This window comes from Streptomyces sp. CBMA152 (assembly GCF_014596475.1).
Lineage (GTDB): Bacteria > Actinomycetota > Actinomycetes > Streptomycetales > Streptomycetaceae > Streptomyces.
Genome location: NZ_MECJ01000039.1, coordinates 172,327 through 229,997, shown reverse-complemented (window position 1 = coordinate 229,997; position 57,671 = coordinate 172,327). Strand labels below are relative to the sequence as shown.

Here is a 57,671-nt window from a genome sequence, read left to right as displayed (position 1 = left end):
TCTTCCTTGGTGCCAGTGCGGCGGCGGGTGAAGGAGTACCCGGCGGCCAGGACCCCGGCCACCCCGCAGGCAGCCATGATGTCGAGGATCGCGCTGGAGGAGATGTCCGGGAAGAGGACCGAGGCGGTCAGGATGACGGAGAGGGTGACCAGGACACCGACCACCGCCGCGGTGAACGCGTTGGTCTTGGGGCCGTTGACCCACGGGCCGAGCACGGCCTTGTCGTTGCACAGCAGCAGCAGGAAGACCGAGGCGGAGGGCAGCAGCACTCCGGCCAGGGTCTGCACGCCCTGGGTGAGCAGACCCAGCGGGGAGCCGGGGATGAGCACGATGGCGGCGGCGGCCGCGACGAGTCCGGCGTAGACGGCGTAGAAGCCCTTGGCACCCTTCACACCCCGGTGCAGGGAGTGCTTGATGCCGAACACGTCACCGATCGCGTAGGCGGTGGACAGCGAGACGGCGAAGGCGCCGATGATGGAGGCGTCCAGCAGGGCGATCGCGAACAGGACGCCGGCGACCTTGCCGGCCTTGGCCTCGATCCCGGTGATCAGGCCCGCGGTGTCGTCGAAGTTCCCGAACTCCTTCGTGCCCGCGAACGTGGCGGCGACCAGGCCCATCATGGCGGCCGCGCCGATGATGACAATGGCGATGCCGATCCACAGGTCGGCCTTCTCGTACTTCATGAACCGCGGCGTGATCCGCTTGTCGATCACGTAGGACTGCTGGAAGAACAGCTGCCAGGGGGCGACCGTCGTGCCGACGATGCCGATGATCAGCAGCATCACCGTGGCCAGCTCGCCGCTACCACCCGGGATGACCGGGACGACGAAGTCGTGGGCCATCTGCGACGACTTCGGGTGGATCATGAAGTACAGCGGTACGAGCAGCAGCGAGGCGGCACACAGCGCGATCGCGACGCGCTCGAAGCGGCGGAAGGACCCGGTGAACGCGGACGCGATGATGATCGCAGCGGCGAGGATCACCGACGCCGTCTTCGGCAGGCCGAGGTAGTCGGCGGCCATGGTGATGCCGATGAACTCCGTCACCAGGGTCAGCGCGTTGAGCAGGAACAGGTCGATGACACTGAACGCGCCCCAGAACTTGCCGAACCGCTCCAGGATGAGCCGGGCGTGCCCGACCCCGGTGACCGCACCGAGCCGCAGCACCATCTCCTGGTTGACGTACAGCACGGGAACCAGCAGAAGCAGCGTCCACAGCAGGCTGGTGCCGTAGTTCTGCCCCGCCTGGCCGTAGGTGGCGAACGCGCCGGCGTCGTTGTCGCCGACCATCACGATCAGACCGGGCCCGACTATCGCGAGCAGCGTCTTGAACTTGGCGGACAGACCCCGGCGCTCGCCGGTGTCGTCCTGCTTGATGGTGCCGAGCGCGCCGCGGATGTCGCCGATGTGCGCGTCGTCGAGCACGGCCGGGCCGCGCTGTGCGGGCACGGATGCCCGGTTCATGGTGGTCTTGGTGGTCATGACGGCTCCCAACCCCCTTGGCAGGGTGAGGTATTGGGGGCACGCGGCAGCGATCCGCCCTGCGAGCGCGCAGCCCTGCACCCCGGCACGGCAAGGCCGCACGGGTGCATGTGGGCGCGGGAAGGCGCAGGGAAGGTGGTTACCGCGTACCGGAGGTCGAAGAGGACATACGGGTACGGGGCCTACTGTGGCCCGGACTACTGCAACTGCAATCCATGTCTCTCGCCTCCTCCCGGCCGGGGCGCACGCGGGCGCCGAACGACACGGCAAGGAGCGGACCCGCCCCGATGACGGGTTCACCCCAACTCGTCAGAGCTTTGGCACTGCACGGCGTAATCCCCTGTGCCGGGGAAGCCACTTGGGGTCACCCCTTAAGCCGGGGAGACCTGTCCTGACCCTGGGCGTCTCTCGACGTCGTGGGGTCAGTGGCCTATGTCCGTGCAGACGCCTCACCGAACGAGGTGCCTTCTTCAAACCTCCAGAAGCATAAACCCCTACTTGCGCGATCATGCAACTAGTTGGCGAAGTCTTGACGAAGCCGCAGAGTGATGCGTGCCACCCTGCGCCCGGCCGCATGCCAACGACCTGGCCGTCTACGACGGCGGCACGGTGGTGGCCCACCACGAGCGGCTCGGCGGGCGGTTCGCCTCCCGCCTGGTCCTGGACCACTACCTGGAGGCGCTGCCGCGCAAGCCGGGGGCGTTTCCCGGCTCGACCGCACTGGAACAGGCCCGCGCGGCGGGGCTGTTCACCCCGCTGCACGACCAGTGGTGGACCGCCGCACGGAGGTGCGCACGGGGATCCAGCCGCGACCCGCGCGCTGATCGAGGTCCTGCCGCTGGAACGGCACATGGAACATGCGCATGTGGTGGCCGGGCTCGCGGCGGCCTGCCGCAGCGGCGCGCCGACCGCGGACGCGGTCGCACTGGAGGCCCGCAAGGCCGCCGAGGCGACCCTGGCCAGACGGTGCTGCCCGGCGCGCCGTCCCGGGCGGCGCCCGGCGGCGCGGCTTGATCACCATGACGCCGAACTTCTGTTCCAGGTGTTGACCGAGAGGGAGGAGAAGAACAGCGTCGCGATCGCCTCAAATGAGTTGTTTCGGGCTGGACGAAGACGTTCACCGACCCGAAGCTCTGCGCGGCCATCGTGGACCGGCTCACCTTCAACGGCGCGATCATCCAGACCGGCACCGAGTCCTACCGCCTCGCTCACACCAAGGCCCAAGCCGACAAGGACACCGGCTGACCGCGTCTCAGGCCCGCCCTGCTGCGGGCCTGAGGGACACTGTCACGAAGGTCCTGGCGGACGGTCCTACTCGGCTGTCTGCTCTGCTGGGGTCGACTGGGCCAGGCCCGCCGTCCACTTCTCCTCGATCCGGGCAGCCTTCCACACCAGCCAGGCGATCGCCCAGGTGGCGAAGAACAGGCCGACGATGACGTAGCCGACGATGTTGAGGTCGAGGCCGGAGACCCAGTCCCAGAACGGGCCGTGCAGATCCGCCTTGTCGGCGATGAGGCCGAGGAGTTCGACGGTGCCGATGATCAGGGCGACGGCGACGGACAGGCCGGTGATGGTGAGGTTGTAGTAGACCTTGCGGACCGGCTTGGAAAACGCCCAGCCGTAGGCGAAGTTCATGAACGAGCCGTCGATGGTGTCCAGCAGGGACATGCCGGCCGCGAACAGGATGGGCAGGCACAAGATCGCGTACCAGGGCAGGCCGGAGGCGGCGCCCGAGCCGGCCAGGACCAGCAGTGCGACCTCGGTCGCGGTGTCGAAGCCGAGGCCGAACAGGAGCCCCACCGGGTACATCTGCCACGGCTTGGTGATCGACTTCATCACGCGGCCCAGCAGGCGGTTCATGAGGCCGCGGTTGTTGAGCTGCTCCTCCAGCGCGGCCTCGTCGAAGTGGCCGGTGCGCATCTGCCGGAAGACCTTCCAGATCCCGGCCATGATCACCATGTTGATGACCGCGATGATGTAGAGGAACGTGCCCGACACTGTCGTGCCGATCCAGCCGGTGATGCTGTGCAGCGCGGAGTCGTCGTTCTCGACGGGGCCCGCCAGCTCCTTCACGCCCAGGGAGAGCAGGAACGCCAGGGCGAAGACGATGCTGGAGTGTCCGAGGGAGAACCAGAAGCCGACCGACAGCGGGCGTCGGCCCTCGTTCATGAGCTTGCGGGTGGTGTTGTCGATCGCGGCGATGTGGTCGGCGTCGAAGGCGTGCCGCATGCCGAGGGTGTAGGCGGTGATGCCGATGCCGATGCCGAAGGTCTTGCTGCCCAGGCTGTAGTGCTCGGGAGCCACGATCACGACCAGCGTGAACCAGCCGATGACATGCAGCGCCAGGATGAACGCGGCCATCCCGCCCAGGCTTGCCCACTCCTTGCGGGTCATCGATGTGCGGATGCGGTGCCACGAGATACCGCGGCCGGTGCCGGGAGCGGCAGGGCGGGACGTTGCGGAATCAGGAGCGGTGGTCATGGGGACGCGGGCCTTACTGCTTGGCGAGCGGCTGTTTTCAGCCGCACCTACCAGGTTTCTGCCAATGAGTTGCAACAACAATCTGCTGGCGGTAAAGCCGGGGTCAGGATTCAGCCAGCCCGCCGGAAAGAACCCCGGCCAAGACATCCACCGAGCCAGGGCTGGACATACGAGCGACATCAAATCCCACTGATATCGATCAACGATCGATCCCGAGAACGCCATCCCAAGTCACGGACACAGCCACTACGCCACCTCGCAGTTCCTGGCCCCCCCGACACAGTCACCCCGCACGCCCCAGCGACATGCGCAGCAGAGATACCCCGGACCCTGCCGTGCATTTGCACGACGTAGCCGTCGACACAACGGCAGGAGCCCCTTGGTGCCCAGGCGCCCGGTCGCACTGACCGGATCCCGGCACCGCTTGTGATCGGCCGAGGACGCGCAGTCCCCTGATATGGTTCCCCTGCACGAATGACCGGTGGAAACACCAGGTCAGACGGGCATCGGGACGTGGCGCAGCTTGGTAGCGCACTTGACTGGGGGTCAAGGGGTCGCAGGTTCAAATCCTGTCGTCCCGACCAACGCTTCACGCGTGGTCGAAGGCCGTATCCGCAGACGCGAGAAAACGACCTCCAGCATTCTCCGGGGCACGGGTGGTCACCACGCGATCGCCCTCCAACCGCGTCCATGATCCTCGACATCTCAGTCGAATGCGGACCACCCCGCGCCCCGAGCAGAGCTCCGCCCTCACCGGCCAGGAGCAAGAGGGCCGTTCACGAGCAAGCCGGGCCCTGCCGCTGCCCCTGGACAAGACGGTAGACCTCCCGGGCCACATACCGCTTCAGACAGCGGATGATCTCCCTGCGGGTCTTCCCTTCCGCCACACGCCGCTCGTAATACGCCTGGGTACGCGGGTCCCAACGCAGCCGAGTCAGCACGATGCGATGCAAGGCGGCATTGGCCTGCCGGTTGCCGCCACGGTTGAGCCGGCGATGGCATCTGCTCCCCGAGGAGTACTCAACCGGGCTTGCCCCGCACAACGCCGCGAACGACGCCTCGCCCCGCATCCGCTCGCTGTTGTCACCCAGGACCGTCAACAACACCGCCGCACTGTGAGGGCCGACTCCGACAGAGTCCAGGAGGCGGGGGTAGTGCGTTCCGATCACGTTCGCCAGGCGCTGCTCCAGCACTCGAGCCTGCACACCAAGCTGCTCAATGCGCTCGGCGAGCACCCGCACCGTGAACCTCGTTGCCCTCACCACCGGGTCCATCCCCTCGCCACCTTCGCGTAGCTGCAGGCAGGCAAGGACGAGCCCACGGCGTGAAAGACTCCGCAACTCGTCTCGCAGGGCCGGGTCGGCCGTGACCAAGAGGGCTTTGAGTTGGTTCACGGCCTGCCGTTTGGCACTCACCGCGGAGTCCTTGGCCATCAGGTACATGCGGGCAATCTCGACCGGGCCACTCCCCGACTTCACCGGCCACTGCGCACGGCCACTGAGCACAGAGCGGGCAGCAGCCACGGCATCGCCCTCATCCGACTTACTCCGTCGGCGCCGGGCCGATCGGCCAGGGCCGGGAGCCTCCACCGCCGCGATGCCTACAGACAGCAGATACCGAGACAGCGCTGCCCCGTAGTTGCCGGAACTCTCCACCCCCGCCCGCCGCACCACGCCGCGGCAAAGGGCCCACTCGACGAGGTCTCGATAACCACTCGCCGTGGTCGGGAAGCGCTCAACAGCCAAGACCTCCCCCACCGTCGAAACCACAGCCGCCACGTGGACATCACGATGCGAGTCGACTCCGAGCACCACCTCTCCGCCACGCGCACAGTTGTCCACGCCTTGCTGAGGGTTTGGCAGTTCGATGACCAATTCACCCCCTTCAGCGCCCACTCACAAGGCTCGCCGCCGGCCCGGAGAGCGGTCACAAGTGACACCGTGCAGGAAGCGCCCGCAATGCAGTGCTCTAGACACACTCGCCCGGTCCAGCGTCTGAACTCACTGCCTCGCCCCGGGTCGACACAAGATGGTCAGGACACGTCGGTCACAAAAGTCAGGAGCCAGTCCACGGTGCAGCAGCAGTGCTGAACATCATGCTTCCCAACAGCCAGACGCTTCTACCCCGCCACACCACCACGCGCCAAAGACCGTGCGTCAGCGCATTTCAACGCGCCCCGCGCGAACGCCGCCATGCCTGCCTGACCTGCTGACACCCCTCCGGCAGACCACTCAGCCGGCTGCCGGTACACCCTGCGGACCCTATCCGCTGCACCCACCCCCCTTCTCTCTCAGTGCATCCTTCTCCGCAGCCCAGCCCCCATTGTCAGAACCTCCCCGTAGCGTTGTGCGCCCTACTCGTGGCGGCTGCGGGGAGCGCTCATGGAAAAACGACGGGTTCGGCGCCATAGCCGACCTGGGGTTCGTCGGCCTCGACGACAGCGGTCCGGACGCCAAACCGGCGGTGATCACCGGCTACAAGGCCGCCCGGAACCGGCCCCTGACCCGAGGTCGGAAGCAGTCCAGCACCGCACTGACCGCAGTGCGCGCGCCCGTCGAGCACGGCTTCGCCACCTGAAGAACTGGAGGGTGCTCGGCAAGGTCCGCACCGCCCCGAAGCGGGCGACTTCCCTGGTCAGGGCCCTGCTGGTCCTGACGAACCGCGAGGTCTCCCAGTGGCCGACGATCTTCACCGAAGTCATCCGCCCACGAACAGGCCGAGCACCCCATAGCCCACGCACACCAGAGCCATCACCAGCAACTTCACGATGCACATCACTCATTGGCACGCCAAGGGCACCAGGAGCGCTTCACCGGGCCTGGCCCTGGTGGGCGAGCGGGGTCCTGAGTTGATCCAGATGCAGGGCGGCGAGCGCGTGTTTTCTGCTCGTGACACCGCCTCCATGAGGGGCGGCCGGGACATCACGGTGAACGTTCACACGGCTCCGGATGTGCCCACCGAGGAGACCATCCTTCGGGCTCTGGAACGGGCGCACATCATGCACGGTCTGTAGTTCGCGCGGCTCACCATCCCTTGGTGGGCCGCACGTTCTGCGGTGTCGCACGCAGGTGTTTCGAAGCGCGCGCTTTCAGCAGGTGATGTGTCAGAGGTGCTTTGCTGACGCGCCGATTTCCGTACGTTCCTCAGTTCGGCTGCGCCTGGTGCGCCAGCTCCACACTGTGTGTCCTACGAGGGCCACCGCTACGACACAGGCCCCGATGCGTACCGTGTTCAAGGTGACGATGAGGACTCGCGTGTCCGCCTCGGCCCTCAGTCGCTCGTTGGCCTCGAACACGGTGACCACCGGAATGAGCAAGCGGAACGGGAGCCCGCCGATGCCGGGGGTGCGTGCCACGTTTCCGATGAACCCCAATGGCGCGCCGAAGATCACCGCGCCGACTGCCCACACGCCGATATGGTCCGTGATGAGGCTGCCGCCGTGGTCCGGTACCAGCTGCCGTTTCATCCCTTCCGGTATCGAATCGTCGGATGCGGACGGAATTCCCGGCACAGGCGTGGGGTGCAGGTCTTTGAACACGTAGTAGGTGATGACGGCGACAACCAGACCGAGGGGCGCCAGCAGCGACGACTCGATTTTCGAGCGGCGCCAGTAGCCGACCAGGAATGCATAGCACGCCCACGTCCATCCGATGGAGAACATGGCACCCACGCCGGAGACGACGGGATTTCCTACCTTCTCAAAGGCGGGGCCGATCAGGCCGAGCAGCACACCCCCCACGACAGCCACGGTGACCGGCATAACACGGGTGCGCCACACGCCCATGTTTCCCTCTTCCCTTTTCCTTGGACCCAGTTGGCGCCGCTTCGGGGCTGTGAGGCCCCGAAGCGGCACACCCACCTATCCCACCCGCCGCGCGGATCTACCGCTCGGCGGAGGTGCCCGACACTAGTCGACGGAGTAGTAGGTAGTGCACCTGTAGACCAATCCCGCTCTGATGCTTGCCTGGGAGACATCGCCGGCAACAGCGGAGGAGCGTCGCTGGTCGCCGTTCATCTCCGCTGTGGACGTGTGGAACTTCGACGGGTGGTAGTAGTTCGAGTAACACCTTTTCATGGTCGTACCGCCGGATGTAGAGAGGTACCAGCCGTAACACCACGTGCCACCGCTGGACGGGTTTGTGCACTCATCCACCTCGGCGGGGCCCGCCGCGACGCCCGCCGAAACTGTTACCACACCCCATTCGGAGGGGTTGCCCAGTTGTGCGGGTACGGGGGTGCCGTCGCCCCGGTGGTGGACGGTAACGGTGGTGGTGGGGGCGGTAGTTCCGGAGCTCTGCGCCGTGGCGGGCGTCGTCAGGAGCCCGGCCGCAAGGGCCGTTCCGGCAACGCAGAAGACGACTGACCTGACAGCAACTTTCATGACATCTCCTCCCATAGTCCCCCCGTTGGGAACTCGAACAGATTTTCTACAGGCTTGCACCGGCCTGTAAAGGGAGGTCGAACGAGTTGGCCGAAAGCCTCACTTGATCGATTTGCGGGTTCATTCCGGATGTTTCATTACATAGCGACGCCTCTCTCTGGGTGCTTGCGTGAAGATCTCCTTGGAGGCCGGAGATCTTGGCATCCCTGTCTCCTGCCGCCTCCGCTGTGGTCAGCGGCCCTGCGAAGGGAGTCACCTATCGGCGAGTGCCGAATCATTGTCCGCGACAACCGGCTCGTGCCCATCGGAATGATCGACGACTACCTCTCCCTTGAGATGGTCCTGAAATTCAACGACGTCGGGCAGTGGACACTCAAGATCAATGTGGGGCGACCCCACGCCCGTATTCTTCAGCCGGGTTGCGGAATTGCCGTCTACCGCGAGGGTGTGGCCCAGCCCATCATGAGCGACCCCATCCAAGGGATGCGGAAGTACTGGACCGTTGATGAAGACTCCGGGGACGGTGCTCTGTGGATCACTGGTGCCGATGACAACCTCATCGTCGCCGGTCGCCTTGCGTTCTCCGATCCTGGCAATCCCGTGGAACAACAGACCCGGACGGCCGACAGTGCAGCCAGATCGAGAATCCGCCTACGCCCTGGAATCCCTTGTCGACTGGAACGCGGGATCACATGCCAGCGGTGACCGTCGAACGGCCGGATACACCACTCCCGACGGTGCAACGTGGCCCTAAGCTTTTTCAGCGTTGACCCTCCAGGGGGAGGGTGGCTGCGGTTATAAGCCCTGGGCTTCTCGGCTGCCTGGTCATCACCTGGGCAAGTGAGGTCGCGTACTACTGCGTCGATGTGTGGATCGTCGGCGTGTGCTCCTCGACCCCGTCACCGACGCCCCTATAACGGGGGGCGGTCGAGACCGCCCTGACCAGGTTGAAGACCTCGGGGCGGCGTATCGCTTGAGGCAACGGATGATCTCACGCCGAGACTTGCCCTCCGGGGTGCGGCGTTCGTAGTACGCCTGGGTGCGCGGGTCGTGGCGCAGCCGGGTGAAGACGATGCGGTGCAGGGCGGCGTTAGCCTGCCGATTGCCGCCGTGGTTGAGTCGGCGCGAGCTCCGGCCGCCCGAGGAGTACTCGACGGGGCTGACTCCACACAGGGCGGCAAAAGACGCTTCGGTGCTCAGCCGTTCGGAATTGTCGCCCATGGTGATCAGGAGCGTGGCAGCGGAGTCCGGGCCGATACCCACCGGCGCGAGCAGCTGCGGGGCATGGCGTTCAACGAGCCCGGTCAGTCGCTGATTCAGCTCGTCGATCTGCCCAGTGAGCTGCTCGATACGCTGAGCCAGCATGCTCAGCGTCATGAGAGTGGCCTCGGCTACAGGGGCCTCATCGCTCCCACCGGCCTCGCCCTCGCGCGGGCTGAGGCGTGCGCAGGTGCGGAACAGTTCGCGGTTGCCGAGGCCGGATAGTCGCTCCCGCAGGGCCGGATCGGCTACGACCAGGACGGCCTTGAGCTGGTTGATCGCCTGGGTGCGCGCCTTGACCGCAGAATCCTTGGCAATCTTGAACATCCGGGCGCTCTGCACCGGACCGTCGCCGGTCTTCGCCCGGGCCCGGGCGCGACCGCTGAGCACGGCCCGCGCAGCGGCCTGTGCGTCGAGCGGGTCCGACTTCCCGAGCAGTCGACGAGCCGAGCGGTCGGGCCGGTTCACCTCGAACACCACGACCTGCTGCGCCAGCAGGTAGCGCGACAGGCCCGCACCGAAGGTACCGGTGCCCTCCACTCCGGCCCGGCGCACCGTGCCTAACTTGCGAGCCCAGGCGAGCAGCCGACGGTAGCCGACCGCCGTGGCCGGAAAGGACTTGATGCCCAGGGTCTGGCCCAGTGAGCAGACCACTGCGGCGACATGAATCTCGCCGTGCGTGTCAACGCCCAGGACGACCTCGCCCCGGGTGGGCGGGCCTGTGCTGGTGGAAGAGGTGCTGCGCTGTCTGGTCGTCATGATGGTCTGCCTCCCGCGTGGTGATGTGCTGGGTGGCTGGCACCTGCCGGTCGGGCGGTCTGAACCGTGATGGCGCCTGAAAGACGGCAAGGCCCCTATTGGGACACGCCCTGTGGCTCGGTGACAGCAAGCACCATCCGCAACAGCAGTCGACATTCCCGCGACAAGACACTTCAGTCAAAAAAGTCATGCGCCAGACCCCGTCCGGAACAGTGCTACGCAACCGTCCCACTGCACTCAGCGCCACCGCATGCCCCGACCGCCCCCGAGAGACTTCGTTCGAACCGACGCCGCACCTGCTCTGGACGGGACAACGATGAGTTGACTCTCCGTCCGCCCGTGACCGGCATCGACGGACTGCTCCGTGGCCCGCCCTACCGGCTGCCCCTCGCAGACTTCCTCCCGCTCCTCCACCAGGTGGTCGGTCCCGGCCGCCGGCGTGTCAGCACCGGCGGCTCGCCCCTACTCAATGTGCGGCGGCATCACACCGCGGGCTCCTACCCCCAGCGGAACATTCTCCCCACAGGCGAACAGCCCGGAGATAGCCACTTTCTGGGGCTGGCGCACCACGTCGGCGAAATCGACGGACAGGGCGACCACGACCGGGCCCTTGGGAAATGCCGCAGCGAGTGCCTGAGAGAACTTTGGCGACTCAACACGGTGGAACCCTCTCCCGCGACGAGGATACGGGCGACCACAATCCGCCAACGTTCGCCAGCCTCGTCTCCAGTGACCGTGCCGCTCACAGCACGTGAAGCGTCCTGGACCACCAGAATCCACCGCAACGGCCCGTCGGCCGAACTGATCCAAGACGAAAAGCTGCAGCACAACGGCTTCCTCCGTCCCGTCGGCCACTCGCTGACGCGCCGTACTGACGCACTTGGCGAGATCCCGCCGCGCGACCGCGACAACTGCCCATGATCCGCCCGGAGTTGTCAGTGGCCATTGGTACACACAGTTTCAGGGCCGCGGGGTGCGGCCCGTGATCACGGGAGGGGAACCCGATATGTCGAAGCCGCCCGCCGACTATCACCACGTTCGCGCCCACATCCGTAGCAATCCGGGCCCGCGCGGCGCGCCGGATGTCCGGCTGGCTAACGGTCGGACTCGTCGCCCTCGCCGTCCTGTGGGTCAAGTTCTTCGGGCTCGGAGACACTTCCGCCAGCATCCCGACCGAGCAGCACCCCACACCGCTCGTCTCTCAGCCCGCGCCGTCCCGCGGATGAGCCGCCGACGCCGGCTGCGTATCCACCGCCCCCGCAGACCCGCCGAACTCGCCGCCGCGGGCCTCACCTTCGCAGCGGTCACGACCCTGCTGCCGCCTGGGCTGCGCGTCCTCCTCAGCGCCCTCATCACGCACTGGCAGTGGCCGTCGCTCACCCTCCTTGCCGTCGCTGGCGCCGGGGCACTGCGCGCGGGCCTCACCCGGAGCAGACAACGGCGCGACCGTGTCCGCCGGGCGGCTCTGTCCTTCCGGGCAGACCAGCTCGACGCCATGGACGAACGTGCCTTCGAGGAGGCTCTGCGCGACCTGATGATCCGTGACGGCTGGCGCGCACAGCGGGTCGGAGGAGGTGGCGACCAGGCCGCCGACGTGACAGCCGAGCACCCGCTTCTTGGACGTGCAGTGCTCCAGGCCAAGCACACCCGCATCGGCGCCAAGGTCGGCGCTCCCGTCCGGTACGCGGTCAACCGCACCGCCGGTCCCGTGCACGGCGCACAGCATGCGGTGATCGTGACCAACGGGGGCTTCACTCGCGATGCACCTGCCTGGGGTGCGCGCCACCACATCCACCTGGTCGACCGCGAACGACTGCACCAGTGGGCCCAGGACGGTGCCGCCCTGCACGAACTGTTCGCCCTGCCCACCCGTCCGCGCCGCATGCTTCGCCGCGCCGCCTGATCCCACAGCCACGTTCCAGCTCTTCAACTCGCCCTGGAGGATGGTCATGTTCGACGAGGACGGCCGTCTCGATCCGTTCCTGAAAACACTGCTCTACGGCGTCTTCGCCCTCGCACTCGGCAAGATGCTGTGGACGTGGCTGACCGGCACCGCCGTGGCGTGGATATTCAACGGACCCTGGGCATGGCTCACCGGCCATCCCTGGTGGGCCGCCCTCATCGGCGCCGGCGCGCTGGTGATGCTCGTGGGCGCAGCCAGGGCCGTGCTCGTCGTACTCGGCTTCGCAGGCGGCTACGTCGGACCCCTGCCTGCCGCCCCACCCGGGCCGGAACCGGACACGGCCGACGAAGGCGTGACCTTCCGCATGCGGGAGCTGGCGGCCATGAGCCCGAGCGAGTTCGAGGAGGCGTGCGCCGAGCTCCTGGTCCGTGACGGATTCACCGACGTGCAACGCGTTGGCGGAGCAGGGGACCTGGGCGCCGATGTCCGTGCGGTCGACAGCGACGGCGACCTCGTCATCCTCCAATGCAAACGCTACCGCGCACGCGTCACCTCCGGGCACGTGCAGCAGTTCAACGGCACCGCGCGGCCCCACCACGGCGCCGACGTGGCCATCATGATCGGCCTGGCCGGGTTCACCGAGCCCGCTGCCACGTTCGCACGCCAGCACCACATCACCGTTCTCGGCCGCGCCGAGATCAAGAAGTGGGCGCATGGCACCCACCTGTACCAAGCCGTCAACGTCCTCACCTGACGTGTCTCCACCCGCCCGTCGGACACAGCCGAAGGAGAATCCGGCCCGCGCCACCTCGGCCACGAGGGCAGACCGCAGCCTGGGCGATGTCACTGGACTGCTTGATACTTCTGATCCTCATCCCCCTGATCGTCTGGCCCTTGGTGTCCTTCCAACACTCGGGCGCAATCCCTTGGTAGACGCCGCTGCACCCGCACCCCAGACTCCCGGGAACACTCGCCCGCAAAGCCAAAGACGACACCGGGCTGACGCCTGCACCGCGTCCGACACCTACTCGGGATCACGACCTGGGCAACCCGATGACCGTTGACAGGCACGGAAGCCGACAGCTTATTCAGGTCGATGCACGACCGAGGCGGCTTCTCCACAGCTGTCTGCGCCACAGGGCAGCGCACCAACGTGCCGACGATCGGGTCCGATCCGGTGGCCGAGCAGCGGTGCCGCCCGCTGCCAGCTCCATACCACCGACAAAACCCCGTGCACATTCACCATGCTGCCCTGTCCCGGAGGCAGCGCTCCAGGACGCGGCCCTGCGAGACAACCAACGGTGCCGTGCGGAGGCCCCCGTCGTGGCAAGAGCGGTGTCGCGTCCGATCCGCTGCCCATGAAGTCATCGGCATCATGGCGGTCGCTGGCGCCCGGTCCCCGGCTTTCCGCCCTCAAATCGGAGATCGAGCCCGCCGATACCGAGGGTGCCTCCTCGAAGGGGACCGGCCGTGCATAATCGGCGCAGGGAAGCATGATCTCCGTTCATGGGATGCGCCCCGCAGAACAAGGGCAGCGCCGGTGGGGGTGCCAGCGCTCCCTCGCCCCTCAGGGGAACAAGGCGAGCTGTTCGTCCTCCGGTGCTTGGGCGAGGCCGGGATCCTCTGCGTATTCCGGGTCCAGGTCTGCCGGCTCGGCGTCCGTGCCTTCCTCGATCACTCCCAGCGCCGCCGCTACGCGCTGCCCATTGACGTTGCCTGCCACCTCGGTGGTGGCCAGCTCCTCCAGGGAGGATTCCTCAGCCTCACCCGCCTCTGCCTCGGCGACCGTCGGCAGCACGTAGTGCTGGGCGAGGCTCGCCAGGTGCAGGGGCAGGGGGAGGGAGAGTGCGTCCAGGTAATCGGGGGCTTGGCGCAGCTGGTGCACCGCCAGAGCGAGTGCTTCGGGTGAGTCGCCGGCATCCTCGTGGCAGCCCAGCACTGCGATCTCCACTAGCCCGGGGTTCCAGGCCGGGATGTGTGTATCGATGGTGGGTTTGCCCTTGTTGGGTCCCTGGCGCAGCGGCCGGGGCGCGATTTTGTCGGCCTCGACGGCGGAGTCTCGGAAAGTGCTCGCTTTGGGTGTGGTGCTGTAGAAGATCCGGCCGGAGGAGCGTGCCGCGCCTTCGTCCTCCATCCACAGCCCCTGGGGCAGGCCGTTGACTTCACCGGGAGAGGCGTTGCCCCACCACTGCGGGGTCTCCCGCCCTGCTGCCGTACGTACGCGAATCAACCGGAGATCGGGGTCGAGTCCCACCGGCTGCGCGTGCCCGGGCTTGATCAGGTCCCGTTCGGTTCGGCCGTCCTGGAGCCACGGCCAGTGCAGCCGGCTGTTCTGCGAATGGGTCAGCAGAGCAGTGGGTCGGCCGCGAAGAGAGCGGACCATTTTCTGGAGGTATCGGGCGGTCGCCCGGCGCTGTTCGTCCATGTTCTGCTGCCAGACGCGGTACTTCGAGCGCTGCTGCGGTACGAAGGCCGCGGCTTCGGTGTCCGTGGGCGGCGCAGCCTCGGTGGGTTCGCTGACCTCCGGGATTTCGGCTGTCTTGACCAGGCCGAGCAGGAACTGGGGGTAGGGAATCCAGCGTCCTGTCCGCTCGTCCCAGCCTGTGACGGCCGCCAGGCCGCTGCCCGGTGCCAGCGGTGTGACCATGACGGCCACCGGGGTGTGGCGGGGCAGTCGGGTGGGGCCGTCCTTGCGCCGCTTGACCATGTACGTGGCGACGTAGCGCAGGTCCTTGGGGATGGCTTCGCCGAGCGTGTGCTCGGGTAGGACACGGACACCGTACTGGCGCAGAGCGTCCTCCCAGCCCGAATGGACCCGGTGGGAGAGGTTCTTCTCGCTGTTGTAGCCCTTGGCCTTCGTGGGGACGAGCGCGAATTGCGTCAGGACGCCCGCGTCCGCACAGCCCAACCGTAGCGCGTACTTGGGGTCATCCAAACGGTGGGCGAAGTCCTGGCGGCGGTCGATCTCCACGAGGGCGAAGCTGGGGTGAAGCGGGTCAGCTCCGTCGTCTGCCAAGAATGCGGCGGCAGCCTTCCGCCGGGCGTTGATACCGGCCTCCAGGGCTTTGCCCCTGGGCCGCGCTGCGGGGTCGATGCCCAGAGTGTCGGTGATTCCCTTGGTGGTGCGCAGACAGCGGAGGCGGAGAGTGAGTTCCGGGGCTTTCCATTCGAGAGTGACGGGGCTTCCGGGTACGGCCCGCTCGTATGCGTTCTCGGCAGTGGCTGACTCCGGGCGGCTGCCGTCGCCGTCCAGCCCGAGGACGTCGGCGAGGGCCTCAATGGCCGCATCCCGGAACGACGGGCTCTGCCACAGCAGTCTGGCTTCGACGAGGCACCCGCCTCCCGTCCCCTTGATGACCTCGACGGGGTCCTGTCCCTGGTTGATCCTGGCTGCCACCGCGAGTGCGGTCCGGCGGGCGCGGGCTTCGCGTTGCGCCTCCGCTTCCTTCTCCGCCGCCTTGGGCTTGGGCCGGGCATTGGCGGGGGCGCTGCTGCCGGCGCTCGCCCGGCTGAGGGAGGGTACCCGGCGTAGCTGCTCGGGCAACGCCTGTTCGGCCCACTGGACGATCTGTGAACGCTGGTGTGACATGAGGCCGGCACCGATGCCGTGAGCACCCATGTGCGTGCTGTGGACGACGGCGGCGCGGGTGCCGTCCCCGTCGCCGATCCACTCCTCCGGTGTGGCAAGCAGGCTGGCGGGGTCGGGGAAGGGTCGGTTGAGCGCCAGCCTGCCGAGGATCTGGGCGGGGCCGTTGTTCTTCCAGGCATAGCCCTCGGTGCCGCGGTCCCAGGTCAGCCGGGCCACGGCGTACCGCTCGCTGATGGGTGCTCCGGGGAGCCAGGGGATGCCAGGCAGCAGGTAGACCGAGGTGTCGCGGCCGTACGGCAGCCGCAGGCGCTGTTTCCTCGCGTCGAGGCGAGTTGCCCAGCGGCGTACTCCCGTGTGCAGGTGGAGACGGGGGCGAGGGTCGAAGGGGACGGTGTGTAGCGAAATGTTGATCACGATGGAGAACCACCACTCGCGCCCCTTGACCACATGCGAAAGAGGCTGTGAGAGGAGTTCCGCTCCCTGCTGGCGCGGGCCTCGCGGCACGGCCCGGAAGTGCAGGCTGCCGGCGCTGTGTTCGTAGGGTCCCAGGGCGAGGATGCGCCGGGCCAGGGCATCGGTTGCGAGTTGGTATTGCCGGTCGCGCGGAGCCGCGGTTCCACCGTCGGTCGTGGGGCAGTCGAGGAGGTCGACGGTGACATCCTGCCACTGCGGCGGGCAGGAACGCAGCGCCGTGTGGGTGTCCAGGACTGCCCGGTGATGTGCGGGTTCGGGGCGGAGGTCTTGAAGCCAGGCGCCGCTCAGCCGGTTCAAGGTGTCGCCGGGAAGCGGGTGGGGGGCGTCGGAGGGGGTGTAGAGCCAGAAGTCCTCGGCCAGTTGCTGCGGGTCGCGGGGACGGCCGCGGACGACCAGGTCGGGGGCGAGGCTCTGCAGAACTCCGTTGAATCTGGCGACGGGCGCAGCGCGGTAGGGCTCGGCCTCGGGGGGACGGCCTAGGTTGCAGAGGTCCAGAACGCTTTCGTGCCACTGCTCCGCAAAGGGCAGTGCCCGGTAACGGGCGGTCCAGGGCGCCGCGTTGGGCTTCAGAAGGTAGGCGGCCCGGCTGGTGTCGCGGTACTTGGCGGCCATGGTCTTTGTAGTCTCCTTGCTGTGGCTCAGCGGTCAGTTCGGGTGCTCAGGCCGCACAGAGCGTCGTAGAGCGGGTGGTAGAGCGTGCGGACCAGGGCGGGGTCGGCGGGGTCGGCAAACGACTCGGGTGTGATGTCGTCGTCGAAGTAGGGCGCGAGGACGTCGCGGAGTTTGATGAGCAGGCCGTGGTCGTTGCGGCGGCGTCCGCTGCGGGTCGCTGCGGCGGGCGGGGCACCGGCCTCGGCGAGTGCAGGGGCGAAGGCCGCGTCGACGAATACCACCCGCGCGGGCACTCCGCCGCGCACCAGTCGGCCGATGACCTGCCAGATGGTGACCAGCTGATCCCAGGCGAAGGAGGTCTTCTCCGCGTCGTTGAGCTGGGAGTAGATGTAGCGTCGGGACAGCAGGCGGCGCCACTCCTTGCGAGCCGCGAGGCGGAAGGCGAGCCCGGCGGTGTCCATGTCCGCTGCGTCGGCCACGAGTTTACCGAAGGTTCCCGCCTCGGCATCTGGCTGGTTGCGGACGAACCTGGTGACCCAGTCGTTGATGGCGAAGACGGCCAGCGAAAGGTCGTCGGGGCGCGGGTGGGGACGGGCGAGGAAGAGGACGGTCCCGAAGGCGGCTTTGTGACTCTGGTTGAGGATGTTGTGGCCGCGCTCGATTGCCATCAGGGGGGCGACCAGGACTTCGGCGTCTTCGTCCTTGGCGAAGGCTGCGAGGTCGCCGCGGCGTACGGCGGAGGCGCCGGTGAAGTCTCCCGTGGCGGTGTCTCCGGGGCCGGCGTGGTCAAGCTCCGCCTTGTCGGAGGCGAGGACGCGGACCTTTCCGCGCCAGCGCGGCATGCGTTCCAGGAGGTCAGCGGCGATTCTGGCGTCCTGGTAACTGCCGACCAGGAGGAGGGCGCGTCGGCGTTCTCCGTCCTCGATCTGCCGTAGTTCCTGGTCGAGGAGCGAGGTGCTGCCTGGGGCCGACTTGCCGAGCTGGGTGACCATCTGGGCCAGGACCCGTTCACGGGTATCGAGTCGGGCTCCGGAGAGGGTGAGCGGGGTTCCTTCGCCGTCGTAGAGGAACAGCGTGGTGAACAGGGTTTGCCGGATGGAGTCGACGGCGGCCTGGTGGGGTTTGAGGATCGCTGTGACCGGGGCCATGATGTGTGCGCGGGTCGATGTCCCGGCCCAGCTGGTGCCGGACATGAGCAGGACGTGCGGTCCGGGACGGCCCGCTGCGGGGTCGGCGCCCAGCGCGTGCAGGTGGAGCAAGAGTTCGCGGCCGACGCCTGCACAGCGGAAGAAACGCAGGGTACCGCTGCGGTGTTCGTCGCCGTCCGGGCCGCGCTCCGGATCTTCGGGCAGGTACTGGAATCCAAGGACGTTACCCATCGGGGCTTCCGGCACCACCGGCGCGTAGTCGAGGGGCGGTCTGCGGGAGAGTTCGTTGTCGGCAGTGTCCAGATGCAAAGCCGCTTCGGCCTGCGGCCACAAGAAGGTGACGCGTTCGAGGCGCTGATGCAGGGCGGCCAGTACCAGAGTGAACTCGAGACGCCGGGCTTCTCGTTCCAGCCAGGGCTCGCTCCCCCAGATGTCCACGGGATCCCGGTCGGGTTTCCCCGGGCCGGGTGGCTCCTGACGCAGGGAACCATCCAGCAGCGGGGACCCGGTGAGCAGGGTGTCGAGCACGGAGCGGACACGTTGGCTGGTCGCCGTCTGGTCGAGGTGGTGCAGGAGAGCTCCGGCACTGCGGATCAGGGCGTCGGCGAGGTCGTTGTGCGGGCCGCGATCGCCGAGCGGGTCATCGCGGAAGGCGTCGAACGCCTTGGTGACTTCATTGCGCCGGATATCCCAGGGCTCGGTGTCCGGGGTCCGCGGCAGGGGTGCGTCGCCGTCGGCCTCGTCGTCGGAGTCGTACACCTCGGCGTCGGAGGAGGTCTCGTCGGGGAGGGGACCGGTGACGCGCGGACGGGGGTACCACTCGTTGACGAGTTTCTCCTGGAGCGTCCAGGCGCTGAAGTATTCGATGTCCGCCCAGCGGCGAAGGTCGTGGTCGGTGATCAGTCGGCGGTAGAGACGGTTGGCGGCGATGTGGACCAGGTCCAGGGAGGCCGACCAGCGTTCGACATCGCGTGCCGAGAGGGGCAGGCGGCCTTGCCGGGCCAGTTCATCGATCTTGTGGATGCCAAGGCGGTCGAGCCAGGAATCCGGGCCGCGCACGATCAGCGTCGCGGACGGGGCGAAGGCGGTATCGAGCTGCATCTGTACGCGGTCCGCCTCGTCGACGATGATGATGTCGCTGCGTAGGCAGGCCAGTTCAAGGTGCCTGAGGCGTTCGGCATTGAGATGGTTGGGTACAGCGCTCTGCAGGAGGCTGGCCGGGTTGGCCACCCAGATCAGAGCATCCACCAGCTCCCGGTCGGGGGCATGACGAGGGCAGACGCTCCACACCGGACAGCCGTGATCGGACCGCGCCATCTCGCTTTCCGCGGGCGCCTCGGACAGGTCGTGCCGGTACACGGGCAGCGGGATCTCCCCGACAGCGGTGGGACCAGGCTTCTTTACCGGGCGCAGTTCCGTGCAGGGGGCGTCGACGTAGCGCAGGGGTTCGGCTGCTTCCAGTCCGCGCTGTGCGTCAAGGATGCACACCGAGCTCAGGTCGTCAAAGGCTGGATCATCGTGCTGGAGGAGGGAGGCTTGGCCGCGCGCGGCAAGGCGGCGGTGCAGCCGGGATGCGTGCTGTTCGCGGGTGGTGCCGCCGATGACGGGAGCGGCCTGCAGGTCCAGGTCGCGGAACTGGCCGACCAGGGTGAGCTGTTCGGCGACGTCACCGACGACCAGAGTGGTGCGGAGCCCTTTGCGTGCGCCCCAGACGGCGATGAGGTGCATCAGGGTGCTCTTGCCTGCGCCCACCATGCCGACCAGATGGAGCAGGCGGTCCATGCGGAGAACCGTGGTCTTCTCGAAGCGTTGCCCGTCGACGGACAGGGCGTCGAGTTGCAGGTCCTCCAGCCGTCGCACCCAATGGCCGGCGGTGAGGCCGCGGGCCGTCTCGGCTTCCTCCATCCAGCGGGCGGTCTCGGCGAGTTCGGCCAGCGGGATGTCCAGGGGATGACCTGCGGTGTGCGGGACATGGCTAAGGTCGTGGCCGGTCGCTGGGGGGAAACACAGCTGTTCGGGGATGGTCACGGAGGCGGGCCGATGCCGCTCGGTGAACCGGGCCTGGCCCGCCGGGGCGGGCGGCAGTTGCCGTTGGTCGAAGTGCGGAAGCCGGGAAAGCGCATGCTCGAACCTGTCGAAGCGGTCTGCGGCGATGGTGGGTTCGACGCGCCGCGCCGGTCCTCCTCCCTCGGGCAGCCGGTAGCCGCGGAGCCGTTCGGGCAGCTGGACGTACGTCTCCAGGCACTGGTGCCACATACGGCGGCGACGCAGCTTCCACAGCAGGTGGCGTGCCACATCCAGCCGGGCGCTCTGTGCCGGTGTGGTGGCGATGCCCGCGGCCGCGGCAAAGGGGTAGCCGCCCAGGAGGGTGTAGACACCGTGGGCGTCGCCGGACGGGTCGAGACTCTCCATGAGGTAGAGGCCAAGTTCCACCTGGCAGAGCAGCGAGGGGTTTACGTCCTGGTGGTCTTGGGGCCAGACGGGCTCCAGGGCTTTGGCCAGTCTCTGGTACCACTCGCTGCTGTTACGCACTCGGGGATCCGTTCGTCGGTGCGGAGTCCGTCAGGAGGGGGCCGTCTGCCCCGCGGAGGCGGGCAGTCGCGAGGGCGACGAGCCGGTCGTCGGTGAGCAGAGGCAGGCCCACGGCGGAGGCGGGGCGGTTGCGGCGGTACGTGCCGAGGTAATCGCGGTGGGCTTCGGCCTGTTCGCGGGGAACCACCCAGCACGCTTCGTCGTAGGGCGGCTCTGGGCGAACGGGTTTCGCGGACCGGCCAAGCAGCCCGGGATGCCTCCAGTCCTTGACGTCGATGGCCCAGATGTGCCCGTCAGGGAAGGTCACACGCAAGTCGTAGGCGTCGAAGCCGGGCCAGAGCTGGACCTCGAGCCCCAGCGTGCGCAGTCGGGCTTCCAGCTCGACCTCGGCGCGTCCGGGTCCGGTGACAAACTGCCGTAGCGGCCGCACAAGTTGCAGTAGCCCGGCCACGTCGGCTCCGGTCAGGGTCCGTCCGTGCAGCGGTGCGCCCCGGCGTCGGCACCGGTCTCTCTCGCACCACCACGCGCCGTCGACGAGCGGCGTGAGCAAGGTCAGGCAGCGGCCGCAGGTGACGTAGCCGCCCTGGAATTCGTAGGAGGCCGGGACCGGGGCGTAGCACTGGTCCAGCAGTTCTTGTACGGGGGCGAGGGACAGGTCGGTCTCGGTCTCGAACCGTTCCACTCCGGTGAGTACCGGTCGTTCGACCAGGAGCCTGCGGAAAGCGACGTAGGACTCGGGTGATGACGCCTTGCGGCACAGGCGCATGGCCGTGTGAATGACCTCACGGTCGAAGTGTGCGGCGCCGGCGTCCTTGCCTCTGATCCACCACTCGTGGCACAGCTGGGTGGGAACCCGTGCCTCGGGGTCCACCAGGTAGTCGTCCGGTCCGAAAGCGTCTGGCGGCAGGTCCAGGGGCCAGTCCTCCAGGGGGCGGCTGTGGCACCAAAAGAGCAGTTCCGGCAGGCTTTTCGGGATCTCCTCGACGCCCCTGAGGAGGCAGGCCAGGACAGTCCGGTCGAGGGCTCGCTGGGCTTCGGCCGGGTAGGGCAGTTTGAAGGAGGAGAGCGGGCCGAGGTCGGCGAGCTGGATGACGGCGCCGGCCAGCGTACGGACGAGGCGTACGTCGGGGAAGTCGAGCCAGTCTCCGCGCTGGGCGGCGTGGGCGTCAAAGGCGGTGGCCATCAGGAATCCTGCCTTATCGGGGCGAGGTGTTCGATGCCCGCGCGGCACCATTCGAGGGCCTCGCAGCTGTCGCAGTGCCGGCCTGGAGCGGTTGGGTAGTCCTGGTCCCAGGCCCAGGGCTGGGCGAGTTGCGTGATCACTTCTCGCGCTTCGTCGACGGTCCCCGGGTGTGAGGGGTCGAGTTCCTCAAAGGTCACGTCGTCGGTGTGCAGCAGTTCGAGCTCCACCCGGGAACGCGCCGCGTCTCCGCCCAGGACGCCTGCGGCCAGCATCAGTACGCCGAGCGCCAGCTGGGGGTAGAGCTTCAACAGCGGCTCACCCTCATAGAGGTATCTGCTCGCGGTCTTGGTCTCCCGCCAGATCCAGCCCCCGCGGCGAGTGTGTAGCAGATCGGGGGTGGCTATCAGCACGAGATCGAGTCCGGGGTCGTAGCAGACCGCCTGGTACTGCACCCGCACCTCTTCTTCGGCGGCGAGGCCGTCCAAGGGACAGTAGAAGGCGTGCTGTTCGAGCATGGCGGCACCGTCGAGTGCTTCCTGACCGCTCAGGTGCAGACCGCCGGCTCCCCAGGAGGCCGGGTCCGCCGGGCCGGGAAAGGTCTCGCAGCTTCGGTAGGGCGTGCCGGCGTGCCGCTGGTTCAGAATGTCGTCGACCACACGGCCGCGCCGGACTTCTGGGCTCTCAGGCGTCGAGGAGCGCAGCTTGAGCTGCCGGGTCGCGTGATATTTCGCCGGACAGTCCCGATAGGCGCGCAGATCGCTGACCGAGACGCTGCGGCGGGGGCGCCGGCGCTTCGGCGGCGTAATGCTCAGCAGTTCCGGGCTGTGCGGGAGGGCCTGGCAGCCGCTCAGCGCCTTGCAGTCGATGCAGCCGGACCCGGGGCGGGTCCCGGTCCCGTCGATTGCATGGAGTAACGAGGGCCACCCCGCCGCCGTGAAGTGCTGACGCGCTTCCTGTCTGTTCCAGTCGAGCAGCTCGTTGCACTTGCCGTCTCCGCAGCCGAACTCGATGACCCGGACGTGCTGGGGTAGGGCGGCGCGGTGCTGGGGAAGTTCGCCGAAGGGGACCGGAGCGTGCCGCTTGCGCCAACCTCCGACAGCGGGACGCCCGCGCGCCGCCACGTATGCGGCTACGGCCTTTTCCGCTTCGGGTCGGTCGCTCTTGGCGGTGCCGAAGGTGAGCAGCCACAGTTCCCTCGTGGAGCCGTCGAGGGCCGCATAGCGGCGTCCCCAAGCGGTCATCTCATAGGTGTCCGCGCCCCGGGAGTCGACCGGGCCCGGGTCCGTGCCGACCACCCATGTGTCCCGGACCGGGACCGTGAGCGGCAGGCCGACGGCCTGGCGGGCGTGCTGGTCTGCCACCCTGGCCGCCAGATAGCGACGGACCGCCTCGGCCGACCAGGACATCAGCAAGGGGTGCACTTCACGGCGCCGGTAGAGCCCGAAGGTCCCGTTTGTGCGCCGGAGTTCCCCGATCACCCACTCCGGGTCCTTGCGCTCGTGTTCAATCAGGTCGAGTGCATCCATGAAGACCTTGAGCGTGAAGTCTTGTAGTTTTTCTGCGAGTTGAGGAGGCTCGGGATCTGCGATCAGCATCGGCCGGGCGTCACTGGCCCGCTTCGCGGGGCAGTCCCGGGGGTCCAGGCGCGCCGCAGCGAGGTTCGTACGGACCAACCTGATGTCACCGCTGGTCCCGACGGGGCGCGGCCCACTGCTCACGGTCTCCTCCAAGCAGTTCGGACAGGACGGCCCGATACGGCCCCGCCGAGCGGGCGCATCGGGTTCCGACAGAACCAGCATGACACAAAACATCTGTGAACTCAGTCCATGCACGACTAAGGCACGAATCGCTTTACACTGGGCGCATCCGCCACGCAACGGTCCGGCGGAACCGGGAACTCGCCACCGTCGCGCCTCTTCTGCGTGCCAGAGGCGGGACGCTTCACAGGCAAGGGGCGGCATGAAGAAGGACGAGGTGCTGGGCGGCCGGTACAAACTGCTCAAGCACCTGGGCAGCGGCGGCATGGCCGTGGTCTGGCTGGCGAGGGACCTGCGGGACGGCAGGCTCGTGGCCGTCAAGTGCCTGCGCACGCAGAACGAGCTCCTGGACTCGCTCGACGAAGACGAGGCACACGACGAACTCCGGCGCATGCGTGGCCGGTTCCGGCGCGAGGGCACCCTTCTGGGACGGCTGCACAACAGGAGCATTCCCGAGCTGTACGGCCAGGGCACTCATCACGCCGACCCCTACCTCGTCATGCGCTACGTCGACGGCAAGCCCCTGCACCGGTTCTTGGAGCAGTACACCCCCACCGTCGAGGTCAGCGCGGCCATCGGGGTTCAGATCGCCGAGGCCCTGACCTGCGCCCATGACCTGCCGGTGGTGCACCGCGACCTCAAGCCGTACAACTTGATCATCGATGAGAACGGTGTGGTCGTCCTCATCGACTTCGGCATCGCCAAGCCGCTCTGGCCCGGCGTCACCGACTACACCCAGCACGGATCCACCGTCGGCAGCAGAGGGTACGAGGCCCCGGAGCAGATCCTGGAACGCCAGATCACCCCGAAGACCGACCTGTATGCACTGGGCTGCGTCCTCTACCACCTGCTGACCGGCCATCCGCCGTTCTCCGGGGACGGGCTGAAGGACCAGCATGTGCATGCCGCGCCGCTCCCGCCGACCTGTCATGTCGGGCACATCCCGGCAGAGCTCGAGAGGCTGGTACTGAAGTTGCTGGCGAAGGAGCCGGAGGACCGGCCGGTGGACACCCGCATGGTCGCGGAGGTGCTGCGGAAGTACGCGCCGCGTCCAGGTGACGCTGCCCCGTCCCCCCGGCTAGAGCCGGACCCGACGCGTCCGTTGCGCTTGCCCGACGAATACGGCCTGCCCGTGGCGCCCGCGACACCGGTGGCTGCGTCCAGTTCCGGCACGAGACGGCGCGGTTCCGGGTTCCTCAGCCGCCGGATGTTTCAGGAAGTTACCACCGAGGCCGCAGCGGAGGTCGAATCCGGTGAGCCGACGAGTGCGGTAGACAAGCTGCTGGAGCTGCTGCCCGCCGCCCGCCGGGATTGGGGCGCCTTCGACCCCGGCGTCCGGACGGCTTTGCGCGTGGCCGCGAACGGCATGCGTGTGGCCGGGCGTTGCAAGGAGGCGATCGCGCTCTATGAGGCTCTGGCCCTGCGGGCTGAGGAGAAGGCGAGCCCGGATGCTCTGGCCGACTACCTGGAAGGCACTCTGGGTGCGGCGGAGTGCCGCATCCCCTTCGGTGACTTGCTTCCGGCCGCGGCGGCGCGGGCCATGGTGCTCAAGCAGATAGCCGACGTCACAGGCCCGCGCGCCCAAGTGCTGGCTGAGCGGTGCCGAGAGGTAGGCATCGAGCTCGAGGAGCTGGGATTCGACATCTAGCGACCTTGCGTGGGCAAGTTGCGCTCAGGCTGGCCAGGACAGGTCATTGGGTGAGCGTGCCAGGGCGGTGGCGTACTTCTTGCGTCTTCGGAGCTCCTTCCAGTCCAAGCTCTTCGGTGATCGTTCCCGAGCGGCCGTGGGTCAACATCTGTGCTCGGCGAGCAAGTCACCTACCAGGAGGTCCGGCGGGTGCACTGTAGGCGATCGGCGGCGTGCTCACGGACGCAAAGAGTGCAGCTTTCCCTCTGCGAGCCCGTCCCCGAAGCTCCGCACGAAAGCCTCGCCCACCGATGCGACCGAGCGGAGCGACTCCTCAAGTGCCAGGAGTTCTCTGAAGGCCGCCGCATACGGCCGCTGTTCAGCAAGTGCGAGCTGGAGCACCTGCAGCTTGCGTACGTCGATGCGGGCAGAGCTGGAGGTATGGGAACCCGCTTGCCGCGCGTTCGCGGACGCGCGCAGACAGCCTGCGAGGAACCAGGGGTCGAGGACTTCGGGGTCCGGGCGCAGCGCGTAAAGCTGAGGTCCGAGCACCAAGGGCGTGTCCTCTTGGACCCAGACGCGATACGCCCTCTCGACACCCGCCACGACGACATCCCCCGGCTCGGCCACGGTGAATGAGCCCGTACTGGCTCCCCGCTCTACCTCCGCCCGGACGAGCCAGCCCCCCGGCTGTCCTCCCAGGACCAGGTCGGGAACGCTCAAGGCCGGTACCGCGCCATCTGGCAGCGCGTCGCCGTGCAGTAGTTCACCGGGGAGTGTCTGCCCCTGTTGCAGCTTGAGAGCATGGGCACGGTGTAGGTCCGAGACTGTGATCGTGGACGGCGCCTCACTACCCGTTGGCAGGTCGATTGCCGCCAGAGACTGGGAGCGATCGCGCACTTCGTCGAGTAGGCCGCCCAGGCGCCCCCAGGACTCATGGAGCTTGGTCTGGGCCTCTACGGCCGCCTCCGGCACGTGACGGGCCGGCGTGAGATCTGTCTGCTCATTGAGCAGGTCCAACACAGGAACGGCGACACACCCCTCAGGCAACTGCTTCCCTGCTTCTACCTTCCTTTCTCCAGACCAGTCATAAGCACGTACCGCATCGAGTACGCGGCTGGTCAACTGCGGCCAATCGATGCTTTGAGCTCCTCTCGTCGCCCCATGCGATGTGGCTGCGTCGAGCAGAAACAGGCGTTCGACGGAAGCAGCGCTGCCCTCGGGCACTGGCATCCGGAGAATCCACAACTGGAGCGAGACGCTGTGCGGTTGGGCGGCCCCGGCCGGGAGTGCGACGACTCCCTGGAGAGCGCCCGTGCGCAGTAGCGCCCCACGGATGCGCCTACCGGCACGTCGGGAGGCCACCGCCGGCGGCAGCAGGAGTACAGCCACGCCGTCTGGCGCCAGTCGCGCCAGCGCGTGCTCAATCCAGGCGAGTTCGGGCTCAGTCCTCGGTGGCAAGCCGTAGACCCAGCGGGGGTCAGTCGCCAGTTCCTCATGGCCCCAGTCGCGCGCGTTGAATGGGGGGTTGCACAGGACGATGTCGGCCCGGACACCATCGTTTGGGTCCGCGCGAAGCGAGTCACCTGCCTCGATCCTCACACCGCCGCTTCCCCTATCCGCGTCGGCGAAGCGCAGCTGCACTTCCGCCAGCGCGGCAAGTACCGGGTCGAGTTCGGTACCAATGAGCGCCGTAGTCCCGGGATCGGCGTCGGCGCTTCGCTCTGCCATGCCCTCACCAGCGGCCAGAAGCAGCCCACCGACACCGCAGGCGGGGTCAAGAACGGTGATCCGCCCATCCGCGCCCCGGCGCTCCTCCGCCCTGACGGCAAGCGCAACGTCTGCCATCAGTCGGGCCAGTGGGGCTGGGGTGGTGCCGACCTGCCGTACATGGGCGTCAAGCCAGCGTGTGAGCAGGAAGGTGAATGTCTCCCGCTCTCCTTCATACCGTGCGACATCGACCGTCTCGTTCATCACGCGAGCGGCCTCGTCCGAGAGCAAGGAGTGCTCGGGTGCGGCCTGATCCGCGCCTGTCGCGGCAAGCAGGCGGCGGCCGGCCTCGGCGAGCGCCGCACCCATCACCGCACGATCCCCCAGGGCCCCATAGTGCGGCCACAGCCGCTCGCGCAACCCGATCCGCTCGATCTTCCCGTGGGCGTACAGCCACCGTTCGACCTCCGCGAGGGAGAACTGCGGGCTGGTGTCTGTACCGCCGACCGGCATCGGGAACGAGTCATGGCGGCGTCGCCAGTTGCTTACCGCCGCTCGACCAACGCCCGCGATGCGCGCGATTCCCGCCAAGGTAACGGGCGCATCGTTGGAGTCTGACATGTGGTTCTCCGAGCGGGAGGGTGACTTTCGGACGGGGCTGACACGGATGCCGACACCGTAGCTCAGCTACCCCCACCAGGCCAATCATTGACTGAGTTCACAGACACTTCGTCGATCGCGCGCTCTTCTACGACGGCCGCCCAAACGCTCGAGTGCGCAACTCGGGCGCACAACACTCGGTCCCCCTGTCGGCATTGACACCACCGTGCCGCCGCCCCGTCTGTCCAACTGAAGGGAGACATACGAAATGGCCAAAGAGAAGCGTCGGATCATGCCTAAGACACGCGCACAGTGCCGTTCATGACCGCGCTGGCCAGGAGCTGCCCGTCGGACGAGAACGCCACAGCATTCGCAACGCGTTCTGCGGCGGGCAGAAGGATGCGAACGGCATGCAGCGCTCCTGGGTCACGAGGCTTCTATAGCCGCACCAGGCCATGTGCTCAGATCTCGCTTCCGATAGCCCCGGGTCGGTGTCTGTCGCACCGCCACCCGCATGCGTAGAACCGTGCAGGGGCCCCACATTTCGTCACCCCTGCCCCGCACTGCCCCCGATACAGCGTCGATCCTGCAGCAGTGGGAGTGCCAGCCAACTTGGATCGTGATGCGCGCGTACCGGGAATGTCCGTTAGCGGGACATCATGCCCGTCGTCCACTGCCGAGGTTCGCACCCGGCATGTCGGATCGCCATCGCCCATCACACTCTTCGCCTGCCGCGGGTGCGTCACGGCGGGCGGCGGCTCCGCCGCGGTCGCATCGCGGTAGGCGGCGTAGTCTGCCGCCGGGGCCCAGAACTCAAAGGCCGTCCGCTTCACCTTCACCGTCGCCCGCACGTACAGCCCGGACGCCGCATCTCGGATGAACGGGTCGAAGGGAACCTCCGCCGGCCGAGTCGTCGGATGCCACCTCCCGCACTTCCCGGTCCCCTTCCGCGGACACGGCCCCGGGAACCGCTCATCGCAGCGCACCAGATCGATCCGGCGGACACCGCCTCGGAACGGGAGCGGGCTGTCACGCCGAACGATCAGCTCGAAGGGCAGCTTGTCCGTGCGCAGCCACGGCACCACCAGTGCCTCCGCCAATACCCGGCTGTCCGTCTGCCACGCGTCCACCAGCCCCGCACGTCGCGCAGCCGCGTCCCGTGCTGTGATCTCCCGTGGGTTGACCGGTGACAGCTGCGACTCGAAGCCCAGCAGGACACCGTTCGCCCCCTGTATCAGGACGTCGCTGCGGACCTTCCAGTCCGTGCTCGTCCGCTCCGTCGTCGCATGGTGGCCGCATTCCTCCGCCGCGCGGACCGCCCGCTCCTTGTACGCCTTGTGCTCGTCCGACTCCCCACCAGCATGGTGCCGGTCCTGTGCGTCGCTGCGGGTGTGTGAGGCGACCACCCGGCCCATCCGCCGGTACAGGTACATCGGCTCCGTGTAGCCCAGCCTTTCGCAGATCTCCGCGCACGTGAGCCCGCGCACGGCTACGGGCAATCGGCGGTCCGCCAACAAGCGGTCCAGGAGCACGGCCCCGCCTGTCACTCCAAGATCCGGCTCAGTGAGGTCCAGCTTGCGATCGAAGCCCGCGAGTTTCACGTACCTGTTCGGCACTTCGGCCTCCCCGCGCTGTATGACCGCACCGCGCCGCTTGACATTCGGGACATTCCCCCAAGCGTGATCCAGTAGTCCACGGGCCTGGGTTGGAGGCCGCCGTTGAAGACTGTGCTGTGGGCGTCTGAACACGGCACGGCTACCAAGGCTCGCTGCCACCAGCCTCCACCCAGGCAGACTCGGCATCATCCACGCTCAGGACGAACCGGTACGCCCTGCGTTCACAGGCAAGGCGCCGACGGGGATCACCGCCGACGCCCTCCGCACAGGACAGGATGCATGAACGTACCCACTGACGGCCGCCCTCGCCTCTCCGGAGTGGGCACCCGACCATGCGCGAGCTGAGCGCCTCCTATCGCGTGAAACCGAGGTCGAGTTGATACGCGCGCTGCACAATCAGGTTTGAAGGATGTGCTGTTCGGATCCATCGCAGGCCGAAGGGGCCCGCGACACCGCTTCGACATGGAAGGTGCGAATGTCGAATGGTCCACGATGACGCCTACCACTGGCCTCCCGAGCTGCTGGAGCTGCTGATCGAGCTGGTGCCACGGCTCAGCCGAAGCAAGGACGGAGTCCTCGGATTCTTGCGCGGGGCGGGCGTCAGTGAGGAGCTGCTCGCCGTACACCGGCAACAGCTCGCTGCGGACAGGACAGCAATCAGCAAGTACAAGATTGTTCGTGCCGTGCTCAGCCAGATCAACGAGCAGGGCGACGCCGGCCTGCAAGTCCGACGAGAGCTGCTCAAGCGGGCGATCGAGTTCGAAGACTTCTCCACTCTGTGGCCGGACGATCGACTACCGGCTCAAGGACTGCAGGCGAACGTGCGAAGTCTGGTGAACGTCAAGGACTCGTTCACCCGGATGAACCAGGCACGTGACGACGAACGGGCAGCACGGCTTGCGGCACGCACCGCCGAGACGGAGCGCTTGGCTCGGCGGCGTGCGGAATGCGCAGCGCTTCGAGGTCGACTCGCGGACCTCTTCAACGAAATGGACCCAAGGAAGCGGGGCACCGCCCTCGAAGGCGTACTGAACGATGTCTTCAAGACCGAAGGGATCCTGATCAGGGAGTCCTTTATCCTGCGCAACGAGGATGGCCAGGTGGCCGAGCAGATCGACGGCGCGCTGGAAATGGACGGATCCCAGTACCTCGTGGAGATCAAGTGGCGGGGTAAGCCCGTCGAGATCAACGCGATGAGCCGGCATCTCGTTCGGGTCTACGGACGTTCGGAAGTCCGCGCGCTGTTCATATCGGCCTCCGGGTTCACCGGGCCGGCGATCAAGGAAAGCGAGCGGGCCCTGAACCAGCGAGTGATCATTCTCGGTGAACTACGAGAACTCGTCCTCCTGCTCGAACAGGAAGGTGATGCCGCGCACTGGCTGCGCGAGAAGGTCCGCATCGCTCAGCTCGACCGGCGCCCCCTCTCTGTACTGGGCACCGACTTCTGAATGCCCCTCGCCCAAACCAAGACTTCAGGTGCGTGTGCGTCCGGTCGCCGCCAGCCACCGCCGGTGCGCGGCGCGGACCTCAGCCGTTGAAGCACCTGGGCGTCCGGGGCTGGCCTACAGATGACCGGACCGGGAGCAGCCCCGATACAGCAGACGACACGCCTGAACACCGGAAGGGGCACGACCCCCGTCAGGAAGTCGAACAGGCGGTCATAGGTAACGCCCGACCATAGGAAGCGGCGCAAAGCGACCTCGCCAGATCCGGGCCAAGCGGCGAAGCGCGCTCGCTCCCCGGCCCAGGCCGACGCACGAGAGACCCCCGCGAAAACAAGCTGGCGGGAGTCCACATCAGTCGCAGCGATCACACGAATGTCACCAACAGCGTCGACGCACCCGAACCACAAGGACCTGACCAGGCCAAACGCGCCCGACCTGGACCACGTAGACGCTAAAAGACGCATTCGCCTACCTGTGCCAGGTGGTGCCCAGTGAGGGACCCAGGACCAGGACCGGGGCGTCTTCTGGCCCGTCAGAGCGGTATTGCAGGGTGTTCATCGGTGTCTCACTCACCCGCCCGACCCTCTCATCTGTCGCGACAGCCCCTGTGACGGGTGTCAGGGTTGGACGGGTCCGACCAGCTGGAAGGCCTCCCGGGCCGCGTAGCCGACGCTCACGACGGGAGCCGGGTGTCCTGCGCTGTCAGCGGGATCCGTAGCGCCGCTCGAAGCGTTCGACGCGGCCAGCGGTGTCCAGGACGCGTGCGGTGCCTGTGTAGAAGGGGTGGCTGACCGACGAGATCTCGACGTCGACGACCGGGTAGGTGTTGCCGTCCTCCCACTCGATGGTCTTGTCGCTGCTCATCGTGGAGCGGGTGAGGAAGGCGTGGTTCGAGGCGGTGTCGCGGAAGACGACGGGGCCGTAAGCGGGGTGGATTCCGGGCTTCATGACGAGGGGGTGCCTTTCGGAGTGTCGGGCGGGGTGGGTCAGCGCTCTTCGCGGAAGTCGGCGTGCCGACGAGCTACGGGGTCGTACTTGCGCAGCACGACCCTAGTATATGGGGATGGTTTTCATTACCAATGAATGTTGCCGCAGAGAGAGGCAGGTAACAAGAGGTTCGTCACAGCGGTCAGTGCGGGCGGCAGTCCGGGCACAGGCCGGTCAGTTCGACGGTGTGCTCGACCTCCGCGAACCCCGAGGAGCGGGCGATGTGCTCCGCCCAGGTCTCCACGGCGGCCGAGTCGATCTCCATGCTCATGCCGCAGGTGCGGCACAGCAGGTAATGGCGGTGCTCGGCCGAGGGGCGGTGCCGGTAGAGACGTTCGCCGCCCCGGTCGCGTACGACATCGGCGCGGCCCGCCTCGGCGAGCGCGCCCAGCGTGCGGTAGACGGTGCTCAGGCCGATGTGCGCGCCGTCCGTCCGCAGCGAGGTGTACAGGGTGCGGGCGCCGACGAATCCTCCGGCCTGGATCAACGCGGCCAGCACGGTGGCGCGTTGGGCGGTGCGGCGGCCGATGAGGCTCACGTCGTCGGCCGGGGTGGTCACCACGCCTCCGCCGGGATGCGGGCGCGGGGACGGCTGCGTACGACGCCCAGCGTCACGGCGTACACGGCGGTGGCGACCGCCAGGATGCTGAAACTGGGCGGCAGTCGGGGTGCCGCATAGCTCAGGGCGAGGCCCGCCCACATCTCCGCGACCGCCAGGCCGGCCGACAGGGCGAGGGCGCGGTAGGGGCGGTCGGTGAGGCGCTGGGCGGTGCCGGCGGGCGCGGCGAGCAGGCCGAGCAGCAGGAGTGAGCCGACCGCCTGGGTGGCCTCGGCCGCGCAGGCGCCGGCCAGGACCAGGAAGACGACACCCAGGATGCGTACGGGGACGCGGCGGGCGGCGGCCACGGCCTCGTCGACCGAGGCGAACAGCAGCGGACGGGCCACGGCCAGTACGACCAGGCCGATGCCCACGGCAACTCCCGCCGCCAGCCATGCCTGCCCGGCCGAGAGGCCGAAGATCGAGCCGAAGAGGACGCCCACCCCGGCGGTGCCGTCGGCCGCGCCATGGGTCGCGTACAGAGTGAGGAAGAAGGCGCCGAGCCCCAGGATCCAGGAGAAGACGCTGCCGATGGCCACGTCGTCCGCCCGCCCCCGGTTTCCGACGAGCCCGATGAGCAGGGCGAAGACGACGGTCGCGGCGAACAGCCCGAGGCGCAGGTCGTAGCCGAGCGCCAGGCCCGCGAGGGCCCCGGTGAAGGCGACGTGGCTGAGCGCGTCGCCGGTGAAGACCTGGGCACGCAGGACCAGGAAGTACCCCACCAGGCCGGCCGCGAACGCGATGCCGGTGCCCGCGAGCAGGGCGTGGAGGAAGAAGGGGTGCGAGAAGGCGCTCATGAGGTGCCTCCGAGCGGCGCATGCCCGACCGGTGTGTTCGCGGGTCCCCTGGGAACAGGAGGGCGGATGACGGCGAGCGCGCGGCCCGTCCTGGCCAGCGCGTAGACGCCGAAGGCGAAGGTGGTCACGTAGAAGCCGATCGGGTACGGCGAGTAGTAGGCGGCGATCAGGGCGCACCAGGTCACCAGCACCGCGATCAGTACCGAGGCGAGGAGGCTCAACGCGGGCCTGGCCGTGAGCTGTTGGGCGGCTGCGGCGGGCATGACCAGCAGGGCGAACACCAGGAGTGTGCCGGTGATCTGGCTGGCCTCGGCGGTGGCCGCGCCGAGCAGCACCAGGAACACCACGGACAGGATCCGTACCGGCACCCCGCGCGCCGCGGCCACGCCTCCGTCGACGGAGGCGAACAGCAGCGGACGCCCGATGAGCGCGAGGACGCCGAGCGCGAGTGCCGCCACCACGGCGAGGGTGGCGACCTGCGTGGTCGTGATCCCGAGAAAGCTGCCGAAGAGAAGGGAGTTGACCCCGCCCAGGAAGCCCTTGTAGAGGGCTACGAAGAGGAACCCGCAGGCGAGCAGGAACGCCTGGACGGTGCCGGTGAGTGCCGACTCCTGGCTCCGTCCGCCATGGCCGGATCGCGGAATCGCGGCGATCACCAGCGCCCCGCCGACGCAGAACGCGAAGTAGCCGAGGCTCGCGCTGACGCCGAGCAGGGTCGCGCAGGCCGCCCCCGGGAAGCTGATGACCGACAGCGTGTGCCCGGCGAAGCTCTGCTTGCGCAGCACCATGTACCAGCCGATCACCGCGGCCAGGACGGCGACGACGGTGCCCGCCCTGAAGGCGTTGACCATGAACGGGAAGGCCCACATGTGCTGGATGTCGGTCACCGGATTCCACGACCAACCGGCGTTCGCCTCGGCCCAGTTCATGACACGTGCCGATCCGTGTGGAGGGCGGGGGCCTCGGGCTGGCCGACCACCACCAGACGTCCGTCGCTGGTCCGCAGCACCTCCACCGGCGCCCCGTACAGCCGCGACAGCGTCTGCGTGGTGATCACTTCCTCGGGGCGGCCCGCGACGGCGCCGCCCTCGGCGATGTACACGACCCGGTCCAGCCAGGGCAGTATCGGGTTCACGTCGTGGGCGACCATCACCACACCCACCCGCTCCTGTCGGCAGATCCGCCCGATCAGTGCCGCCACCGCCCCCTGATGGGACAGGTCGAGACTGTCCAGAGGCTCGTCGAGGAGCAGCAACTCCGGCCTGCGCACGAGAGCTTGGGCTATCAGCAGCCGCTGCTGCTCACCACCGGAGCACTCCCCTATCGGCCGGTGCGCGTACGCCGTGGCGCCGACCAGTTCGATCACCTGGTCGATCCGGTCGTGCTCGGCCCGGCGCCGGGCGCTGAACCGGGCGGGCACCGGCAGCGGCACACCCCAGCGGTCGCCGTCCAGGCCGAGCCGCACGATGTCGATGCCCCGGATCCGCAGACTGGCATCGAAACTCCGGCGCTGCGGCAGATAGCCGACCCGCTGCCCGGCCCGGCCCGGAGCCTCTCCCAGCACCCGCACCTCGCCGACCGCGGACGGCACCAGGCCGAGCAGCACCTTCACCAGGGTCGACTTACCGACGCCGTTCGGGCCGAGAACGGCCGTGAACTCCCCCGCCCCGACGTCCAGATCGACCCCGGACCACAGCTCCCGGCCGCCGATCCGCACCCCGACACCGCGCAGCGACACCACGGCCGGGGCGGCTTCGGGCGGCTCGGCGGGCCCGGCCTGCGCCGGCACCCGGTGCCGCGCCACGTCACTCACCCGCCCGACGGGATCCACCGCGGTCACCGCTTGCCCGTCGCCTGGGCCAGGGCCTGCTCGATGCCCTGGAGCTGGCGCACCTGCCAGTCCTGGAAGGAGGCGCCCGCCGGGGTGAGCGTCTCGGTGACGGTGGCGACCGGGATGCCCTGCGCCTTGGCCTCCTTGACCTGGGCGGCCACATCCGGCGTCGAGTTCTGGCTGTTGTAGACGTACACCTTGATCAGCTTGTTCTTGATCTGCCGGTCGATCGCCGACTTGTCCTTGGCGGTCGGATCGCTCCCCTCACTGATCGCGTCGAGGAACGACTCGGGGGTCAGCATCTTCAGGCCCAGCCCCTCGGCGAGCGGAGTGACGATCGACTCCGAGGCCCCGATCGGGGTGTTCGCGTACTTCGCCTTGATGTCGACGACGAGCTTGTCGTACGGGGCGAGCGTCTGCCCTTCGTACGTCTTCTTCTGCGCGTCGAAGTAGGCGGCGTCGGCCGGATCGAGCTTCTTGAAGTCGCCGGTGATCTTCTCGACCACCTTGTGGACGTCGTCGGGCGAGTACCAACGGTGCGGATTGCCACCGGGCTTGACGCCGACCAGGTCGCCGACCTTCAGGTCGGTCCGGCCGCTGCCGGGATCGGCCGACAGCAGCTTGTCCGCCCAGGCGTCGTAGCCGATGCCGTTGACGACGGTGTACTGCGCGGTGGCCACGGTGCGGCCGTCGGCGGCGGTCGGCTCGTAGTCGTGCGGGTCGGCGTCGGGGTTGTTGATGATGCTCTTCACGTCCGCGTGGTCGCCGCCGAGCTGCTGGGCGATGCTGCCCCAGAAGTTCTCCGCCGCCACGACACGGAGCTTCACCCCTCCCTTGCCGCTGTCCGCGCCGCCGGCCTTGGTCGTCTTGTCCGCCCCCGAAGAGCCGGAGGAGGTGGAGCAGGCGCTCAGCGCGGCGAGCGCCACGACAACGGCCAGGCTCCCGGCAGCAGTACGGACCTGGGTTCGGCTTCGGCTGGATATCGCAGTGTGCATGGCGGGAGTTCTCCTTGACGAACCGGCCGGGCCCTGCGGACAGGCAGGACCCGGCAGAACGGGACACCCGTCACGCTAGATGGAAATGATTGTCACACCCATGGCTGAGGTCATCACAAATGAAAACCATTACCAACACTTGACTGCAGCGCGCCCCCGCCGCCGCACGGCAGGCGACATCCATTGCGCAGATGTTAATGGTTTCCATTTTCATGTACGGTGACGTCCTCACCACGACGACGGAGGTCCCGTACCCATGGCCGTTCCCAAGCGGAAGATGTCCCGCTCCAACACCCGCCACCGCCGCGCCCAGTGGAAGGCGAGCACGCCCCAGCTGGTGCCGATCACTGTCGACGGGTCCGTCTACCAGGTGCCGCAGCGGCTCGTGAAGGCGTACGAGCGCGGGCTGCTGCGACCGGAGGGCTGAGCGCGATGACGACCAGCACGACCGTCGGCCCGCGGCTCCCCGTGACGGTCCTCTCCGGGTTCCTCGGAGCAGGCAAGACGACCCTGCTCAACCATGTCCTGGGCAACCGGGAGGGCCTGCGCGTCGCCGTGATCGTGAACGACATGAGCGAGATCAACATCGACGCGGCCCTGGTGCGCGGTGGTGCGGCGGCGCTGTCGCGCACCGAGGAGCGGCTGGTCGAGATGACCAACGGCTGCATCTGCTGCACCCTGCGCGACGACCTCCTGGAGGAGGTGGACCGGCTGGCCCACGAGGGTCGCTTCGACTACCTCCTCATCGAGTCGAGCGGGATCTCGGAGCCGATGCCCGTGGCCGCCACGTTCGCGTTCCCCCGCGACGACGGCGCCACGCTCGGCGACCTGGCCCGGCTCGACACGATGGTCACGGTCGTGGACGCGGCGAACTTCCTGCCCGAACTCGCGGGCGGCGACGGCCTCGTGGAGCGCGGCCTCGACCAGTACGAGGACGACGAGCGAACCGTCAGCGATCTCCTCATGGACCAGATCGAGTTCGCCGACGTCATCGTGCTCAACAAGCTCGACCTGGTCGCGCAGGACGAGGCCGACCGGCTGCGGGCGACGCTCACCCGGCTCAACCCCGCCGCCCGTGTCATCACCACCGAGTACGGCCGGGTGGCCCCCTCGGACATCCTCGGCACCGGCCTCTTCGACCTGGAGCGCGCACAGCAGGCGCCGGGCTGGGTCATGGAACTCAACGGCGACCACGTTCCCGAGACCGAGGAGTACGGCATCTCCTCGACGGTCTACCGCGCCGACCGGCCCTTCCACCCCGAACGGCTGTGGGAGTTCGTCACCGAGGGCCTGGACAGCGGCGCCCACGGCCGTGTCCTGCGTTCCAAGGGCTTCTTCTGGCTCGCGGGCCGCGACCGGGTGACCGGACTGTGGTCACAGGCCGGCGCCGTCGCCCGCTTCGAGCCGTCCGGCATCCGCGAATCCGGCGGGCAGGCCCAGGAGCTGGTCTTCATCGGGACAGGACTGAACTCCGACGCACTGCACCACGCTCTGGACACCTGCCTCGTACGTCCCGACGAGCCGACACCGCGGCACGACCCGTTCCCCGCCTGGGACGTCCACGCCACGGAAGACACGTGCGAGCACGAGCGCGTGGCGGGTTGAGCCGCGCGAACTCCGTTCCACTCCCCCGTGAAACGACTACGGCGTCGCCGTCGAGACGACGTAGACGACCGGGTTGTCCGGGTCGCTCTCGTTGACCGTGATGTCCTGGGTGGGCAGCGGGTCCTTCTGGGCGTGGGTGGTGCCCGCCCAGTCGTGGCCCGGCGGGAACGTCCAGCCGACCACCTTGGCGTCGGACGCGCCGATCGCCACCGAGCCGGGCCGCAGCGCTGCCGTACTGGTGCCGGAGTCCTTCAGGAACTCGGCCAGACCGGCGGCCGTGGTCTTGAACTGCACGTACAGTTTGCTGACCGCCCAGCTGTTGGTCTCGTAGTACTTGACGGCGGTGGCGGCCGACGGGACCGGTACGTCGTAGATGCGGCGCTGGGTCTTGGACGGCCAGTCGTTCTGCAGACCGGTCGCCGAGACTTCGGCCTCCTTGTCGCGGCCGCTGTCGCGGCTCTGGCCGGCCGAGATCGCCAGGTATCCGGCCGGGACGCCGATGAGCAGCACGATGATGATCGCGGTGAGCCAGCGGCGGCGGATCATATGGCGGCGGTCCTCGGCCTGGCCGCTCTCGTCCGGGGACGGCGACTGACGCGGCACCGCGGGCCGCTCCGCCGGGGCCATCACGCCGACCTCTGGGTGTTGCGGGCCGGGCTCGACTTGCGTACGGCCTCGGCGACCTGCGCGTACCGCTCGTAGCGCTCCACGCGGCGGCGGTTGGCGCGGCGGAAGCGGCGGGCGACCAGGCGGGCCAGGTCGGCGGCGCCGACCATGCCGGCCTCGGGGCCCAGCTGTGCCTTGGCGATGCGGGCCTCGGGCCGGTAGCCGCGGCCGGTCAGCTGGCGCTTGAAGGCGTCCCTGGCCGGGCCGATGAGCAGGTCGTCGGCCGCGCTGACGCCGCCGCCGATGACGAAGCAGGACGGGTCGAGGGCGGCCGCGAGGTTGGCGATGCCGACGCCGAGCCACTGGCCGATGTCCTGGAGCAGCTCGACGCACATCGCGTCGCCCTCGCGGGCGAGCTCGGTGATCAGCGGCCCGGTGATGTCGGGGATGTTGCCCTTGACCCGCTCCAGGATGTTGTACGCGACCGGCGAGTCCGCGACGGCGAGCTCGCGGGCCTCGCGGACCAGGGCGTTGCCGGAGCTGTACTGCTCCCAGCAGCCCCGGTTGCCGCACGGGCAGCGGTGGCCGCCGGGCACGACCTGCATATGGCCGAACTCGCCCGCCACGCCGTACTTGCCCCGTTTGACCCGGCCGTCCTCCAGGATCGCGCCGCCGATGCCGGTGCCGAGCGTGATCATGACGAGGTGGTCCTCGCCCCGGCCCGCGCCGAACCGCCACTCGGCCCAGGCGGCCGTGTTGGCGTCGTTGTCGACCATGACGGGGACGGCGAGCCGGGACTGCAGGGCGTCGCGCAGCGGCTCGTTGCGCCAGGCGAGGTGCGGGGCGAACAGGATGGTGGAGCGGTCCGCGTCGACCCAGCCGGCCGCGCCGATGCCGACGGCGTGCACGTCGTGGCGGTCGGAGAGGTCCAGGACCAGCTCGGTGATGGTGTCCTCGACGACCTTGGGGCTCTTGGACTTGTCCGGCGTCTCGGTGCGGATCTTCTCCAGGATGTTCCCGTCGGCGTCGACGACGCCCGCCATCACCTTCGTACCGCCGATGTCGATGCCCACGGTGGGCACGCGCGGGGCGGTCAGGTGCGAGCGGCGCTCGCGGGTGCCGACGGTGCGCAGGACGGTGGCCCGGGCGGAGCCCCGGTAGGAGGTGTTCATCGGGCCGCACCCCTTCGCGTCGGGAGAGGGGTGTCCTGGAGTGCTCGCACGACTGGTGTCGTCCCTGGAGGTCTCGGGGGCCGGGGTGACCGGCGGCGGACGGCGCCCGCCGTGCCCGATTCTGCCACCCCGGCCGAGACCGGACCTCGTGTGCCTCCACGGCCCCGGCCGTCACGCTCAGGCGTCGGTGGGGTGCCCGCCCAGGTGGGTGGGCTCGGCGGCGCGCTGGAGCTCGTGGCTGAGCTCCTCCAGTTCGCTGCCGCCCGCCATCTGGCGGGTGAGCTCGTCCAGGGTGATCTGCGAGCGCAGCTGGCTGCCGGTCATGGCACCCCGCTTGAGCAGCACGAAACGGTCGCCGACGAGGTAGGCGTGGTGCGGGTTGTGGGTGATGAGGACCACTCCGAGGCCCGCGTCGCGAGCAGCGGCCACGTACTTGAGCACGACGCCGGACTGCTTGACGCCGAGCGCGGCCGTCGGCTCGTCGAGCACCAGGACCTTGGCGCCGAAGTAGACCGCGCGGGCGATCGCCACGCACTGGCGCTCGCCGCCCGACAGGGTGCCGATCGGCTGGTCCACGTCGCGCAGGTCGATGCCCATCCGCAGCAGCTCCGAGCGGGTGGTCTCGCGCATCAGCTCGACGTCGAGGCGCTTGAAGGGACCGGCGCCCTTGGTCGGCTCGGAGCCGAGGAAGAAGTTGCGCCAGACCGGCATCAGCGGGACGACCGCGAGGTCCTGGTAGACGGTGGCGATGCCCCGGTCGAGCGCGTCGCGCGGGTTGCTGAGCGAGACGTCCTCGCCCTCGATGCGGAAGGCGCCGGCGTCGTGCCGGTGCAGCCCCGCGATGATCTTGATGAGGGTGGACTTGCCGGCGCCGTTGTCGCCGAGCACGCAGCTGATCTCGCCCGCGTGGACTTCGAGGGAGACGCCTTCGAGGGCCCGGATGTTGCCGTAGTACTTGCTGACGTCGTCCAGCTCGACGAGAGCCGTCCGCTCCTCGGTCGCTTCGGATGTCATGCCGTCGCCTCCGCCCGCTTGCGTACCCATGCGTTGAGCAGGGTGGCCAGCAGGAGCATCGCTCCCAGGAAGAACTTGAACCAGTCCGGGTTCCACTCCGCGTACACGATGCCCTTGCTCGTCATGCCGAAGATGAAGGCACCGACCGCGGAGCCGATCGCCGAGCCGTAGCCGCCGGTGATCAGACAGCCGCCGATGACGGCCGCGATGATGTAGATCAGCTCGTTGCCGACGCCCTCGCCGGACTGGACCACGTCGAACGAGAAGAGCAGGTGCTGACCCGAGACCCAGGCGGCGAAGGCCACGCCCATGTACAGGCCGATCTTGGTCTTGTAGACCGGGACGCCGACCGCGCGGGCCGCGTCCGCCTCGCCGCCGACCGCGAAGATCCAGTTGCCGAAGCGGGTCCGCAGCAGGATCCAGGTGGCGACCGCGATCAGGCCGAACCACCACAGGATGGTGACCTTCAGGTTGACCGAGCCGATGGACAGCTGGGAGGCGAACACCTTCTTCGCCGAGGAGAAGCCCTCCATGTCGGAGATGGACTTCGTGGAGACCGTGCCGCTGATCAGCTTGGTGAAGCCGAGGTTGAGGCCGGTCAGCATCAGGAAGGTGCCGAGCGTGATGATGAAGCTGGGCAGTTTCGTACGGGTCAGCATGAAGCCGTTGAAGGCGCCGATGGCCAGCGTCGTCAGCAGCGAGACGCCGACGCCCACCCAGACGTTCGCGGTCATCTGGTAGCTGAACATCGACGAGACCAGCGCGGACGTCGTCACCAGGACACCGGCCGACAGGTCGAACTCGCCGCCGATCATCAGGAGCGCCACCGGCACCGCCATGATGCCGATGGTCGACGCCGCGTACAGCACGGTCGAGAGGCTGGAGGCGCGCAGGAAGCTGTCGGCGACGATCGAGAAGAAGACGAAGACGGCGATCGCGCCGACGACCGAGCCCAGCTCCGGACGGCCCATGATCTTGCGCAGGACGGACCGGTGGATCAGACGCTCGTCGCCCGCCGAGGTGGGCGCGGGTGCAGTGGCGGTCATCGGGTCCCCCGCTTCGTGTATTCCTCCAGCTGGGCGGCCGCGTCCTTGGTGATGATCTGAGGTCCGGTCAGCACCGGCAGTCCACCGCCGAGCATGTCGGCGTTGTACTTGTAGAGCCAGAGCAGGTCCACGGCCTCGTACCCCTGGAGGTAGGGCTGCTGGTCGACGGCGAAGCCGAGGGTGCCGTCCTTGAGCTCGGAGGCGACCTTGGCGTTCAGGTCGAAGGTGTCGACCTCGGCGGAGCTGCCCGCGGAGTTCTTCGCCTTGACGGCGGTGTCCGCGAAGGGCGCGCCGAGGGTGACGACGGCGTCGATGGACTTGTCGGCCTGGAGCTTGGCCTCGATGGACGACTGGACGTCGGGCATGTTGGTGCCGGTGACGTAGAGGTTCTGCAGCTCGCCCGTGAAGCTCTTCTTGGTGCCCGCGCAGCGCTGCTCATGGCCGACGTTGCCCTGCTCGTGCAGGACGCACAGCGCCTTCTTCTTGCCGCGCTTGTTGAGCTCCTCGCCGACGGCCTCGCCCGCGACGGTCTCGTCCTGCCCGATGTGGGTGAGGGCGCCGAACTCCTTGGACTTCTCGGAACCGGAGTTCACCGTGATCACCGGGATGCCGGCCTTCTCGGCCTTGGCGACGACGTCCTTCATCGCGTCGGGCTTGGCGAGCGTGACGATGATGCCGTCGACCTTCTGGTCGATGGCGGTCTGCACGAACTGCGCCTGCTGCTGGCCCTGGTCGCTGTGCGAGTACAGGAAGTCGATGTTGTCCTTGACGGCGGCCTGCTTGGCGCCGTTCTGGACGATGTCCCAGAACGTGTCGCCATCGCCCGAGTGGGTGATCATGGCGATCTTCCAGCGCGGGGTGTTCACCGCCGCCTTGCCCTGGGCGGAGGCGGCCTTGCGCGCGTCCTCGGCACGCTTGCCCCCGGTGCTGCTGCATCCCACCAGGGAAACTCCGAGCACCGCCGCCAGCACCGCGCCCACCGCGCGTACCCCTGTCCGAACCCTTGCCACGACGCCGTGCTCCTCTTGCTGTACTGCCAGGTGCGGCCGGGACGGGCGCAGACCTGCCCCGGCCGCCCAAGTATGGGTCACGTGAGGTCGGCGGGCGATCATCGGGTACCGCGTGCGGTGTACTTCTCCAGCGTCGGCACGTCCTTCTCGGTGACGATCGCGGGCCCGGTGAGGACCGGCCTGCCACCGCCGACGACATTGCCGTTGGTCTTGTCCAGCCATAGTTCGTCCACCGCCAGATACCCCTGGAGATACGGCTGCTGATCGACCGCGAAGCCGATCTCCTTGGCCTTGAACTGCTTGATCACGGCGGCGTTGAGGTCGAAGGTGTCGACCTCGGCGGAGCTGCCCGCGTCGCCCTTCGCCTTCACGGCCGCGGCCGCCATCGGCGCGCCGAGGGTGACCACCGAGTCGATGTCCTTGCCCGCCTGGAGTTTCGCCTCGATGGAGGACGTCGCGGCGGGCGTGTTGGTCCCGTCGACGTTCAGGTTCTCGACCGTGCCGTGGAACGTCTTCTTCACTCCCGCGCAGCGCTCCTCCAGCGAGACGTTGCCCTGTTCGTGGATGACGCAGACGGTCTTCTTCTTGCCGCGCGCGTTCAGCTGCTCGCCGACCGCCTCACCGGCCACGCCCTCGTCCTGGCCGATGTGTCCGATCGCGCCGAGCTCCTTGGAGTACTGGGCGCCGGAGTTGATGGTGACGACGGGTATGCCCGCCGCGACCGCCTTCTTCACCACGTCCCGTACGGCCTCGGGCTTGGCCAGGGTGACGATGATCCCGTCGACCTTCTGGTCGATGGCCGCCTGGACCAGCTGCGACTGCTGCTGGCCCTCCTTGTTCGCCGAGTAGAGGAAGTCGACGTTGTCCTTGGCGGCCGCCTGTTTCGCGCCGCTCTGGACGATGTCCCAGAACGTGTCGCCCTCGCCCGAGTGGGTGACCATCGCGATCTTCAGCCGTGGTGTGGAGACACCTTTGCCGCCGGACGCGGCGTCCTTCGTCTTGTCCTCCGAGCTCTTGCCGCCCGAGCTGCTGCATCCGGCGACCGTGAGCGCGAGGGCCGCGACGGCCGCAGCCGCCGTGAGGGCCGTGCGGGGTGTGCGCATGGGTTCCGCCTTCCGCCTGGGCCGCCCGGTTGCGGCACGTGAGTTCTAGCGGCGGGCGCGCGACCCCGTCAATACTTTGTCCGAACATTCTTACGCGGCGTTCGAGAGCGGACGGCCGTCGCGATCATGGCTTTACGGGCGGATCACGGCCGTACGAGCAGCTGGAACTCGAAGGCGTACCGCGAGGCGCGGTAGATGTGCGAGCCGAACTCGACGGCCCGGCCGGTGTCGTCGAACGTGGCGCGCTCCATGGTCAGCAGCGGCGCGCCCACGGCCTCGGCCAGCAGCTCCGCCTCGGCGGCCGTAGCGGCCCGCGCCCCGACCGACTGCCGGGCGCTGTGCAGGGTGATCCCCGCGCCGCGCATCAGCCGGTACAGGCCCGTGGCCTCCAGCTGCGCGGTGTCCAGGGCGAGCAGATCGACGGGCAGGTAGTTGCACAGCCGGGCCATCGGCTCGCCGTGCGCGTACCGCAGCCGCTCGACCAGATGGACGTCCGCACCCTCGGGCACCCCGAGCGCCGCCGCCACTTCGGCGCCCGCCGGTTCGACGGTGTTGCGCAGCACCTTGGTGGCCGGTTTCTGCCCGGCCGCCTCCAGGTCGTCGTAGAGGCTGCTCAGCTCCAGGGGCCGCTTGACCTGGCTGTGCACGACCTGCGTACCGACGCCTCGGCGGCGCACCAGGAGGCCCTTGTCGACCAGGGCCTGGATGGCCTGGCGGACGGTGGGGCGGGACAGGCCGAGCCGGTTCGCGAGGTCGATCTCGTTGCCGAGGAGGCTGCCGGGCGTGAGGGTGCCGCGCTCGATGGCCGCTTCCAGTTGCTGCGAGAGCTGGAAGTAGAGCGGGACCGGGCTGGTGCGGTCCACGCTGAGCTGGAGCGGAGCGGCGGTCTCCGGCACGGTTCTGGGCTGCTTGGACACGGAGTGAGCGTAGTGCGCGGGGCATGTTGACGGGAAGTCCGGAAGTCAGATTGTCAGGACAAACTCTTGACAGGACGTCCCGGCGACGTCACCTTTTGGCCATGCGCATCGGACTCATCGGAACGGGACGTATCGGCTCCTTCCACGCGGAGGCCCTCACCCGCCATCCCTCGGTCACCGAGCTCGTGGTGGCCGACGCCGACCCGGTGCGCGCGGTGGAGGCCGCCGCCCGGACCGGCGCCACGGCCGCCTCGGTCGACCAGCTCTTCGCGGACCGCCCGGACGCGGTGGTGATCGCCTCCGCGACCGCCGCGCACGCCGAGCTCATCGCCCGCGCGGCCCGGGCCGGGATCCCCGCGTTCTGCGAGAAGCCGATCGCCCTGGACCTGGCCGGGACGCTGGCGGCGCTGGCCGAGGTCGAGGCCGCCGGGACCGTCCTGCAGATCGGCTTCATGCGGCGCTTCGACGCCGGGTACACCGCCGCCCGCGAGCTCGTACGGGCCGGCCGGCTCGGACGGCTGCACACCGTACGGGCGATCACCTCCGACCCGGCGCCGCCGCCCGCCGCGTATCTGCCGCTCTCCGGCGGCCTCTACCGGGACTGCCTGGTCCATGACTTCGACATCCTGCGCTGGGTGACCGGCCGCGAGGTGGTCGAGGTGTACGCGACCGGTTCGGACGCGGGGCCCGCGATGTTCCGCGACGCCGGGGACGTGGACACGGCCGCCGCCGTCCTCACCCTCGACGACGGCGCCCTGGCCACGGCGACGGCGACCCGGTGCAACGGCGCCGGGTACGACGTACGGATGGAACTGGCCGGAGACCTCGGCCAGTTCGCCGTCGGGCTCGGCGAGCGCACCCCGCTCGTCTCGGCCGAGCCGGATGTGCCCGCGCCCGTCGGGAAGCCCTGGACCGGCTTCCTGGAGCGGTTCGCGCCCGCCTACCGGGCCGAGCTGGACGCCTTCGTCCAGGTCGTACGGGGTGAGCGGGCCAACCCGTGCGACGGGCGGGAGGCGCTGTACGCGCTGCGCGTCGCCGAGGCGTGCGAGCGCTCGCGCCGCGAGCGCCGCCCGGTCGCCGTCGCGGAGTTCACCACCTGACGGGCAGGCTCTCGGGCCCGCGCACCAGCATGCCCGAGCGCCAGGTGACCGCCGCCGGGTGGATGTCGAGCGCGAGGTCCGGGCAGCGTTCGAGCAGCGAGCGGATCGCTATGCGGGCTTCGAGGCGGGCGAGCGGCGCGCCCAGGCAGTAGTGGATGCCGTGGCCGAACGCCACATGGCCGCGCGCGTCACGCCGGATGTCGAAGCGGGACGGCTCCGGGTAGCGGGCCGGGTCGCGGTTGGCGTCGGCCATGGCGACGAGCACCAGCTCCCCGCCGCCGGGCACCACCGTGCCGCCGATGTCGACCGGTTCGGTCGTGAAGCGGTACGTGGGTGTCTCGACCGGGCCGTCGTAGCGCAGCATCTCCTCGATCGCGCCCTCGATCAGCCCGTCGAAGTCGGCGCGCAGCGCGGCCAGCTGCTCGGGGTTGCTGAGCAGGGCGAGCACGCCGTTGGATATCAGGTTGACGGTCGTCTCATGGCCCGCGACCAGCAGCAGCCAGGCCATACCGAGCAGCTCGGGACCCGAGAGCCGGTCGCCGTCCTCGTCGGCCGCGTGGATCAGCGCGCTCATCAGATCCCCGCCGGGGTTCTCGCGCTTGTCCGCGAGCAGCGCGGTCAGATACTCCGACATGGACTTGGCCGCCGCCATCCGGTCCGCCAGCGCGGTCGCGGAGATGGAGGCGTTGGACCACTCGCGGAAGCTGTCCTGGTCCAGGCTCGGCACCCCGAGCAGATCGCCTATGACGGTGATCGGCAGCGGGAAGGACAGCGCCTCGACCAGATCCGCGCGGCCGGGCTCCCTGAGCATGGTGTCGAGCAGCGCGTCGGTCATCTCCTGGATGCGCGGGGCCATCTGCTCGACCCGGCGCGGGGTGAACTCCCGGGTGACCAGCTTGCGGAGCCGGGTGTGGGCCGGGGCGTCGGAGCTGAGCATGGTGGTGCCGGAGGCGACCTGCTTCACGCCGAGGTCGGGCGAGGCGTTGCGCCACTCCTTGGACAGCCGCGGGTCGGCGAGGGCGGCGCGGCCCGCCTCGTACCCGACGACGAGCCAGGCGTCCGCACCCTCGGGCATCCGGATGCGATGCACCGGTCCGCGCTCGCGCAGCTCCGCGTAGACCGGGTACGGGTCACGGGTGAAGTCCTCGCCCAGAGCGGTGAGATCGAGAATGGCTTCGCTGGTCAACGCGGGTCCCTTCAGGAACGTAGCGCACACCGCCTGGCATGCACACCGTGGTGGTCGGCACACCCTAACTCTGCGGTAGCTTCGGGGGCTTCTACCCTGGTCGCAGCGAGGGGAGGCTCGGTGCTGAAGCGTTGGTGGTTCATGGGGATGCTGCGCCCGAGCGGTCCCGTACAAACGGCGCGGGAGCCGTCGAAGGAAGAACAGCAGCGGATCCTGGACGAGTGGGAGACGGCCCGCGAACGGCTGGAGCGGCTGGTGTCGGCGCGGGTGACGGCCGTCGGCGATGTGCTGCGGGAGGCCGAACTCCCGGTGGAGCGGGCCGCCCTGGACCCGGTCGGCGAGCGCGACTACACCTGGGCCCTCGACGCGTTCCAGGCCGCGGGCAAGCTGCTCGACGAGGCGTCCGACCTGCCGGATCTGGCCGCCGCGGCGGTGCTGGCCGAGCGCGCGCTGGTGCGGTTCGCCGCCGTGCACGCCCGCCGCGCCGGGCAGCACGTGCCCCGGCCCGCCGAGCGCTGCTACTACAACCCGCTGCACGCGGCCGCCGAGCACACCGGCTCGCCCGCGCGCAAACAGCACCGCCAGCGAGCCCGGCGCCGGACCGGGCCGCGCGAGGCTGCAGCCGACCGCAGGCCCGCGTGCGCGTCCTGCCGCAAGGCGATCCTGGCGGGCCAGCAGCCGGACGTGCTGCCCGCGCTCGTCCCGGTGAAGGTGTCGCGGCTGCGCAAGGTGCGGATGCTGGTGCCGTACTACTCGGTGCCGCAGCAATGGTCGCTGTGGTCGGTCTCGGCCTGTGGGGCGTACGGGGACGAATGGCCGGGTCTGGTCCTGCGCGGCGAGCACCGCAAACGGGCGGCGGCCGCGCGCAAGGCGTAAGTCACCAACGGACGGGAAGATGCCGTACGCCCCGGATCAGCATCCCCGGCAGCCACTCCAACGGGCCGCCGTCCGGATCGAGTTCGAGACCGGGCGCGCGCTCCAGGAGCGTACGGACCGCGATCCGGCCCTCCATCCGGGCCAGCGGCGCGCCCAGGCAGAAGTGGATGCCGTGGCCGAAGGCCAGATGGCTCTGCGGGGCGCGGGTGATGTCGAAGCGGTCGGGATCCGGGTAGCGGCCGGGGTCCCGGTCGGCGGAGGCGATGGCGACGAGAACCGGCTGACGGGCCGGGATGACCGTCCCGCCGATGTCGAGCGGTTCGGTCGTGAAGCGGTACGTGGAGGTCTCCACCGGGCCGTCGTAGCGCAGCATCTCCTCGACGGCGCCGTCGATCAGGCCGTCCGGATCGGCACGCAGGGCGGCGAGTTGGTCGGGGTGGGCGAGCAGCGCCCGTACCCCGTTGGAGATGAGGTTGACGGTGGTCTCGTGTCCGGCGACCAGCAGCAGGAAGGCCATGCCGATGAGTTCGTCGGGCGAGAGCGTGTCGCCGTCCTCGTGCCGGGTGCGGATGAGGGCGCTCATCAGGTCGTCGGCGGGGCGGGTGCAGCGCTTGTCCTCGATCAGCTCGACCAGGTACGCGCCCATCTCCCGTACGGAGGTGTTCTTGCCGTCGTCGGCGGTCGGGGCCACGGCCTCGTTGGAGAGCCGACGGAAGGTCTCCCGGTCCAGGTCGGGCACGCCGAGCAGTTCGCAGATGACGGTCATCGGCAGCGGGAACGCCAGCGAGTCGACGAGGTCGGCGCTGCGGCCGGGCGCGGCCAGCATGGCATCGAGCAGCCCGTCGGTGATCTCCTGCACGCGCGGACGCAGCGCCTCGATCCGGCGGGGCGTGAACTCCCGCGCCACCAGCTTGCGCAGCCGGGTGTGGCGCGGCGGGTCCGACTCCAGCATGTTGGCACTGACCGGGGTGTCCTCGTACTCCCAGTCGCCGAACTCGCGCCAGTCCTTGGAGAGCCGGGGATCCGCGAGCGCGGCCCGCGCCTGCTCGTGGCCGACGACCAGCCAGACCTCGTCGGACTCGTGGGTGCGGACGCGGTGCACGGGCCCTTCGGCGCGAAGCTTCGCGTAGTACGGATACGGGTTCGCGGTGAAGTCCGCGTGGTCCCGCAGGTCGACCACCGTCATGGCACTGACCGCCTTCCCCCGCTGTTTAGGGTCGCGTTCAGCCTACGTCGCCCTCCTCGTCGAGGAGTCCGGCGTCGTGCACCAGGAGCGCGATCTGGACACGGTTGTTGAGGCCGAGCTTGGCCAGGACGCGCGAGACATGGGTCTTCACGGTGGGCACGCTGAGGAAGAGGGCGGCGGAGATCTCCGCGTTGGACTGGCCCCGGCCGACCGCGACCGCCACCTCCCGTTCGCGCTCGCCGAGTTGGCCGATCTTCGCCCGGGCCCGCGAGGCCCGGTCCCCCACCGGGCCCGGGCCGCCCGCGACCTGCTGCATCAACTGGCGTGTGATCGCCGGGGAGAGCACCGGCTCGCCCGCCGCGACCCTGCGGACGGCGGCGACGATCTCGGCGGGCGGGGTGTCCTTGAGGACGAACCCGGCGGCTCCGGCGCGCAGCGCCCGTACGACCTGGTCGTCGGCGTGGAAGGTGGTCAGGACCAGCACTTCGGGCGCGTCGGGGCGGGAGCGCAGCGCCTCGGTGGCGGTCAGGCCGTCGACGGTCGGCATCCGGATGTCCATCAGGACCACGTCCGGGCGCAGCCGGTCCGTCAGCTCCCCGACATGCGAGCCGTCCGACGCCTCCCCGACGATCTCCAGGTCGTCGGCGCCGCCGAGCATGAAGGTGAGTCCCGCACGGACGAGGGGGTCGTCGTCGACGACGAGGAGCCGGATGGTCATGAGGGCCACGGTAGCCAGGCGCCGACCCGGAACCCGCCGTCCGGGGTGCCGCCGTGCTCCAGGCGTCCCCCGGCGAGCATGGCGCGCTCGGTGAGCCCGATCAGCCCCTGCCCGGATCCGGGCACCTTCGGTACGTCGCCGACGGGTGCGGGGTTGCGCACCTCGACGGTGAGTCCGTCGCCCGGTCCACCGGTGACGCGGACGGTGACCTCGGCGCCCGGGGCGTGCTTGCGGGCGTTGGTGAGGGCTTCCTGGGCGATCCGGTAGGCGTTGCGCCCGGTGCCCGCCGGGACCGCTTCGAGGTCGCCGATGCGGCTGTCGAGGGTGACCTTCATCCCGGCCTGCCGTGACTCGGCGACCAGCGCGTCCAGGGTCGCGAGTGTCGGCTGCGGCCGGTCCTCGGCGCCCTCGCCCGGGCTGCGCAGCACGCCGATGATCTGGCGCAGGTCCTGCAGCGCCTCGTGCGCGCTGTCCCGGATGACCCCGGCGGCGCGGGCGACCTCGGCCGGGGGTGCGTCCGGGCGGAACTCCAGAGCGCCCGCGTGCACGCTGAGCAGGGTGAGCCGGTGGGCCAGTACGTCGTGCATCTCTCGGGCGATGTCCTCGCGGGCCAGGCGCTGGGCGTGTTCGGCCCGCAGCGCGGCCTCCTCCTCGGCGCGGGCGGCCCGTTCGCGCAGCGCGACGACGAGCTGGCGCCGGGCGCGTACGAGCATGCCCCAGCCGATGACGAGCAGCACGATCAGGATGCCGACCAGGGCGTTGGCCAGCAGGCTCGACGTCGGGTCGGGGCGGACCACCGGCTGGAGCACCGAGCTGACCACGGCCGCGCTGCCGACGACCGCGACGGCGGGCTTGAGCGGCCGGTGCACGGCCAGGCTGAACAGGGCGACGAGCAGCGCCCCGACAGCGGCGGGCGCCCCGACGGTGACGACGACGAGAGCCGAGGCGAGCCCCACGGGATGGCGTCGGCGCAGCCACACCGCGCCGCAGGCGGCCGCGCCCACCAGCAGGTCCACGGCCTGGAGCGGGGAGTCCGAGTAGCCGGCCGTGGAGTTCATGGAGTCGGCGGCGAGCAGGCCGACGAGGAGGGCTGCGAGAAAGGCGAGGGTGTCGACGACCCAGTCCCGTACGGTGCGGCGCGGCCTGCTCTTCTCCAAGCGGTCGCCCGGCAGCTCGGGGGCGGCGACGGCCGAGGGCAGCAGCCAGCGGTATTCGGGACCTGGGCGTGTCATGCCGACCAAAGTACGCAGGTCGGGGGCGGTGCGGCGGGATCCGGCGGCAGCGCGCTACCAAAGTCGTACGAGCCGAGACTTTCGCATCACAGGGCGCGTCCGAAGACGGCGATCACGTGCTGCGGCGCGGGGCGCCCCGGTGCTGTCGGGCCGGGGCGCCCCGCGCATGGGCGGCTGTGTCGTCAGCCGCCCAGCTCCTGGTGGCGGGCGGTCAGCCGCGCCGCGCCGTCGGCCGTGAGCGAGCCGAACAGGCGCAGGCGGGAGATGCCGCCGTCGGGGAAGATGTCGATCCGGACGTCGGTGGCGACCGCCGGGGCGGCGAGCACGAACCGGTGGTTGGTGTCGGGCTGCAGCCGGGTGCGCGCCAGGACCTCGGTCCAGTCGCCCGACTCCCCGCCGCGGACCGAGAGCGCCGCCCAGCCCGCCGAGTTGCCCTTGAGGTACGCGGTGTCGATCTCGATCGCGCGGATCTCGGACTGGGCCGCCAGCTGGTAGCGGATCCAGTCGTTGCCCTTGTCGCGGCGGCGCCGGGTCTCCCAGCCGTCGTCCATCTTGCGGGAGCGGCCCGGCTGGATGGTGTTGGTGGCGGGTGAGTAGAAGCGGTCGGAGGCGTCCTCGACCTGGCCGCCGTTCTCCAGGGCCGCGAGGTCGAAGGTGCCGAGCGCGGCGAGCCACTTCGGGTCCGGGGCGACCTCGCCGTACACACGAAGGCGCGCGATGCCGCCGTCGGGGTGCTGATTGACGCGCAGATGCGTGAAGCGCTGCTCGACGTCGACGGCGAACCCGTTGGCCGCGTGGCCGCCGACTGCCGTACGGGGTACGAGCGTTACCCACTTCACGTCGTCCGCGAGCAGTTCCTCGGGCGAGGGCGAGCCGTCGACCGAGGTGGCCTGCACCGACACGGCCTGCGGGTAGTTGCCCCGGAAGTGCGCGGTGTCGACGACGATGCCGCGTACGACACCGGGGGCGCCCAGGCGTACCAGGGCCCAGTCGTGGTCCTCGTCGGTCGGGTGCGGCACGGCGGCCGAGACACCGCGGCGGCGGCGGGTCTCCCAGCCGTCCATGATCTTGCCCTTGTGGCCGAAGTGCTCGGGGTCGAACTCGGCGGCCTCGGGCTTCAGCAGGTTCTCGCGCTCGGCGAAGAACTCGTCGTTGGCGGCGATGACACCCGCGCCCAGGCGCCGGTCGGCGAGGTCCGCGTACCGCGTGAACGGGAAGTCGGCGGTGCGGTAGTCCGCGTACGGGTCGCCGCCGCCGTAGGGGCTGGCGTCACCGGTGTAGGAAGGGATCTCGCTCACGGTTCAGTTGTTCCTTTCGAGCAGACGGCCGGTGGGCTCGGTGAGGGCGCCGTCCCGCTGGATGCGCTCTCCGCGCAGCCAGGTCGACTTGACGACACCGTGCAGGGTCTTGCCCGCGTACGCGGTGACACGGTTGCGGTGCTGGAGTGCGGCGGGGTCCACGGTGAAGGTCGCGTCGGGGGCGAGCACCGCGAAGTCGGCGTCGCGGCCCGCCTCGATGGCGCCCTTCTGCGAGAGCCCGACGAGGGAGGCGGTGGCGGACGACATCCAGCGCACCACGTCCTCCAGCGTGTGGCCGCGCTTGCGTGCCTCGGTCCAGATCGCGGAGAGGCTGAGCTGGAGGCCGGAGATGCCGCCCCAGGCGGTGGCGAAGTCGTCGGTCTTCAGGTCGGCGGTGGACGGCGAGTGGTCGGTGACCACGCAGTCGATGGTGCCGTCGGCGAGCGCGGCCCACAGCAGGTCCTGGTTGGCGGCCTCGCGGATCGGCGGGCAGCACTTGAACTCGCTGGCCCCGTCCGGGACTTCCTCGGCGGTCAGGGTGAGGTAGTGCGGACAGGTCTCCACCGTCAGCCGTACGCCCTCGCGCTTGGCGGCGGCGATCAGCGGCAGCGCGTCGGACGAGGACAGGTGCAGGATGTGCACCCGGGCGCCGACCCGGCGGGCGGCCGCGATCAGACCCTCGATCGCGGTGTTCTCGGAGACCCTGGGCCGGGTGGCGAGGTAGTCCGCGTACTTGGGGCCGCTGAGGTGGGGCGCGGCGTCCAGCTCGTGCGGGTCCTCGGCGTGCACGATCATCAGGCCGTCGAAGCCCGCGATCTCGGCGAGCGACTGGGCCAGCTGGTCCTGGTTCAGCTCGGGGAACTCCTCGACGCCGGACGGCGACAGGAACGCCTTGAAGCCGAAGACACCGGCGTCGTGGAGCGGCCGCAGGTCCTTGACGTTGTCGGGCAGGGCGCCGCCCCAGAAGCCGACGTCCACATGCGCCTTGGTCCGCGCGACCTCCTGCTTGGTGCGCAGGTTGGCGACGGTGGTGGTCGGCGGCAGGGAGTTGAGCGGCATGTCGACGAGGGTGGTGATGCCACCGGCGGCCGCGGCGCGGGTGGCGGTCCAGAAGCCCTCCCACTCGGTGCGGCCCGGGTCGTTCACATGCACATGGCAGTCGACGAGTCCGGGCAGCAGGACGTCGTCGCCGAAGTCCTCCAGGCGCGCCCCGGCGGGGACGTCCGCGTCGTACGGCAGCACCGCCGCGATCACGCCACCGGCCACGGCGACCGAGGCGGGGCGGGTGCCCTCGGGGGTGATGACGCGCGAGGAGCGCAGTACGAGGTTGACGTCGGACACCCGAGCCCTCACTTCCCAGTGGTTCGACTGATGCAACTGACTCAGCCAGCGAAATTCAACGAACTGTTGAAGGAGTCTTCACGCCGATCAGGGAGCCGTCAAGGGTGTCCCGACTCCGGCGACCACCAACGGCGTGGGTCTTGGAGGTTTCCACAGAATGGAATTAGAATTTCACTTCTCAGAATGTAGCTATCGCCACGGGGCACCCACCTCGACCGGACAAACCAGCCCTGACCGGCCAGGACGCCCCACGTACGCACTGTACGGCGACAATCCGCCAAGTAGGCTGCTCACCTGCCAGCATGAAAGGACCGCGCCGTGCCGACGTCCAGCGCCAGCACCACCGACGCCTCCAAGCCATCCGCCGCGAGCGGTGGCGTCCAGTCCCTTGAGCGCGCCTTCGACCTCCTTGAGCGGATGGCCGACGCCGGGGGCGAGGTCGGCCTCAGCGAGCTCTCCGCCAGCAGCGGCCTGCCCCTGCCGACCATCCACCGCCTGATGCGTACGCTCGTGGCCTGCGGCTATGTCCGCCAGCAGGCCAACCGGCGGTACGCGCTCGGCCCGCGTCTGATCCGCCTCGGCGAGTCCGCGTCCCGACTGCTCGGCACCTGGGCGCGGCCGTATCTGGCCCGTCTGGTCGAGGAGACCGGCGAGACCGCCAACATGGCGCTGCTCGACGGGGACGAGATCGTGTACGTGGCGCAGGTGCCGTCCAAGCACTCGATGCGGATGTTCACCGAGGTGGGCCGCCGGGTGCTGCCGCACTCCACGGGCGTCGGCAAGGCCCTGCTCGCGCACACCCCGCCGGAGGAGGTGCGCGCACTGCTCGCCCGTACGGGCATGCCGGCGGCCACCGAGAAGACCATCACCACACCCGAGGGCTTCCTCGACGCGCTGGAGCAGGTGCGGCGGGCGGGGTACGCGGTCGACGACAACGAGCAGGAAATAGGAGTCCGCTGCCTCGCGGTGTCGGTCCCGAACTCCCCGACGGCCGCGGCCATCTCCATCTCCGGCCCGGCGGGCCGGGTAACGGAGGCGGCGACGGAGAAGATCGTCCCGATCCTGCAGGGGGTTGCGGTGGAGCTGTCTGCTGCGCTGGCCAACACGAACCAGGGCTGAGCACGCTCGGAACGGGCTTCCCCGTACCCCCAGGGGCGCGGGGAACTGCGCGACCAGCCACCGACAACGGTCAGCCGACCACGCGCCCGGCGCCGAGCCGCCCATCCCCCATCTCCACCACGTGATCCACCCGCTCCAGGTGGCCCACGTCATGGGTGACAAGCACGGTCGCGGTGGCGCGCTCCCGGGTGAGCCGGACCAGAAGGTCCAGGACGGCGGCGCCCCGCGCGTGGTCGAGCGCGCTCGTCGGCTCGTCGACCAAGAGCACGGACGGCCCGTTCATCAACGCCCGAGCGATGTTCACCCGCTGCCGCTGCCCCCCGGACAACTGATGCGGACGCCGGTCCGCGAGGTCCGCGAGGCCGACCGCGTCGAGCAGTTCGAGCGCCCGCACCCGCGCCCCCGCGGGCTTCGCGCCCGACAGATGCGCCATGACCTGCAACTGCTCGGCCGCCGTAAGCGACGGCAGCAGATTCGGCTGCTGGAACACAATCCCGATCCGATCACGCCGCAGCGCCGCCCGCTCCCCCGCGCTGAGCGACCCCGTCTCGGCCCCGGCCACCACCACCCGCCCCCGGTCCGGCGCGATCAGTGTCGCCGCAACCGCCAGCAAGCTGGACTTGCCCGACCCCGACGGCCCCACGCACGCCGTCAGGGTGCCGGCTGGCACGGCGAGGCTGACGTCGTCGAGCGCGGTGAGCCGGCCGTCCCCGTCCGGGTAGGTCAGGGTGACGGATTCCAGGAGCAGCGGCGCGGTCATCGGGCACTTCCCAACGCGGTCAGCGGGTCGACGGCGGTGATCCGCCGGATGGACAGAGCGGCGCCGAACGCGCCGAGCGCGATCAGGACCAGCGCGGGGATCAGAGTGGTGCGGGCATCGAGGACGAACGGGACCGAGTCCTCGACCAGCCCCCCGACCAGCGCCGCGAGCCCCGTACCCGCCGCCGTCCCCACGCACAGCATCACCACCGCCTGCCCGAGCGCGTCGGCAAGGAGGTACGGCGTCGACGCACCCAGCGCCTTCAGGACCGCGATGTCCCCGCTCCGCTGAATCGTCCAGACGGTGAAGAACGCCCCGACGACCAGCGCGGAGATGACGAACAGGAACCCCCGCATGAGCTGGAGCGAGCCGTTCTCGGCCTGGTAGGAGGGCAGCGCCGACAGCGCGCCGTCCAGCGTGCGGGTCGTCGTCCCCAGCTCCCGATCCGTCGCGGCGAGCGGCACCCCGTCGCCGAGCCGGAGCACCACCACCGTGGCCGGGGCGCCGGACGCGAGCGCCGTCCAGACGACCGGCGTATGGCTGTACGAGTCCGCGCCCCGCACCGCCGACACCTTCAGCGCGCGACCGCCGAGGACCACCGTGTCCCCCACCGCCGCGCGCAGCTTGTCCGCCGCACCCCGCGAGAGCACGGCGCCCCCGTCCCGTACCGGCGAAAGACCCGAGCCGGGGCGGACGGCGAAGACCGACACGCCGGCCGTCCGCTCGCCCGCCTTGGCGTTCACCGTGGAGATCGCGATCGGCTCGGCGGAGCGCACCCCGGGCACCCGGCCCCAGCGCTCCCACACCGACGGCCGCAGTATCGAGCTCGTGAAGGAGACCGACTGGCCGGAGGGCGGGGCGGCCAGCGCGAGCCGGTCGGCGGGCAGCGCGGTGACGGCCGAGGTGTTGTCCCGGGCCAGCCCGGCGGTGAGCCCGGACAGCAGGCCGACGAGCAGGGTGATGAGCACCACCACCGTCCCCATCAGCGCGAACCGGCCCCTGGCGAACCGGAGATCTCTCCATGCGACGAACATGGCTCCAGCCTCGCGGCCCGGGCCCGCCGGGGCATCGCGCCACAGCACGCATGCCCCGGATCGAAGGACGGATCCGCATATCAAACTTTCGATTGACCGGGCCGGGCCCGGGCCCGCTTACGCTGGAAGTCCTATGAGCCCCCTCCCCCACACCCCGGTCGCCCGGCTGCTGCGCCTGTGTCTGCACGCGCTGCTGTGCGGGCTGCTCGTGCTGGTGGCCGTACGGGCGCTGGGCCAGGTGTCCGTCCTTGTCACGGTGGGCGCGCTGGCCGCGGTGTACGCGGCGGGGGTGCTGGTGCCCAGGGTGCGGCCCCGGACCCAGGAGGCGGCCTGGTGGCTCGGGGCGCTCGGCGCCATCTGGCTGGTGCTCCTCACGCTCTCGCCGGACGCCCTGTGGCTGGCCTTCCCGCTCTACTTCCTCCAGCTGCATCTGCTCCCCATCCGCTGGGGCACGCCCGTCGTGGCAGCGACGGCGGGCGCGGCCATCGCGAGCTTCCTGCTCCACGGCGAGCAGGTCACACCCGGCACGTTCATCGGGCCGCTGCTCGGTGCCGCCGTGGCGGTCGCGACCGTACGCGGTTACGAAGCGCTGTACCGGGAGAGCGAGCGGCGGCGCGAGCTCATCGAGGAGCTGGTCTCCACCCGCGCCGAACTCGCCGACGCCGAGCGCGCGGCGGGCACGCTCGCCGAGCGCGAACGGCTCGCCCGCGAGATCCACGACACCCTGGCGCAGGGCCTGTCGTCCATCCAGCTGCTCCTGCGCGCCGCCGAGCGCGCGCTCGGACCGGACGACCCGGCCCGCACCCATGTCGAACAGGCCCGTACGGCCGCCCAGGACAACCTGGCCGAGGCCCGCCGTTTCGTGCGCGCGCTGACGCCGCCGGATCTGGAGCAGGCCTCGCTGCCCGGCGCGCTGGAACGGCTCTGCGCCTCCACGCCCGGTCCCGCCGTGCAGTTCGGTGTGAGTGGCACACCGGTCGAGCTGCCCACTCCGTACGAGGTCGCGCTGCTGCGGATCGCCCAGTCGGCGCTCGCCAACACGGTCCAGCACGCGGCGGCGGAGCGCGCGGAGATCACCCTCAGCTTCATGGACACCTCGGTGGCACTGGATGTCGTCGACGACGGACGCGGCTTCGACCCGCGCGGCGTACGGCCGTCCGGCACGGGCGGCTTCGGACTCCCGGCGATGCGCTCACGGGCCCGCTCGCTCGGCGGCACCCTGAGCGTCGAGTCCGCACCGGGCCAGGGCACGGCGGTGGCGATCACCCTGCCGCTGGACCGGGGCACGTACACGACCGGTCCGATCACGCTGCCGCTCGACCGGAGCACGTCATGAGCGACCCGATCAGGCTGCTCCTCGCGGACGACCACCCGATCGTACGAGCGGGGCTGCGGGCCGTGCTCGACACCGAGCCGGACTTCACCGTGGCCGGGGAGGCCGCCACCGCCGAGCGGGCGGTGGAGCTCACGGCCGAGGGCGGTTTCGACGTCGTCCTCATGGACCTCCAGTTCGGCACGGGCCTGCACGGCTCGGCGGCGACGGCCGCGATCACCGCACGGCCGGGCGCGCCCCGGGTGCTCG

49 protein-coding genes, 1 tRNA gene, 2 pseudogenes and 1 riboswitch (2 of these 53 only partly in view) are annotated in these 57,671 nt (G+C 69.3%); of the genes and pseudogenes, 18 read left to right on the top strand and 34 right to left on the bottom strand.

What is annotated here, in order from left to right:
* On the bottom strand, positions 1–1,481 hold the 5' portion of the coding sequence (locus tag BG418_RS39075) for an NRAMP family divalent metal transporter (protein WP_188278834.1). It extends 172 nt beyond the left edge of the window; only the first 1,481 of its 1,653 coding nucleotides appear in the window; its start codon is at positions 1,479–1,481; its stop codon lies beyond the left edge, outside the window.
* A 293-nt stretch (positions 1,482–1,774) separates the two neighbouring features.
* A riboswitch (M-box (ykoK) riboswitch) is annotated at positions 1,775–1,949 on the bottom strand.
* A gap of 84 nt (positions 1,950–2,033) precedes the next feature.
* Between BG418_RS39075 and BG418_RS39070 the strand changes: the two genes are divergently transcribed.
* Together BG418_RS39070 and BG418_RS39065 are read left to right on the top strand one after the other, a co-directional pair.
* Positions 2,034–2,495 carry a hypothetical protein gene (locus tag BG418_RS39070; RefSeq protein ID WP_188278921.1) on the top strand — a complete coding sequence of 154 codons (462 nt, stop codon included), beginning with the start codon at positions 2,034–2,036 and terminating at the stop codon, positions 2,493–2,495.
* Positions 2,491–2,726: pseudogene (locus BG418_RS39065) on the top strand (ATP-binding protein); the annotation flags it as partial. The gene BG418_RS39070 and the pseudogene BG418_RS39065, both read left to right, overlap by 5 nt.
* Positions 2,727–2,792: 66 nt before the next feature.
* Here BG418_RS39065 and BG418_RS39060 read toward each other — a convergent pair.
* Positions 2,793–3,962: a HoxN/HupN/NixA family nickel/cobalt transporter gene (locus tag BG418_RS39060; RefSeq protein ID WP_188278833.1), complete on the bottom strand. Its 1,170-nt coding sequence runs from the start codon at positions 3,960–3,962 to the stop codon at positions 2,793–2,795.
* Positions 3,963–4,469: 507 nt separating this feature from the next.
* Between BG418_RS39060 and BG418_RS39055 the strand changes: the two genes are divergently transcribed.
* Positions 4,470–4,546, top strand: a tRNA-Pro gene (locus BG418_RS39055).
* A gap of 192 nt (positions 4,547–4,738) precedes the next feature.
* Here the strand turns inward: BG418_RS39055 and BG418_RS39050 are convergent.
* Positions 4,739–5,836: an IS110 family transposase gene (locus BG418_RS39050; protein WP_223186057.1), complete on the bottom strand. Its 1,098-nt coding sequence runs from the start codon at positions 5,834–5,836 to the stop codon at positions 4,739–4,741.
* A gap of 472 nt (positions 5,837–6,308) precedes the next feature.
* Between BG418_RS39050 and BG418_RS39045 the strand changes: the two genes are divergently transcribed.
* On the top strand, positions 6,309–6,539 hold the full coding sequence (locus BG418_RS39045) for a hypothetical protein (RefSeq protein ID WP_188278920.1): 231 nt from the start codon (positions 6,309–6,311) through the stop codon (positions 6,537–6,539).
* Between the two features lie 190 nt (positions 6,540–6,729).
* The gene (locus BG418_RS39040) at positions 6,730–6,975 is read left to right on the top strand and encodes a hypothetical protein (RefSeq protein ID WP_188278832.1); all 246 of its coding nucleotides are present in this window, start codon (positions 6,730–6,732) and stop codon (positions 6,973–6,975) included.
* A 90-nt stretch (positions 6,976–7,065) separates the two neighbouring features.
* Here BG418_RS39040 and BG418_RS39035 read toward each other — a convergent pair whose 3' ends face one another.
* Positions 7,066–7,746 carry a hypothetical protein gene (locus tag BG418_RS39035; RefSeq protein WP_188278831.1) on the bottom strand — a complete coding sequence of 227 codons (681 nt, stop codon included), beginning with the start codon at positions 7,744–7,746 and terminating at the stop codon, positions 7,066–7,068.
* A 123-nt stretch (positions 7,747–7,869) separates the two neighbouring features.
* A complete protein-coding gene (locus tag BG418_RS39030; protein ID WP_188278830.1) occupies positions 7,870–8,343 on the bottom strand; it encodes a lactococcin 972 family bacteriocin in 474 nt (157 codons plus the stop codon).
* A 297-nt stretch (positions 8,344–8,640) separates the two neighbouring features.
* On the opposite strand from BG418_RS39030, the gene BG418_RS39025 reads away from it, so the two are divergent.
* The gene (locus tag BG418_RS39025; protein ID WP_188278829.1) at positions 8,641–9,048 is read left to right on the top strand and encodes a Gp37-like protein; all 408 of its coding nucleotides are present in this window, start codon (positions 8,641–8,643) and stop codon (positions 9,046–9,048) included.
* 123 nt (positions 9,049–9,171) lie between these two features.
* Here BG418_RS39025 and BG418_RS39020 read toward each other — a convergent pair whose 3' ends face one another.
* Positions 9,172–10,362: an IS110 family transposase gene (locus tag BG418_RS39020; RefSeq protein ID WP_223186055.1), complete on the bottom strand. Its 1,191-nt coding sequence runs from the start codon at positions 10,360–10,362 to the stop codon at positions 9,172–9,174.
* Positions 10,363–10,701: 339 nt separating this feature from the next.
* On the opposite strand from BG418_RS39020, the gene BG418_RS39015 reads away from it, so the two are divergent.
* The 3 genes from BG418_RS39015 (at position 10,702) to BG418_RS39005 (ending at position 13,019) form a co-directional block, all read left to right on the top strand.
* Entirely contained in the window at positions 10,702–11,283 is a 582-nt protein-coding gene (locus BG418_RS39015; protein WP_188278828.1) for a hypothetical protein, read from the top strand.
* A gap of 301 nt (positions 11,284–11,584) precedes the next feature.
* The gene (locus BG418_RS39010) at positions 11,585–12,265 is read left to right on the top strand and encodes a restriction endonuclease (RefSeq protein ID WP_188278827.1); all 681 of its coding nucleotides are present in this window, start codon (positions 11,585–11,587) and stop codon (positions 12,263–12,265) included.
* 46 nt (positions 12,266–12,311) lie between these two features.
* Positions 12,312–13,019 carry a restriction endonuclease gene (locus BG418_RS39005; protein ID WP_188278826.1) on the top strand — a complete coding sequence of 236 codons (708 nt, stop codon included), beginning with the start codon at positions 12,312–12,314 and terminating at the stop codon, positions 13,017–13,019.
* Between the two features lie 813 nt (positions 13,020–13,832).
* Here the strand turns inward: BG418_RS39005 and BG418_RS39000 are convergent.
* The 4 genes from BG418_RS39000 to BG418_RS38985 are packed head-to-tail and all read right to left on the bottom strand — an operon-like array spanning position 13,833 to position 23,521.
* Entirely contained in the window at positions 13,833–16,940 is a 3,108-nt protein-coding gene (locus BG418_RS39000) for a pPIWI_RE module domain-containing protein (RefSeq protein WP_188278825.1), read from the bottom strand.
* A gap of 26 nt (positions 16,941–16,966) precedes the next feature.
* Positions 16,967–20,620: a hypothetical protein gene (locus tag BG418_RS38995; protein WP_188278824.1), complete on the bottom strand. Its 3,654-nt coding sequence runs from the start codon at positions 20,618–20,620 to the stop codon at positions 16,967–16,969.
* The gene (locus BG418_RS38990) at positions 20,613–21,803 is read right to left on the bottom strand and encodes a hypothetical protein (RefSeq protein ID WP_188278823.1); all 1,191 of its coding nucleotides are present in this window, start codon (positions 21,801–21,803) and stop codon (positions 20,613–20,615) included. The genes BG418_RS38995 and BG418_RS38990 overlap by 8 nt, the downstream gene beginning before the upstream one ends.
* A complete protein-coding gene (locus BG418_RS38985; protein ID WP_188278822.1) occupies positions 21,803–23,521 on the bottom strand; it encodes a PD-(D/E)XK nuclease family protein in 1,719 nt (572 codons plus the stop codon). Before BG418_RS38985 ends, BG418_RS38990 begins: the two co-directional genes overlap by 1 nt.
* A gap of 256 nt (positions 23,522–23,777) precedes the next feature.
* Between BG418_RS38985 and BG418_RS38980 the strand changes: the two genes are divergently transcribed.
* Entirely contained in the window at positions 23,778–25,208 is a 1,431-nt protein-coding gene (locus BG418_RS38980) for a serine/threonine-protein kinase (RefSeq protein ID WP_188278821.1), read from the top strand.
* Positions 25,209–25,424: 216 nt separating this feature from the next.
* On the opposite strand, the gene BG418_RS38975 is transcribed toward BG418_RS38980, so the two are convergent.
* The gene (locus BG418_RS38975) at positions 25,425–27,518 is read right to left on the bottom strand and encodes an N-6 DNA methylase (protein WP_188278820.1); all 2,094 of its coding nucleotides are present in this window, start codon (positions 27,516–27,518) and stop codon (positions 25,425–25,427) included.
* Between the two features lie 440 nt (positions 27,519–27,958).
* Positions 27,959–29,113: a hypothetical protein gene (locus tag BG418_RS38970; protein WP_188278819.1), complete on the bottom strand. Its 1,155-nt coding sequence runs from the start codon at positions 29,111–29,113 to the stop codon at positions 27,959–27,961.
* A gap of 482 nt (positions 29,114–29,595) precedes the next feature.
* Here BG418_RS38970 and BG418_RS38965 point away from each other — a divergent pair, with 482 nt between their 5' ends.
* The gene (locus BG418_RS38965) at positions 29,596–30,561 is read left to right on the top strand and encodes a restriction endonuclease (RefSeq protein ID WP_188278818.1); all 966 of its coding nucleotides are present in this window, start codon (positions 29,596–29,598) and stop codon (positions 30,559–30,561) included.
* Positions 30,562–31,260: 699 nt separating this feature from the next.
* On the opposite strand, the gene BG418_RS38960 is transcribed toward BG418_RS38965, so the two are convergent.
* The 7 genes and pseudogenes from BG418_RS38960 to BG418_RS38930 form a co-directional block, all read right to left on the bottom strand.
* A complete protein-coding gene (locus tag BG418_RS38960; protein ID WP_188278817.1) occupies positions 31,261–31,506 on the bottom strand; it encodes a type B 50S ribosomal protein L31 in 246 nt (81 codons plus the stop codon).
* 38 nt (positions 31,507–31,544) lie between these two features.
* A pseudogene (rpmG, locus tag BG418_RS41315) lies at positions 31,545–31,607 on the bottom strand (50S ribosomal protein L33); the annotation flags it as partial.
* A gap of 80 nt (positions 31,608–31,687) precedes the next feature.
* On the bottom strand, positions 31,688–32,104 hold the full coding sequence (locus tag BG418_RS38950; protein ID WP_188278816.1) for a Fur family transcriptional regulator: 417 nt from the start codon (positions 32,102–32,104) through the stop codon (positions 31,688–31,690).
* Positions 32,101–32,940: a metal ABC transporter permease gene (locus BG418_RS38945; RefSeq protein ID WP_188278815.1), complete on the bottom strand. Its 840-nt coding sequence runs from the start codon at positions 32,938–32,940 to the stop codon at positions 32,101–32,103. The genes BG418_RS38950 and BG418_RS38945 overlap by 4 nt, the downstream gene beginning before the upstream one ends.
* Positions 32,937–33,869, bottom strand: coding sequence for a metal ABC transporter permease (locus tag BG418_RS38940; protein WP_188278814.1), 933 nt, complete (start codon positions 33,867–33,869; stop codon positions 32,937–32,939). The genes BG418_RS38945 and BG418_RS38940 overlap by 4 nt, the downstream gene beginning before the upstream one ends.
* The gene (locus BG418_RS38935; RefSeq protein ID WP_317453905.1) at positions 33,866–34,753 is read right to left on the bottom strand and encodes a metal ABC transporter ATP-binding protein; all 888 of its coding nucleotides are present in this window, start codon (positions 34,751–34,753) and stop codon (positions 33,866–33,868) included. The genes BG418_RS38940 and BG418_RS38935 overlap by 4 nt, the downstream gene beginning before the upstream one ends.
* A 23-nt stretch (positions 34,754–34,776) precedes the next feature.
* Positions 34,777–35,766 (bottom strand): metal ABC transporter solute-binding protein, Zn/Mn family, encoded by a 990-nt coding sequence (locus tag BG418_RS38930; protein WP_188278813.1) that lies wholly within the window; start codon positions 35,764–35,766, stop codon positions 34,777–34,779.
* 256 nt (positions 35,767–36,022) lie between these two features.
* On the opposite strand from BG418_RS38930, the gene rpmF reads away from it, so the two are divergent.
* Both rpmF and BG418_RS38920 read left to right on the top strand, forming a co-directional pair.
* Positions 36,023–36,193 (top strand): 50S ribosomal protein L32, encoded by a 171-nt coding sequence (gene rpmF / locus BG418_RS38925; RefSeq protein ID WP_188278812.1) that lies wholly within the window; start codon positions 36,023–36,025, stop codon positions 36,191–36,193.
* A 5-nt stretch (positions 36,194–36,198) separates the two neighbouring features.
* Entirely contained in the window at positions 36,199–37,371 is a 1,173-nt protein-coding gene (locus tag BG418_RS38920) for a GTP-binding protein (RefSeq protein WP_188278811.1), read from the top strand.
* A 36-nt stretch (positions 37,372–37,407) separates the two neighbouring features.
* Here BG418_RS38920 and BG418_RS38915 read toward each other — a convergent pair whose 3' ends face one another.
* The 7 genes from BG418_RS38915 to BG418_RS38885 form a co-directional block, all read right to left on the bottom strand.
* On the bottom strand, positions 37,408–37,998 hold the full coding sequence (locus BG418_RS38915) for a hypothetical protein (RefSeq protein ID WP_188278810.1): 591 nt from the start codon (positions 37,996–37,998) through the stop codon (positions 37,408–37,410).
* Positions 37,998–39,149, bottom strand: a complete 1,152-nt coding sequence (locus BG418_RS38910; RefSeq protein ID WP_188278809.1) for an ROK family glucokinase — start codon at positions 39,147–39,149, stop codon at positions 37,998–38,000. Before BG418_RS38910 ends, BG418_RS38915 begins: the two co-directional genes overlap by 1 nt.
* Positions 39,150–39,326: 177 nt before the next feature.
* Entirely contained in the window at positions 39,327–40,193 is an 867-nt protein-coding gene (locus BG418_RS38905) for an ATP-binding cassette domain-containing protein (RefSeq protein WP_188278808.1), read from the bottom strand.
* Positions 40,160–41,209: an ABC transporter permease gene (locus tag BG418_RS38900; protein WP_188278807.1), complete on the bottom strand. Its 1,050-nt coding sequence runs from the start codon at positions 41,207–41,209 to the stop codon at positions 40,160–40,162. Before BG418_RS38900 ends, BG418_RS38905 begins: the two co-directional genes overlap by 34 nt.
* Positions 41,206–42,219 (bottom strand): sugar ABC transporter substrate-binding protein, encoded by a 1,014-nt coding sequence (locus BG418_RS38895; RefSeq protein ID WP_188278806.1) that lies wholly within the window; start codon positions 42,217–42,219, stop codon positions 41,206–41,208. The genes BG418_RS38900 and BG418_RS38895 overlap by 4 nt, the downstream gene beginning before the upstream one ends.
* A 98-nt stretch (positions 42,220–42,317) precedes the next feature.
* Complete coding sequence (locus tag BG418_RS38890) at positions 42,318–43,322, bottom strand: sugar ABC transporter substrate-binding protein (RefSeq protein WP_188278805.1); 1,005 nt, start codon at positions 43,320–43,322, stop codon at positions 42,318–42,320.
* A gap of 143 nt (positions 43,323–43,465) precedes the next feature.
* Entirely contained in the window at positions 43,466–44,185 is a 720-nt protein-coding gene (locus tag BG418_RS38885) for a GntR family transcriptional regulator (RefSeq protein ID WP_188278912.1), read from the bottom strand.
* Positions 44,186–44,340: 155 nt separating this feature from the next.
* Here BG418_RS38885 and BG418_RS38880 point away from each other — a divergent pair, with 155 nt between their 5' ends.
* Positions 44,341–45,339 (top strand): Gfo/Idh/MocA family oxidoreductase, encoded by a 999-nt coding sequence (locus tag BG418_RS38880; RefSeq protein ID WP_188278804.1) that lies wholly within the window; start codon positions 44,341–44,343, stop codon positions 45,337–45,339.
* Here BG418_RS38880 and BG418_RS38875 read toward each other — a convergent pair.
* Positions 45,329–46,525 (bottom strand): cytochrome P450, encoded by a 1,197-nt coding sequence (locus tag BG418_RS38875; RefSeq protein ID WP_188278803.1) that lies wholly within the window; start codon positions 46,523–46,525, stop codon positions 45,329–45,331. The two genes, BG418_RS38880 and BG418_RS38875, sit on opposite strands and share 11 nt — an antisense overlap.
* A gap of 120 nt (positions 46,526–46,645) precedes the next feature.
* Between BG418_RS38875 and BG418_RS38870 the strand changes: the two genes are divergently transcribed.
* A complete protein-coding gene (locus BG418_RS38870) occupies positions 46,646–47,401 on the top strand; it encodes a hypothetical protein (RefSeq protein WP_188278802.1) in 756 nt (251 codons plus the stop codon).
* Position 47,402: 1 nt separating this feature from the next.
* On the opposite strand, the gene BG418_RS38865 is transcribed toward BG418_RS38870, so the two are convergent.
* The 5 genes from BG418_RS38865 to allB all read right to left on the bottom strand — a co-directional run bounded on the left by BG418_RS38865 (position 47,403) and on the right by allB (position 53,176).
* Positions 47,403–48,587: a cytochrome P450 gene (locus tag BG418_RS38865; RefSeq protein ID WP_188278801.1), complete on the bottom strand. Its 1,185-nt coding sequence runs from the start codon at positions 48,585–48,587 to the stop codon at positions 47,403–47,405.
* Between the two features lie 37 nt (positions 48,588–48,624).
* A complete protein-coding gene (locus BG418_RS38860; protein WP_188278800.1) occupies positions 48,625–49,305 on the bottom strand; it encodes a response regulator transcription factor in 681 nt (226 codons plus the stop codon).
* The gene (locus BG418_RS38855) at positions 49,302–50,537 is read right to left on the bottom strand and encodes a sensor histidine kinase (RefSeq protein WP_188278799.1); all 1,236 of its coding nucleotides are present in this window, start codon (positions 50,535–50,537) and stop codon (positions 49,302–49,304) included. Before BG418_RS38855 ends, BG418_RS38860 begins: the two co-directional genes overlap by 4 nt.
* Before the next feature lie 182 nt (positions 50,538–50,719).
* The gene (alc, locus tag BG418_RS38850) at positions 50,720–51,835 is read right to left on the bottom strand and encodes an allantoicase (RefSeq protein ID WP_188278798.1); all 1,116 of its coding nucleotides are present in this window, start codon (positions 51,833–51,835) and stop codon (positions 50,720–50,722) included.
* A 3-nt stretch (positions 51,836–51,838) separates the two neighbouring features.
* Positions 51,839–53,176: an allantoinase AllB gene (allB, locus tag BG418_RS38845; protein WP_188278797.1), complete on the bottom strand. Its 1,338-nt coding sequence runs from the start codon at positions 53,174–53,176 to the stop codon at positions 51,839–51,841.
* 318 nt (positions 53,177–53,494) lie between these two features.
* On the opposite strand from allB, the gene BG418_RS38840 reads away from it, so the two are divergent.
* Positions 53,495–54,295, top strand: a complete 801-nt coding sequence (locus BG418_RS38840) for an IclR family transcriptional regulator (protein ID WP_188278796.1) — start codon at positions 53,495–53,497, stop codon at positions 54,293–54,295.
* Positions 54,296–54,365: 70 nt separating this feature from the next.
* Here BG418_RS38840 and BG418_RS38835 read toward each other — a convergent pair whose 3' ends face one another.
* Entirely contained in the window at positions 54,366–55,055 is a 690-nt protein-coding gene (locus BG418_RS38835) for an ABC transporter ATP-binding protein (RefSeq protein WP_188278795.1), read from the bottom strand.
* The gene (locus BG418_RS38830; protein WP_188278794.1) at positions 55,052–56,089 is read right to left on the bottom strand and encodes an ABC transporter permease; all 1,038 of its coding nucleotides are present in this window, start codon (positions 56,087–56,089) and stop codon (positions 55,052–55,054) included. Before BG418_RS38830 ends, BG418_RS38835 begins: the two co-directional genes overlap by 4 nt.
* Before the next feature lie 133 nt (positions 56,090–56,222).
* Between BG418_RS38830 and BG418_RS38825 the strand changes: the two genes are divergently transcribed.
* Both BG418_RS38825 and BG418_RS38820 read left to right on the top strand, forming a co-directional pair.
* Positions 56,223–57,425, top strand: coding sequence for a sensor histidine kinase (locus BG418_RS38825; protein WP_188278793.1), 1,203 nt, complete (start codon positions 56,223–56,225; stop codon positions 57,423–57,425).
* On the top strand, positions 57,422–57,671 hold the beginning of the coding sequence (locus BG418_RS38820) for a response regulator transcription factor (RefSeq protein ID WP_188278792.1). 389 nt of this gene lie beyond the right edge of the window; the window shows 250 of its 639 coding nt (coding positions 1–250); it begins with the start codon at positions 57,422–57,424; the stop codon falls past the right edge of the window. The genes BG418_RS38825 and BG418_RS38820 overlap by 4 nt, the downstream gene beginning before the upstream one ends.

Coding starts and splice junctions, on each gene's coding strand:
- BG418_RS39060 (WP_188278833.1), bottom strand. CDS start 3,962: ATGACCACCGCTCCTGATTCCGCAACGTCCCGCCCTGCCGCTCCCGGC.
- BG418_RS39040 (WP_188278832.1), top strand. CDS start 6,730: ATGCACATCACTCATTGGCACGCCAAGGGCACCAGGAGCGCTTCACCG.
- BG418_RS39035 (WP_188278831.1), bottom strand. CDS start 7,746: ATGGGCGTGTGGCGCACCCGTGTTATGCCGGTCACCGTGGCTGTCGTG.
- BG418_RS39030 (WP_188278830.1), bottom strand. CDS start 8,343: ATGAAAGTTGCTGTCAGGTCAGTCGTCTTCTGCGTTGCCGGAACGGCC.
- BG418_RS39020 (WP_223186055.1), bottom strand. CDS start 10,362: ATGACGACCAGACAGCGCAGCACCTCTTCCACCAGCACAGGCCCGCCC.
- BG418_RS39010 (WP_188278827.1), top strand. CDS start 11,585: ATGAGCCGCCGACGCCGGCTGCGTATCCACCGCCCCCGCAGACCCGCC.
- BG418_RS39005 (WP_188278826.1), top strand. CDS start 12,312: ATGTTCGACGAGGACGGCCGTCTCGATCCGTTCCTGAAAACACTGCTC.
- BG418_RS39000 (WP_188278825.1), bottom strand. CDS start 16,940: ATGGCCGCCAAGTACCGCGACACCAGCCGGGCCGCCTACCTTCTGAAG.
- BG418_RS38990 (WP_188278823.1), bottom strand. CDS start 21,803: ATGGCCACCGCCTTTGACGCCCACGCCGCCCAGCGCGGAGACTGGCTC.
- BG418_RS38975 (WP_188278820.1), bottom strand. CDS start 27,518: ATGTCAGACTCCAACGATGCGCCCGTTACCTTGGCGGGAATCGCGCGC.
- BG418_RS38965 (WP_188278818.1), top strand. CDS start 29,596: ATGGTCCACGATGACGCCTACCACTGGCCTCCCGAGCTGCTGGAGCTG.
- BG418_RS38960 (WP_188278817.1), bottom strand. CDS start 31,506: ATGAAGCCCGGAATCCACCCCGCTTACGGCCCCGTCGTCTTCCGCGAC.
- BG418_RS38945 (WP_188278815.1), bottom strand. CDS start 32,940: ATGAGCGCCTTCTCGCACCCCTTCTTCCTCCACGCCCTGCTCGCGGGC.
- BG418_RS38940 (WP_188278814.1), bottom strand. CDS start 33,869: ATGAACTGGGCCGAGGCGAACGCCGGTTGGTCGTGGAATCCGGTGACC.
- BG418_RS38930 (WP_188278813.1), bottom strand. CDS start 35,766: ATGCACACTGCGATATCCAGCCGAAGCCGAACCCAGGTCCGTACTGCT.
- rpmF (WP_188278812.1), top strand. CDS start 36,023: ATGGCCGTTCCCAAGCGGAAGATGTCCCGCTCCAACACCCGCCACCGC.
- BG418_RS38920 (WP_188278811.1), top strand. CDS start 36,199: ATGACGACCAGCACGACCGTCGGCCCGCGGCTCCCCGTGACGGTCCTC.
- BG418_RS38915 (WP_188278810.1), bottom strand. CDS start 37,998: ATGGCCCCGGCGGAGCGGCCCGCGGTGCCGCGTCAGTCGCCGTCCCCG.
- BG418_RS38910 (WP_188278809.1), bottom strand. CDS start 39,149: ATGAACACCTCCTACCGGGGCTCCGCCCGGGCCACCGTCCTGCGCACC.
- BG418_RS38905 (WP_188278808.1), bottom strand. CDS start 40,193: ATGGGTACGCAAGCGGGCGGAGGCGACGGCATGACATCCGAAGCGACC.
- BG418_RS38900 (WP_188278807.1), bottom strand. CDS start 41,209: ATGACCGCCACTGCACCCGCGCCCACCTCGGCGGGCGACGAGCGTCTG.
- BG418_RS38890 (WP_188278805.1), bottom strand. CDS start 43,322: ATGCGCACACCCCGCACGGCCCTCACGGCGGCTGCGGCCGTCGCGGCC.
- BG418_RS38880 (WP_188278804.1), top strand. CDS start 44,341: ATGCGCATCGGACTCATCGGAACGGGACGTATCGGCTCCTTCCACGCG.
- BG418_RS38865 (WP_188278801.1), bottom strand. CDS start 48,587: ATGACGGTGGTCGACCTGCGGGACCACGCGGACTTCACCGCGAACCCG.
- BG418_RS38860 (WP_188278800.1), bottom strand. CDS start 49,305: ATGACCATCCGGCTCCTCGTCGTCGACGACGACCCCCTCGTCCGTGCG.
- BG418_RS38855 (WP_188278799.1), bottom strand. CDS start 50,537: ATGACACGCCCAGGTCCCGAATACCGCTGGCTGCTGCCCTCGGCCGTC.
- BG418_RS38835 (WP_188278795.1), bottom strand. CDS start 55,055: ATGACCGCGCCGCTGCTCCTGGAATCCGTCACCCTGACCTACCCGGAC.
- BG418_RS38830 (WP_188278794.1), bottom strand. CDS start 56,089: ATGTTCGTCGCATGGAGAGATCTCCGGTTCGCCAGGGGCCGGTTCGCG.
- BG418_RS38825 (WP_188278793.1), top strand. CDS start 56,223: ATGAGCCCCCTCCCCCACACCCCGGTCGCCCGGCTGCTGCGCCTGTGT.